This window comes from Streptomyces sp. NPDC055239 (genome assembly GCF_053606205.1).
On sequence record NZ_JBSGRD010000002.1, the window covers coordinates 965,525 to 1,021,972 of the forward strand.

50 protein-coding genes and 1 riboswitch (2 of these 51 only partly in view) are annotated in these 56,448 nt (G+C 70.0%); of the genes, 21 read left to right on the forward strand and 29 right to left on the reverse strand.

The features are described 5' to 3' along the window. Both ACWFRJ_RS10490 and ACWFRJ_RS10495 read right to left on the reverse strand, forming a co-directional pair. Positions 1-238: the 5' end (the start) of a tetratricopeptide repeat protein gene (locus ACWFRJ_RS10490; RefSeq protein WP_453526822.1), read on the reverse strand. The gene continues 257 nt to the left of window position 1, outside the view; only the first 238 of its 495 coding nucleotides appear in the window; the start codon lies at positions 236-238; its stop codon lies beyond the left edge, outside the window. 529 nt (positions 239-767) lie between these two features. Further along, positions 768-3,893, reverse strand: a complete 3,126-nt coding sequence (locus ACWFRJ_RS10495) for an alpha-N-acetylglucosaminidase (protein WP_453526825.1) — start codon at positions 3,891-3,893, stop codon at positions 768-770. Positions 3,894-4,081: 188 nt separating this feature from the next. Between ACWFRJ_RS10495 and ACWFRJ_RS10500 the strand changes: the two genes are divergently transcribed. After that, positions 4,082-4,510, forward strand: coding sequence for a hypothetical protein (locus ACWFRJ_RS10500; protein ID WP_453526828.1), 429 nt, complete (start codon positions 4,082-4,084; stop codon positions 4,508-4,510). 87 nt (positions 4,511-4,597) lie between these two features. Here the strand turns inward: ACWFRJ_RS10500 and ACWFRJ_RS10505 are convergent, their stop codons facing one another. The 3 genes from ACWFRJ_RS10505 to ACWFRJ_RS10515 all read right to left on the reverse strand — a co-directional run bounded on the left by ACWFRJ_RS10505 (position 4,598) and on the right by ACWFRJ_RS10515 (position 8,111). Then, the gene (locus ACWFRJ_RS10505; RefSeq protein ID WP_453527213.1) at positions 4,598-6,127 is read right to left on the reverse strand and encodes a DUF1996 domain-containing protein; all 1,530 of its coding nucleotides are present in this window, start codon (positions 6,125-6,127) and stop codon (positions 4,598-4,600) included. Positions 6,128-6,204: 77 nt separating this feature from the next. Then, positions 6,205-6,855 (reverse strand): LuxR C-terminal-related transcriptional regulator, encoded by a 651-nt coding sequence (locus ACWFRJ_RS10510; protein WP_383278000.1) that lies wholly within the window; start codon positions 6,853-6,855, stop codon positions 6,205-6,207. Then, positions 6,840-8,111 carry a sensor histidine kinase gene (locus ACWFRJ_RS10515; protein ID WP_453526831.1) on the reverse strand — a complete coding sequence of 424 codons (1,272 nt, stop codon included), beginning with the start codon at positions 8,109-8,111 and terminating at the stop codon, positions 6,840-6,842. Before ACWFRJ_RS10515 ends, ACWFRJ_RS10510 begins: the two co-directional genes overlap by 16 nt. A gap of 280 nt (positions 8,112-8,391) precedes the next feature. Here ACWFRJ_RS10515 and ACWFRJ_RS10520 point away from each other — a divergent pair, with 280 nt between their 5' ends. Then, the gene (locus ACWFRJ_RS10520) at positions 8,392-10,602 is read left to right on the forward strand and encodes an MMPL family transporter (protein WP_453526834.1); all 2,211 of its coding nucleotides are present in this window, start codon (positions 8,392-8,394) and stop codon (positions 10,600-10,602) included. Positions 10,603-10,723: 121 nt separating this feature from the next. On the opposite strand, the gene ACWFRJ_RS10525 is transcribed toward ACWFRJ_RS10520, so the two are convergent. The 5 genes from ACWFRJ_RS10525 to ACWFRJ_RS10545 all read right to left on the reverse strand — a co-directional run bounded on the left by ACWFRJ_RS10525 (position 10,724) and on the right by ACWFRJ_RS10545 (position 14,956). Then, the gene (locus ACWFRJ_RS10525; RefSeq protein ID WP_453526837.1) at positions 10,724-11,719 is read right to left on the reverse strand and encodes an NAD-dependent epimerase/dehydratase family protein; all 996 of its coding nucleotides are present in this window, start codon (positions 11,717-11,719) and stop codon (positions 10,724-10,726) included. An 84-nt stretch (positions 11,720-11,803) separates the two neighbouring features. Then, positions 11,804-12,427 carry a winged helix-turn-helix domain-containing protein gene (locus tag ACWFRJ_RS10530; RefSeq protein ID WP_453526840.1) on the reverse strand — a complete coding sequence of 208 codons (624 nt, stop codon included), beginning with the start codon at positions 12,425-12,427 and terminating at the stop codon, positions 11,804-11,806. A 381-nt stretch (positions 12,428-12,808) separates the two neighbouring features. Further along, positions 12,809-13,828: a glutamine synthetase gene (gene glnII / locus ACWFRJ_RS10535; protein WP_453526843.1), complete on the reverse strand. Its 1,020-nt coding sequence runs from the start codon at positions 13,826-13,828 to the stop codon at positions 12,809-12,811. A gap of 166 nt (positions 13,829-13,994) precedes the next feature. After that, positions 13,995-14,465 carry a hypothetical protein gene (locus ACWFRJ_RS10540; protein WP_453526846.1) on the reverse strand — a complete coding sequence of 157 codons (471 nt, stop codon included), beginning with the start codon at positions 14,463-14,465 and terminating at the stop codon, positions 13,995-13,997. Positions 14,466-14,587: 122 nt separating this feature from the next. Beyond that, complete coding sequence (locus tag ACWFRJ_RS10545) at positions 14,588-14,956, reverse strand: arsenate reductase family protein (protein WP_453526848.1); 369 nt, start codon at positions 14,954-14,956, stop codon at positions 14,588-14,590. A gap of 142 nt (positions 14,957-15,098) precedes the next feature. Here ACWFRJ_RS10545 and ACWFRJ_RS10550 point away from each other — a divergent pair, with 142 nt between their 5' ends. The 3 genes from ACWFRJ_RS10550 to ACWFRJ_RS10560 all read left to right on the forward strand — a co-directional run bounded on the left by ACWFRJ_RS10550 (position 15,099) and on the right by ACWFRJ_RS10560 (position 17,227). Beyond that, positions 15,099-15,404 carry a hypothetical protein gene (locus tag ACWFRJ_RS10550; RefSeq protein WP_453526851.1) on the forward strand — a complete coding sequence of 102 codons (306 nt, stop codon included), beginning with the start codon at positions 15,099-15,101 and terminating at the stop codon, positions 15,402-15,404. 151 nt (positions 15,405-15,555) lie between these two features. Continuing rightward, positions 15,556-16,911: a DUF2252 domain-containing protein gene (locus ACWFRJ_RS10555; RefSeq protein ID WP_453526853.1), complete on the forward strand. Its 1,356-nt coding sequence runs from the start codon at positions 15,556-15,558 to the stop codon at positions 16,909-16,911. Between the two features lie 58 nt (positions 16,912-16,969). Continuing rightward, entirely contained in the window at positions 16,970-17,227 is a 258-nt protein-coding gene (locus ACWFRJ_RS10560; protein ID WP_453526856.1) for a hypothetical protein, read from the forward strand. A gap of 44 nt (positions 17,228-17,271) precedes the next feature. Here the strand turns inward: ACWFRJ_RS10560 and ACWFRJ_RS10565 are convergent, their stop codons facing one another. Beyond that, positions 17,272-18,414, reverse strand: coding sequence for a haloacid dehalogenase-like hydrolase (locus ACWFRJ_RS10565; protein WP_453526859.1), 1,143 nt, complete (start codon positions 18,412-18,414; stop codon positions 17,272-17,274). Positions 18,415-18,630: 216 nt separating this feature from the next. Here ACWFRJ_RS10565 and ACWFRJ_RS10570 point away from each other — a divergent pair, with 216 nt between their 5' ends. The 5 genes from ACWFRJ_RS10570 (at position 18,631) to ACWFRJ_RS10590 (ending at position 23,274) form a co-directional block, all read left to right on the forward strand. Further along, positions 18,631-19,497 (forward strand): helix-turn-helix domain-containing protein, encoded by an 867-nt coding sequence (locus tag ACWFRJ_RS10570; protein WP_453526862.1) that lies wholly within the window; start codon positions 18,631-18,633, stop codon positions 19,495-19,497. A 5-nt stretch (positions 19,498-19,502) separates the two neighbouring features. After that, complete coding sequence (locus ACWFRJ_RS10575; RefSeq protein WP_453526865.1) at positions 19,503-19,961, forward strand: VOC family protein; 459 nt, start codon at positions 19,503-19,505, stop codon at positions 19,959-19,961. Positions 19,962-20,006: 45 nt separating this feature from the next. After that, positions 20,007-20,192: riboswitch (cobalamin riboswitch) on the forward strand. A 93-nt stretch (positions 20,193-20,285) separates the two neighbouring features. Next, the gene (locus tag ACWFRJ_RS10580) at positions 20,286-21,344 is read left to right on the forward strand and encodes an ABC transporter substrate-binding protein (RefSeq protein ID WP_453527216.1); all 1,059 of its coding nucleotides are present in this window, start codon (positions 20,286-20,288) and stop codon (positions 21,342-21,344) included. An 86-nt stretch (positions 21,345-21,430) separates the two neighbouring features. Next, positions 21,431-22,438: a FecCD family ABC transporter permease gene (locus ACWFRJ_RS10585; protein WP_453527219.1), complete on the forward strand. Its 1,008-nt coding sequence runs from the start codon at positions 21,431-21,433 to the stop codon at positions 22,436-22,438. Positions 22,439-22,482: 44 nt separating this feature from the next. Further along, positions 22,483-23,274 (forward strand): ABC transporter ATP-binding protein, encoded by a 792-nt coding sequence (locus ACWFRJ_RS10590; RefSeq protein ID WP_453527222.1) that lies wholly within the window; start codon positions 22,483-22,485, stop codon positions 23,272-23,274. Positions 23,275-23,286: 12 nt separating this feature from the next. On the opposite strand, the gene ACWFRJ_RS10595 is transcribed toward ACWFRJ_RS10590, so the two are convergent. Continuing rightward, a complete protein-coding gene (locus tag ACWFRJ_RS10595) occupies positions 23,287-24,099 on the reverse strand; it encodes an MBL fold metallo-hydrolase (protein ID WP_453526868.1) in 813 nt (270 codons plus the stop codon). A gap of 83 nt (positions 24,100-24,182) precedes the next feature. Here ACWFRJ_RS10595 and ACWFRJ_RS10600 point away from each other — a divergent pair, with 83 nt between their 5' ends. The 3 genes from ACWFRJ_RS10600 (at position 24,183) to ACWFRJ_RS10610 (ending at position 26,596) form a co-directional block, all read left to right on the forward strand. Next, entirely contained in the window at positions 24,183-24,812 is a 630-nt protein-coding gene (locus ACWFRJ_RS10600; RefSeq protein ID WP_453527225.1) for a CGNR zinc finger domain-containing protein, read from the forward strand. Between the two features lie 219 nt (positions 24,813-25,031). Then, positions 25,032-25,832 carry a bestrophin-like domain gene (locus ACWFRJ_RS10605; protein WP_453526871.1) on the forward strand — a complete coding sequence of 267 codons (801 nt, stop codon included), beginning with the start codon at positions 25,032-25,034 and terminating at the stop codon, positions 25,830-25,832. Positions 25,833-26,053: 221 nt separating this feature from the next. Continuing rightward, the gene (locus ACWFRJ_RS10610) at positions 26,054-26,596 is read left to right on the forward strand and encodes a hypothetical protein (protein WP_453526874.1); all 543 of its coding nucleotides are present in this window, start codon (positions 26,054-26,056) and stop codon (positions 26,594-26,596) included. 233 nt (positions 26,597-26,829) lie between these two features. Here ACWFRJ_RS10610 and ACWFRJ_RS10615 read toward each other — a convergent pair whose 3' ends face one another. Beyond that, positions 26,830-27,600 (reverse strand): alpha/beta hydrolase family protein, encoded by a 771-nt coding sequence (locus tag ACWFRJ_RS10615; protein WP_453526877.1) that lies wholly within the window; start codon positions 27,598-27,600, stop codon positions 26,830-26,832. A 168-nt stretch (positions 27,601-27,768) separates the two neighbouring features. Next, positions 27,769-29,178, reverse strand: a complete 1,410-nt coding sequence (glnA, locus tag ACWFRJ_RS10620) for a type I glutamate--ammonia ligase (RefSeq protein WP_453526880.1) — start codon at positions 29,176-29,178, stop codon at positions 27,769-27,771. A 218-nt stretch (positions 29,179-29,396) separates the two neighbouring features. Here glnA and ACWFRJ_RS10625 point away from each other — a divergent pair, with 218 nt between their 5' ends. Next, positions 29,397-29,864 (forward strand): RDD family protein, encoded by a 468-nt coding sequence (locus ACWFRJ_RS10625; protein WP_453526883.1) that lies wholly within the window; start codon positions 29,397-29,399, stop codon positions 29,862-29,864. 309 nt (positions 29,865-30,173) lie between these two features. Here ACWFRJ_RS10625 and ACWFRJ_RS10630 read toward each other — a convergent pair whose 3' ends face one another. The 5 genes from ACWFRJ_RS10630 to lipB all read right to left on the reverse strand — a co-directional run bounded on the left by ACWFRJ_RS10630 (position 30,174) and on the right by lipB (position 34,036). Further along, positions 30,174-30,566: a hypothetical protein gene (locus tag ACWFRJ_RS10630; RefSeq protein WP_453526886.1), complete on the reverse strand. Its 393-nt coding sequence runs from the start codon at positions 30,564-30,566 to the stop codon at positions 30,174-30,176. 284 nt (positions 30,567-30,850) lie between these two features. Continuing rightward, a complete protein-coding gene (locus tag ACWFRJ_RS10635; RefSeq protein ID WP_383277920.1) occupies positions 30,851-31,552 on the reverse strand; it encodes a DUF4191 domain-containing protein in 702 nt (233 codons plus the stop codon). A 30-nt stretch (positions 31,553-31,582) separates the two neighbouring features. Further along, positions 31,583-31,786: an SCO2195 family GlnR-regulated protein gene (locus ACWFRJ_RS10640; RefSeq protein WP_389909703.1), complete on the reverse strand. Its 204-nt coding sequence runs from the start codon at positions 31,784-31,786 to the stop codon at positions 31,583-31,585. 247 nt (positions 31,787-32,033) lie between these two features. Further along, a complete protein-coding gene (locus tag ACWFRJ_RS10645) occupies positions 32,034-32,999 on the reverse strand; it encodes a lipoyl synthase (protein ID WP_383277914.1) in 966 nt (321 codons plus the stop codon). A 167-nt stretch (positions 33,000-33,166) separates the two neighbouring features. Beyond that, positions 33,167-34,036 carry a lipoyl(octanoyl) transferase LipB gene (gene lipB, locus ACWFRJ_RS10650; RefSeq protein ID WP_453526890.1) on the reverse strand — a complete coding sequence of 290 codons (870 nt, stop codon included), beginning with the start codon at positions 34,034-34,036 and terminating at the stop codon, positions 33,167-33,169. A gap of 219 nt (positions 34,037-34,255) precedes the next feature. On the opposite strand from lipB, the gene ACWFRJ_RS10655 reads away from it, so the two are divergent. Then, entirely contained in the window at positions 34,256-35,701 is a 1,446-nt protein-coding gene (locus ACWFRJ_RS10655) for a regulator (protein ID WP_453526893.1), read from the forward strand. An 83-nt stretch (positions 35,702-35,784) separates the two neighbouring features. On the opposite strand, the gene ACWFRJ_RS10660 is transcribed toward ACWFRJ_RS10655, so the two are convergent. The 3 genes from ACWFRJ_RS10660 to ACWFRJ_RS10670 all read right to left on the reverse strand — a co-directional run bounded on the left by ACWFRJ_RS10660 (position 35,785) and on the right by ACWFRJ_RS10670 (position 40,666). Continuing rightward, positions 35,785-37,896: a family 20 glycosylhydrolase gene (locus tag ACWFRJ_RS10660; protein ID WP_453526896.1), complete on the reverse strand. Its 2,112-nt coding sequence runs from the start codon at positions 37,894-37,896 to the stop codon at positions 35,785-35,787. 278 nt (positions 37,897-38,174) lie between these two features. Beyond that, positions 38,175-39,515: an NAD(P)/FAD-dependent oxidoreductase gene (locus ACWFRJ_RS10665; protein WP_453526899.1), complete on the reverse strand. Its 1,341-nt coding sequence runs from the start codon at positions 39,513-39,515 to the stop codon at positions 38,175-38,177. A 215-nt stretch (positions 39,516-39,730) separates the two neighbouring features. Continuing rightward, a complete protein-coding gene (locus tag ACWFRJ_RS10670; protein ID WP_453526902.1) occupies positions 39,731-40,666 on the reverse strand; it encodes a TIGR01777 family oxidoreductase in 936 nt (311 codons plus the stop codon). Positions 40,667-40,751: 85 nt separating this feature from the next. Between ACWFRJ_RS10670 and ACWFRJ_RS10675 the strand changes: the two genes are divergently transcribed. Continuing rightward, positions 40,752-41,243, forward strand: coding sequence for an N-acetyltransferase family protein (locus ACWFRJ_RS10675; protein ID WP_453526905.1), 492 nt, complete (start codon positions 40,752-40,754; stop codon positions 41,241-41,243). Positions 41,244-41,358: 115 nt separating this feature from the next. After that, positions 41,359-42,522, forward strand: a complete 1,164-nt coding sequence (locus tag ACWFRJ_RS10680; RefSeq protein ID WP_453526908.1) for a PP2C family protein-serine/threonine phosphatase — start codon at positions 41,359-41,361, stop codon at positions 42,520-42,522. Between the two features lie 22 nt (positions 42,523-42,544). On the opposite strand, the gene ACWFRJ_RS10685 is transcribed toward ACWFRJ_RS10680, so the two are convergent. Further along, positions 42,545-43,249, reverse strand: a complete 705-nt coding sequence (locus ACWFRJ_RS10685) for a TetR family transcriptional regulator (protein WP_453526911.1) — start codon at positions 43,247-43,249, stop codon at positions 42,545-42,547. 155 nt (positions 43,250-43,404) lie between these two features. Between ACWFRJ_RS10685 and ACWFRJ_RS10690 the strand changes: the two genes are divergently transcribed. Together ACWFRJ_RS10690 and ACWFRJ_RS10695 are read left to right on the forward strand one after the other, a co-directional pair. Then, the gene (locus ACWFRJ_RS10690; RefSeq protein WP_453526914.1) at positions 43,405-44,190 is read left to right on the forward strand and encodes an SDR family NAD(P)-dependent oxidoreductase; all 786 of its coding nucleotides are present in this window, start codon (positions 43,405-43,407) and stop codon (positions 44,188-44,190) included. 414 nt (positions 44,191-44,604) lie between these two features. Next, a complete protein-coding gene (locus ACWFRJ_RS10695) occupies positions 44,605-45,276 on the forward strand; it encodes a peptidoglycan recognition protein family protein (protein ID WP_453527228.1) in 672 nt (223 codons plus the stop codon). A gap of 90 nt (positions 45,277-45,366) precedes the next feature. Here ACWFRJ_RS10695 and ACWFRJ_RS10700 read toward each other — a convergent pair whose 3' ends face one another. Next, a complete protein-coding gene (locus ACWFRJ_RS10700; RefSeq protein WP_453527231.1) occupies positions 45,367-45,891 on the reverse strand; it encodes a DUF4240 domain-containing protein in 525 nt (174 codons plus the stop codon). Between the two features lie 157 nt (positions 45,892-46,048). On the opposite strand from ACWFRJ_RS10700, the gene ACWFRJ_RS10705 reads away from it, so the two are divergent. Both ACWFRJ_RS10705 and ACWFRJ_RS10710 read left to right on the forward strand, forming a co-directional pair. Continuing rightward, the gene (locus tag ACWFRJ_RS10705) at positions 46,049-47,014 is read left to right on the forward strand and encodes an SDR family oxidoreductase (protein ID WP_453526917.1); all 966 of its coding nucleotides are present in this window, start codon (positions 46,049-46,051) and stop codon (positions 47,012-47,014) included. A gap of 37 nt (positions 47,015-47,051) precedes the next feature. Continuing rightward, on the forward strand, positions 47,052-48,023 hold the full coding sequence (locus ACWFRJ_RS10710) for a helix-turn-helix transcriptional regulator (RefSeq protein ID WP_453526920.1): 972 nt from the start codon (positions 47,052-47,054) through the stop codon (positions 48,021-48,023). A gap of 122 nt (positions 48,024-48,145) precedes the next feature. Here the strand turns inward: ACWFRJ_RS10710 and aceE are convergent, their stop codons facing one another. From aceE to ACWFRJ_RS10735, 5 genes are all read right to left on the reverse strand, one after another. Further along, a complete protein-coding gene (gene aceE, locus ACWFRJ_RS10715; RefSeq protein ID WP_453526923.1) occupies positions 48,146-50,842 on the reverse strand; it encodes a pyruvate dehydrogenase (acetyl-transferring), homodimeric type in 2,697 nt (898 codons plus the stop codon). 313 nt (positions 50,843-51,155) lie between these two features. Continuing rightward, positions 51,156-51,779, reverse strand: coding sequence for a GntR family transcriptional regulator (locus ACWFRJ_RS10720; RefSeq protein WP_453526926.1), 624 nt, complete (start codon positions 51,777-51,779; stop codon positions 51,156-51,158). A gap of 145 nt (positions 51,780-51,924) precedes the next feature. Further along, entirely contained in the window at positions 51,925-53,703 is a 1,779-nt protein-coding gene (gene sucB / locus ACWFRJ_RS10725; protein ID WP_453526929.1) for a 2-oxoglutarate dehydrogenase, E2 component, dihydrolipoamide succinyltransferase, read from the reverse strand. A 98-nt stretch (positions 53,704-53,801) separates the two neighbouring features. Beyond that, positions 53,802-55,190, reverse strand: a complete 1,389-nt coding sequence (gene lpdA, locus ACWFRJ_RS10730) for a dihydrolipoyl dehydrogenase (RefSeq protein ID WP_389909745.1) — start codon at positions 55,188-55,190, stop codon at positions 53,802-53,804. 359 nt (positions 55,191-55,549) lie between these two features. Further along, positions 55,550-56,448: the 3' portion of a leucyl aminopeptidase gene (locus tag ACWFRJ_RS10735; protein ID WP_453526932.1), read on the reverse strand. 643 nt of this gene lie beyond the right edge of the window; 899 of the gene's 1,542 nt are visible here — the last part of the coding sequence; its start codon lies off the right edge, out of view — the gene reads right to left on this strand; it ends in the stop codon at positions 55,550-55,552.

The following is a 56,448-nucleotide window of genomic DNA, read 5'->3' on the forward strand; positions in this document are numbered from 1 at the left end:
GCCGCCGATATCCGTCGAGGCCTCGCTCCAGCGCCTCCTTGTACAGGGGTACGGCGCGGTCCGAGTGCCCCGTGGAGTCGAACGCGCAGGCTCGCTCGAAGGGGGCGAGGGGACTGCCGTCGGGCAACTCGTCGACGAGGGCGTCGATGACGTCCCGGAACTCTCCGCCCCGCTCATCGTCGTACGCCTCAACCGTGCCCCACGCTTCAGCCAGCCGACGCTCCCACGCAATATCCATGGCCACACTTTCGCACGGCGTGCCACCAGCAGAACAAGGCTTTTCCCCCACCCACCAGCCCGGCACCCCGCATCCCCCCTGAACGAACAAGCTCTCCCACCCACCCGCCCGATTGCCCCGCGTTGTCAGGGGTGGGAGAAGGGCGGGGGCGCGTACAGCAGTAGAGGTGGGGGGGAAAGCCGCGGGCGCCACGAGCGCTGGTGGTCTGGGGGCGGGTGGGAGAGCGCGGATGCCACGGCGCGGGTGGCGGGAACGCGTGGAGCGGCAGCGCTGAGCCATCCGTACGGGCGGGGTGGCAGGCTCGGTGGACAACGTGTGACGCACCCCAGCCATGGGAGACCCGCCCCCATGCACCCGCAGTCGGCATCGAGACGCGAGGGGACGTGTCGGTATTTCCGCCCGGAGCACGGTTCGCAACACTCCGGAACCGAAGCATCCACGCGCCCACCGGCGGGTGGCGAGGACGGACATACCGGCGCGGCCCCGCACCCACAGGCGAAGCCGCCCCGCACGACCGGCACCCGGCCCCTCAGCCAACCCCCCAATCGCTGAACTCCACGGTCCCCCGCCCCCCGTCACCCCCATTGGTCGCGCTCATGAACAGCCCCACATCCTGCGCCCCCGCGACCCCAGGCACGGCGACACTCGCCACCACCCGCCAGTTGGCCCCGCCGTCCGTCGAGCACGACCCCGTCAGGACATCCCCCGCCCGGCCGAGCCGCAGCAGCACCGGTGCCTTGATGCCCGTGAGCCGCTTGTACGTGTCCAGCGTGCCGTCGCCGTTCGTGTCGTACGAGAGGACCACGCCGTTCGCCGGAGTGACCGCGAGGTCGACGAACCCCGGCGACCCCGCAACGCCCATCGCGTTGCGCGCGATGATGCCCGCCCTGGCCCACGGCCCCGTGACCGCCTGGGTGTCGACCCGTACCGTCACCGAGACGCCGTCGCGCAGGGCGCCCTCGCGGTACAGCGTCCCGAACTCCGTCGTGCCCTTCCACAGGTCCGCGCCCGCTCCGTTGATCGCGTAGCGGCCGTCCAACTCACCGAAGACAGCGGCATTGTTGGTGTACTTACGCCAGCCCGAACTCACCGGGCCCGCCTCGAACAGCACCCCCTCGTGCACGGCCCGCACCCGCCGCTCGCCCGCGGGGCCGTACCGCACGGCGATCTCGTACGGGAGCGGCCGCAGCGGATGGTCGAGCGGTGTTCCCGGCGCGCTCGCCGTCCACGCCACCTTCCCCGTGCCCGCCGCGGCGACCCGCGGCAGCGACACCGGGCCCGACGGCTCCGCGTCGATCCCGCTCAGCTCGAAGTCGACACGGCCCGTGGCCCGAAGCCCGTTGACGTTGTGGAAGACGGCCTCGACGCGTGCGTGCCCGCCGGGCGGGAGCGACGAGGGGTCGGCGACGACCTTGAGAGACCCCTGGTACGGCGCGCGGGCCAGCACGTCCCGTACCCGTGAAGCGGTCCGGTACGCGTCGCCGATGCCCCGCAGCGGATAGTCCTTGCGCTCCCGGGTCCACGGCTCCTCCACCGCGAACCAGTCCACCTCGCGCGGCGCCCGCCCAGTGGCCAGCGCGTCGGCCAACTCGTCGAGCCACTTCTGCCAGCGGGGGACATAGAAGTCGGCCATCAGGCCGGCCCATTCACGGTTGCCGTACTCGTGCAGGTTTCCGGCGTCGGACGTCGCCCGGCCGCCCCACGTCGTGATCAGGACCTTGGCGGTCCGCTCGAACTCGGCACGCTCGGCGTCGTTCGTCCCCATCCGCCGCGCCGACTCGACCCAAGGGCCGAGCAGGAACGCCGCATTGGTGGCCGTCAACTCGTCCGAGAGCCGCATCAGCTTCAGCCACAGCGTGGACAGCGCGCGGAAGGTGTCCGCGTCCTTCTGCCGGTACGCGGCCCGAAGCTGCGGCAGCAGCTGGCGGCTCCGGTGCGCGAGCGCCTGCCGGGCCACGTCCACCACGTCGTACCGGTACGCCGCGCTGTCCCGCAGTGCGCCACGGACCCCGAGCAGACCGGTAAGCGCCGCGTCGAAGCGGCCCGGGTCGTAGGTCAGCGCACGCGGCGAGTACTCGGCGGCGCGGTTCGCCGCCAGGTCGGGGCGGGCCGCGAACAGCGAGTCGTGCGGGTCGCTGCGCTCGACGGCGGTGTGCTGATAGGCGGTGTCGTGCAGCGCCCGCCACGCGTGCAGGGCGTCGGCGTCGCGCCCGCCGTAGCGGAACCGGGCGTAGCCGTCGAACCAGGCCGCCAGGTCGAGCTTCTCCTCCGTCCAGGCCAGTTCGGAGAAGAGCTCGAAGGTGGCCGGGTCCCGGTCCGTCGCCTCCGGCATGAACGCCGTGCCCACAAGGGCGCTGCCGCCCTTGTCCCGCCAGGCGAAGAACTTCTCGTTCCAGATGTGCGCACGGGCGCCGATCGTCGTACGGCCGCCGAAGTTCGGAATGGTCCCGAACGTGTACGGCGTGCCGCCCCAGTCCTTCTCGCGGTCGGTGACGCTCTTGAACCGGTCGGAGACCCCGTCCACGATCAGCATCCGCCGCCGGTCGATCGCATCGAGCAGCGCGGGCAGCGGGTTGGCCTCCCAGCCGAGGATCACCCAGGTCGCACCGGGGCGCGCCTTCTGCAGGGCCGCCTCGACGCCGCGCGCCGCGTCCGGCACCGGGACGTCTCCCGCGGTGCCGCCCTCGTGCAGCAGGTCCATCTTGAAGTGGTCGGCGGCTCCGAAGAGCTGCTCCTGGTGCTTGTAGAAGGACGCGGCGACCTTCCCGAACGAGGACGTCCTCGGGTCGAGCCAGTCGGGGCGCTTGAAGCCGTGCCAGGTGCCCTGCGGCACCACCTTCGCGTCCCCGCCGTTGCGTGCCACGAACCCGTCGGGGACGTGGCCGTAGTAGCCGGGGAGCACCGGCGCCATCCCGAGCGAGCGCAGCCGGTCCACGATTCTGCGCCCGAGGGCGGCCCGGTCCGCGATGACTTCGGGCGACAGCGGCCCGCCGTACCCCGACAGGTTCTGAAGGAGCCACCACGCCTGGTGCGAGGGCGCGGGCAGCCACGCACGCGCCTCGGCGTCGCTGTAGCCGAAGTCCTGGAGCACCCGGTGGTAGACGGCCTCCGCCCCCGCGATCACCAGGACCTCGTTGCAGCCGTGCAGGGCGAGCACGTCGATCATGCGCTCCCAGTACGTCCAGTCGGCGTGCGGCGCGGTGTACCCGTCGTTCGTGTCGTTCAGGGCGAACCGGTGCGGGAGCGAGGTGGAGCGCTGGAGCGGGCGCGCGGGCGCGGGCAGCCTGCGCGGCAGGTCGAGCTGGTCGCCGTTCCAGGCGACGTGGGCCCCGCAGACGTACTTCAGATACCAGTGGACCCCTGTGAGCAGCACGGCGGGCGTCGTACCCGACACCTCGATCCGCCCCGTCGTACCGGTGACCCGGAAACGGTCCGTGCCGCCCTTCGCGGGGACGAGTCTGAGACGGAACTGTTCCGCGTGATGCGGCAGGAGTCTGTTGAGTGCTGAGCGCGCGGAATCCGTATCGAAGGCGTAGGCGGGGCTCTGGACGGGCCCCTCGGCGGCGTGGGCCGGGACCGCCACCCCGCCGACGGCTGCAGCGAGGCCGACGGCCCCGGCTGTGCCGAGCACGGAACGTCGGGATGGATCGCTCATGTGTACCCCCTGGGTCGGATGGTGCGGCGCACGGTATCCGTGCGGCGTCCTGCGCTCAACGATGCATACGGAGATGGCGAGTTCACCTCGCCTGAAGGGACTGGTGGACGATGAAGGCAGCGCGAAGGACGCTTGGGGGCGTGAGCAAGGGCATGCGCGGTCGCATGCGGACGGGCTTGGGTGTGGGCATGGGTGTAGGACTGCTGATGATGCTCGCGGCATGCGGCTCTGACGGCGACGACGCGCCGCCGGACACGGCGAGCGGCAGCCTGGAGCAGCTGGCGGCCAAGGCGCGGTGCAAGCCCGACATCCAGACGGACGCGGCCGAACTACGGCAGGCCACCTGTGACAAAGGTGCCCGCCGCTACGTCCTAGTAACCTTTACAAATGCCCGTGGCCAGGCCGAATGGTTCGACGAAGCCACCGATTACGGCGGCACGTACCTCGTCGGGAGGAAGTGGATCGCGGTCGGCGAGGAGAAAGTCGTCATGCGGCTGCGCGGCCGGCTCGGTGGGACGGTGGAGAAGTCCTCGCACCACTCGGGGAGTAGCGGTGGTGGGGATCACGAGGACGGAGGCCCGGGGCACTCGGGCCACTCCGGTCACCACACGAGCTGACCGCGCAGCGGTTCACGGGGGTCAGCCTGCGCACTGGGCCGATCAGGTTCAGGTCGGCTCAGTCGCAGTGCTCGGCTGCGGGGGTGTTCAGTTGCAGCGCTGACCACTGTTGATGCACTTGGCCATGCGTTTCATCAGCTTTTCGTCGAACACGTTGATGAAGTCACCGTGATCGGTGATCGGTTTGTGCAGCTGCTCGGGGAACGAGTCGACGGCGAATCCCGGCCCCGGCGGCACGTCGTACACGATGCGCTGCACCAGCTGCGGAATGGCCTTGAACCCTTGCGGGCAGGCGCCGCTTCCCTTGTCGGCGAAGGCCACATGCGTGCGGTGATTGGCGCTGTCGGTGTTCTGGCCGTCCCAGCAGCTCTGGAAGTTGAAGGTCCGCACGACCTTGCTGCCTGCGGGGCAGATCGGATACTTGTCCTTCAGCTGCCGGTTCTCGAAGCCGGTGCAGCTCCAGGACGCGTTGGCGTTCGCATCACCATTGGTGAGGGCCTTGGCGTCACCGGTGATGATGCGCAGGAAGCGCGGCATCGCGACGACCTTGCTCGTCGGATTCCCGGCGAATTTCAGCGTGACCGAGGCCGGGGTCTGGATCTTGCCGACATTCTGGTCCTTGCCGCCGCCGTCCGCGCCCGCGTCGTTCTCGTCCTCTCCGTTCTGCAGCCGCAGGACCGGCCAGTAGTAGGTGGACTTGTCTCCCTGGTTTGTGCACGTGGTGCCGCCGTTCGCGAGATCGTCGTCGCTTGAGAAGGCGTCCGTGGCCTGATTTCCGACGTAATCGTGCATATGGTGAGCGCCATTGCTCACGCCGGGCGCGGCGATGACATTGTCCGAATTGAACTTGCCGTTCTCGTTCTTCCCGCATTTCGTGGTGAAGGTGCCGCGCGACGCGTTGCGCTGTTTGCCGGGGCGGTTGACGTTGGGCTGTACGGAGTTGATGTCGACGAAGTCGCCGGCTTCGGGGCCGTTGCCGTTCTGCTGGTCCGGCGGCTGCCCGGCACCGTCACCCGGTGGCTGCTGCCCGCCGTCACCCCCGTCGGCGCCGTCACCGGGGGGCTGTTCGCCGCCGTTCCCGTCCTGGGGCGGCTGCTGTCCGCCGTTCCCGTTCTGCGGAGGCTGCTGCTGCCCGGCATTGTCATCGGCCCGCATGGTGCACGGCGCCATGCCGTCGATCCCTTGGGGCGCCTTGCCTCCCGCCCGCGCGATCGACGAACCGATGCCCTCGATGGTCGGCCGCCGCTTCTCCTCGAGGGGCTTGAGCACGGCCCGGGCCTGCCCGGTGTTCCTGGCCCCGGCGAACTTCTCGTACGCGGCGGTGATCTGGGTGTCCAGCTCCGCGAGCCGCCGGTCGACGTCCTCGCGGGCGCCGTCCGGCACGTCGGAGAGCTGGGTGCCCACGTCCGGGCAGCTGATGGTCGCGAGGCCCATATTGCCGCCCTGCCCGCCGGACCGGGTTCTGGCGGACGGCGAATCGGAGCTCTGCCCGGCGTTCGCGTAGACATTCACCGCGACCATTCCGCCGCCGCCCAGGATTAGCGCCGCCGAGGCGGCGATGGCGCGCCCGGCGAGTTTTGATCGTTTTCGTGATGTGCGTCGTGGTGTGCGTCCCATGGGACTACGTACGCAACAGGAGTCGGCCCCGTTCAATCACGCGCGGAATTCCCCCGGCGATCTCTCGGGTGGTCTCCTCAGCGCCCTTGATCCAGATAGGCGAGTACGGCGAGAACCCGCCGGTTGTCGTCGTCCGAGACCGAGAGGTCCAGCTTTCCGAAGATGTTGGACGTGTGCTTGGCGATCGCCCGCTCCGTCACGACGAGCTCACCCGCGATCGCCGCGTTCGACCGTCCCTGCGCCATGAGTTCGAGCACCTCGCGCTCGCGCGGCGTCAGTTTGCCGAGCGGCCGGTCCGCCGACCGCCGCGACAGGAGCTGCTGGATCACCTGCGGGTCCATCGCGGTGCCGCCCGACGCGACCCGGCGTACGGCGTCGATGAACTGGTCGGCGTCGAAGACCCGGTCCTTGAGGAGATAGCCGACCCCGCCGTTCCCGTCGGCGAGCAGCTCGCGCGCGTACAACTGCTCCACGTGCTGGGAGAGCACGAGTACGGGAAGACCCGGCCGTGCCCGCCGCGCGGCGAGCGCGCACTGCAGTCCCTCGTCCGTGTGGGACGGCGGAAGCCGGACGTCGACGACTGCGACGTCCGGCTCCAACTCGGCCAGGGCCTTGGTGAGTTCGGGCCCGGTCTCGACTGCGGCGGCGATCTCGAAGTCGAATGCCTCCAGCATCCGGACCAGACCGTCACGCAGCAGGAAGAGATCTTCGGCTAGGACAACTCGCAAGGGATCTCCATGGTCACCATGGTCGGGCCGCCCGCGGGACTGCTGACGGCCAGTACGCCGTCGAATGTACCGAGTCGGCGTTCGATCCCGCTCAGCCCGGACCCCGCCCCGATGGACGCGCCGCCCTTGCCGTTGTCGGTGACCGCGATGCGCAGCATGCCGTCCGTGTGGTGGATGTCCACCCAGACGCGGTCCGCGCCCGCGTGCTTGATGGTGTTCGTCAGGGCCTCGCTCACCGCGAAGTACGCCGCCGACTCCACCGGCTCGTCGGCCCGGCCGGACAACTCCACGTCCACGTCTGTCTGGACGGGCAGCCGCAGTGCCAGGGCCTTCACCGCGTCGCCGAGGCCGCGCTCGGCGAGCACCGGCGGGTGGATCCCGCGGACCAGGTCGCGCAGCTCGGTCAGCGCCTCGCCGGAGTTCTGCCGGGCCTTGGCGATCATTTCCTTGGCCTTCGCCGGGTTCTTCTCGATCATTGCCTCGATGGTGCCGAGGTCCATGCCCATCGCGACGAGACGTGCCTGGGCGCCGTCGTGCAGATCCCGCTCGATGCGGCGCAGTTCGGCGGCGGAGGAGTCCACGGCGTCGTGCCGGGTCTCGGTCAACCGGTCGACGCGCCGGGCCAGTTCGCGCTCCCGCATGGAGATGGTGGGTGCGAGGCACGTCCGGGTCAGGAGGAAGTGGGCGCGGAGGATGGCGGGGCTGGTGAAGATGCCGATGACGCCGAGCGCGGTGCCGAGCAGGGCGGCCATGTTGGCGTCGCTCTGCGAGGTGACGTGGATGAAGCCGTACCACTCGCCGCCGCCCGCGTCGTAGATCGGCTTCCAGACGCCGAGGGCGAGGACATAGCCGTACAGCGGGTAGAGCAGCAGCGCCGGCGCGAAGATCACCGTCACGTAGCCGGCGGTCATGTCGACAAGGAGCCACTGCAGATCCCGCCAGGTGGCCGGGTCCTTCAGCATCAGCGAGGTGCGCTCCACCTGCCCGGTGACGCCACTGCGCAGGTCCGCGGGGAAGGGGCGGTAGGGACGCGGGATGTGTACGTCCGACCATGCGCCGGCCTGGGCGCGGCGCAGGTCCGCCCACTTGCGTACGCCGGTAAGGACCAGCGGGGTCGTGAAGACGCCGATCCCCAGCGTGATGAAGGCGATGGACAGGACCGACAGGACGAAGAGGGTGATCGAACCGGCGAGCATGATGACCGACAGGAAGAGCCCTCGGGCTCCCGCGATCACGGATTCTCGGACCCTCGTCATTTTCTGCTCCCCATCTCGTCTTCCAGCTCTTCTTCGAGGAGCTCTTCTTCGAGCCCTTCCGGCTCTTCCAGCGGCATGGACACATTCTCGCCGCTGTGACCGGCGCAGGTCATTGGGTCCGGCACCCGAGCAGGGGGTGTACCTGACGACACCCCCGTATGTCGCCTTGTGCTTCGGACAGTGGGGGCTTCGGCGGCTGGGTGGGCGGGCCCCGGATTTCTAGCGTTGTCCCCGTCAACAACCGGCTTATCCAACGCTTATCTATGGGGGCGAAAACGCCATGAGGCCAAACCTCGCGGCACGACTCGGTGTGTGGAGCGCCCACCACCGCAAGACGGCCATCCTCGGCTGGCTGCTCTTCGTCGTGCTCGCCACGACCATCGGCGGGGCCTCGGGCATGGTCACCGCGTCCGACGACGAGATGGGGGTCGGCGACTCGGGCCGGGCCGCGGCGATCCTCAAGGACGCGGGTGTCGAAGAGCCCGCGGGCGAGCTCGTCATGGTCAGCGCCAAGACGGCGAGCGGCTGGCGGGGCGCGGCGAGCGACCTCTCCAAGGCCCTGGCGGCGACCGGCGAGACCAGGAACATCCAGGCGCCGCTGCCCTCCAAGGACGGCAAGGACGGGCTCATCCGCTTCCAGATGAAGGGCAAGTCCGACGAGGCCGCCGACCGGGTCCAGCCGGTGCTCGACGCGGTGCAGAAGGCGAAGGACAAGGGGGCCCAAGACGGCCTGAACGTCTACCAGTTCGGCGACGCCAGCTCGGAGAAGCACCTCGGCGACCTGCTCTCGGACGACTTCACCAAGGCCGAGTTCACCGCCGTGCCACTGGCGCTCGGCATCCTCCTGGTCGCGTTCGGGGCCGTGGTCGCGGCGCTGCTCCCTGTGGGGCTCGCGCTGACCGCGTGCGTGGCGGCCTTCGGCCTGCTCTCGCTCGCCAGCCACCAGCTGCACCTCTTCGAGACGACGTACTCGGTGATGTTCCTGATGGGGCTCGCGGTCGGCGTCGACTACTGCCTGTTCTATCTGCGGCGCGAGCGGGACGAGCGGGCGGCCGGACACGACGCCGATACCGCGCTGCGGATCGCGGCGGCCACCAGTGGGCGTGCCGTCCTGGTCTCGGGCCTGACGGTGATGGTCGCGATGGCGGGGATGTTCCTGTCGGGGCTTCTGCTCTTCAAGGGCTTCGCGGTCGCCACGATCCTGGTGGTGTGCGTGGCGATGCTGGGCTCGGTGACGGTGCTTCCCGCGCTGCTCTCCGCGCTCGGCGACCGGATCAACGCGGGCCGCATCCCGTTCCTGAACCGCAAGGGAACGAAGGGGGAGAGGGGCAAGAAGGGCGCGCACGCCAGCGGAGGCATCGCGGGCAAGCTGCTGCACCCCGTCCTCGCCAGGCCGAAGTTCTTCGCCGTCGGCTCCGCGGTCCTGCTCCTCGCCCTCGCGGCGCCCGCACTCGGCATGAAGACCGAACAGCTGGGCCTGGAGAAGCAGTTCGGCTCGGACGCCCCGCTCTCGGTCTCCTTCCGTGAGATCACCCAGGAGTTCCCGGGCGGCCCGGCACCGGCGCAGATTGTCGTCAAGGCGGATGACGCGGCCGGCATCGAGTCGAAGGAGATGCGCGCCGCGCTGGCGAAGGTGGTGCGGGACGCGGGCAAGGGCGCCGAACTCACCGTCCACAAGAGCGCGGGCGTGGCCGAGATCGACGTACCGCTGCCCGGTGACGGCAGTGGCGAGCGGTCGAAGAAGGCGCTCGGCGAGCTCCGGGACGACGTGGTGCCCGCGGCCTTCGACGGCCTGGACGCGGACGCGTACGTCGGCGGGGACCTCGCCGACTCCGAGGACTTCAGCGACCAGCTAAGCAAGGGCATCATCCCGGTGTTCGCCTTCATCGCGGCGGTGACGTTCCTGCTGATGCTCTTCAGCTTCCGCTCCGTGGTGATCGCGGTGACGTCCATCGCCCTCAACCTGCTCTCGGTGGGCGCGGCCTATGGCGTGATGACCGCGGTCTTCCAGCACGGCTGGGGCGCGGAGCTGATCGGCTCGGAGCAGGTGGGGGCGGTCGAGAACTGGATACCGCTGTTCGTCCTCGTGGTCCTCTTCGGCCTGTCGATGGACTACCACGTGTTCGTGGTCTCGCGGATCAGTGAGGCGCGGGACAAGGGCCTGGACAACCGAGCGGCGATCCGCGAGGGCATCACGCGGACCGCGGGCGCGGTGACGGGGGCGGCCGTGATCATGGTGGCGGTCTTCGGGGTCTTCGGCACCCTGTCCATGCAGGACATGCAGCAGATGGGCGTGGGCCTCGGCGTGGCGGTCCTGCTCGACGCGACGGTCGTACGGATGGTGCTCCTGCCGTCCCTGATGACGCTCCTGGGAGAGCGCAACTGGCGTACTCCGCGCGGGCTTTCGTGGCTTCCCCGGGTTTCGCACGGGGAGCCTGTGGCACTTGAGCAGCCTGTCGCCGACCGGCCGATTCCGTCGGCCACGGTGTAGGCGCGCTCTGTTGGGGCGCGTGCGGTGATCTGCGGGTCCGGTGGGGGCTGGTCGCGCAGTTCCCCGCGCCCCTGACGGGGCGGTGGGCGGCTGGATTCTCCAGCCGGCCACCGCCCCGTTTTCACAGCCCCAGCGCCTTCGCTTCCTTCTCCGGGGCCAGGCCCACCACCGGGCGGTCGGGGCGCTGTGGGGCCTGGCCGCCGATCGACTGGAGCCAGGCCCACGTGTCCGCGACCGTGTCCGCCACCGGACGCGCCCGGAGGCCCGCGGCCACCGCCTTCTGCGTCGACGTGCGGTGCATGGAGTCGTGCATTTCCCCCGGAGGCGCCCACACCGGGAGTTCCATCCACGGCCCGATGTCGTGCTCGGCGATCACCGAGGTTTCGGTCCAGCGCAGTTCGGTGTCGGCCGCACCGGCCACCGCGACGCACGCCTCCAGGAACTCCTCCATCGTCGTGTGCGCGATGGGGGAGACGATGTTGTACGGGCCGTGCAGACCCGCGAGAGCAGCGTCGAGAACCCACTCCGCGAGGTCACGCGCGTCGATGTACTGGAGGCCCAACTCCCTTGGCCCCGGGGCCAGTACGGGGCCGCCCCGGGCGACCCGGTTCAGCCACCACGGCAGCCGCCCGATGTTCTCGTTCGGGCCGAGGATCAGCCCCGCACGGGCGAGCAGCGTGCGTTGGGCCCCGAACTCCGCGACGGCCGCGAGCTCCCCGCCCCGCTTGTCCTCGGCGTACGCCACCGCGTCCGCGTCGGGATCTCCCTCGACGAGGGAGTGGCTCTCGTCGGACCCCGCCGCTATCGGCCACTCGTACACGGAGACGCTCGACACATACGCGTACCGCCCGGCCCGCCCCGCAAGGAGTCGCGCCGCGTCCCGGACGACATTCGGCGCCCCCGACCAGGTGTCGACGACCAGGTCCCAGTCCCCTTCGAAGGCGGCGAGCGCGTCAAGTCCGCCCTCCGCCGTACGGTCGCCGAGCAGCGACACCGCGCCTGCGGGTGCCTCATGGCGCCCGCGATGGAAGACCGTCACCTCCCAGTCGCGCGCGAGGGCCGCCTCGACGACGGCCCGCCCCACGAACTCCGTACCACCCAGCATCAGAAGTCTCATGCGGATGACTCTGCACGCCGGGACCGGCCGAGGGAACCGGGTTCTGCCAGTGGCAGAGCCCGGCCCCGCCAGGAAACCCTCAGGTCAGCGGGACGTCGGCGGCGCGTACTTGTAACCCACCCGCCGCACCGTCTGGATCGTCTGACGGTGGTCGGCGCCCAGCTTGCGCCGCAGCCGCGCGATGTGGACGTCGACGGTGCGCCCGTCGCCCACGTGTCCGTACCCCCACACCGTGGTCACCAACTGATCGCGCGTGTGCACCCGGTGGGGGTGGGCGACGAGGTGCGCGAGCAGCTCGAACTCCAGGTAGGTGAGGTCGAGTTGCTTGCCGTCGACCTGCGCCGCGCGCTGCACGGAGTCGATCCGGACGGGCCCGGCGGACGCCTGCTCCTGGCCGCGCCCCTGCCCGTGCCCCGGCCCGGCAGGACGCAGCGGCTCGGGCTCGGCGGCTGTGCTGACAGGGTCCTGCCCGGCCGGTACGAGGACGAGGTAGCCGATCATCGGCGGCTGGCCCGGCAGGGTGGGCAGCGTGTGCTGGGGTGCGGGCAGCCAGGTCGCGCCCGGCGGCAGGAAGTCGGTGATCTGCGCCACCTCGTCCGGGGCGACGGCTCGCAGCCGCCCCCGGCCGGGGCTGGGCAGCGGTGTGGCGGTGGCGGTGGCCGTGGCGGTGGAAGCGGTGGACGCCGAGAAGGAACGGGAGTTCGCCATGGAGGTCAGCTCTTTCGCGCGGAGGAGTCGTCAGTCAACGAGGACGTACGTACGTCGTGCGCGTCAGGCGAAGGCCGGGTGAACGGCTTTAGAGGGCCTGCGCGTTCGTCGCGCGGCAACACACCCGGTCGAAATCATGGTGCTGACGGGAAGGCCAGAACGGCTCGAGGTCGTGGTGCCGACCCGTCGCGATGTTCCCGTAGCTGCCCATGTACCCATTGAAGCAGATGGGAGGGGCGGTGGTCGTTCCCTCTCGCACGCTGATACGGCTCCTTGGCGAACCCTTGGCCTGAATCAGCCCCTCCGGACCGTGCTGAAGGGGGCGCCCGCCGATTCGGCGGGCGCCCCCTTCAGGAACGTACGAGGGAGGCACGTACGGGATCAGACCTGGCCGGCCTTCTCCAGGGCGGTGCAGCAGGTGTCGACGATCAGGCGCGTCACGACGTACGGGTCGACGTTCGCGTTCGGGCGGCGGTCCTCGATGTAGCCCTTCTGCTCCACCTCGACCTGCCACGGGATACGGACCGAGGCGCCGCGGTCGGAGACGCCGTACTTGTACTCGTCCCACGGAGCGGTCTCGTGCAGACCGGTCAGGCGGTCGTCGATGCCCGCGCCGTAGTTCTTGACGTGGTCGAGCGGCTTGGAGCCCTCGCCGAGGGACTCGCAGGCGGTGATGATCGGCGCGTAGCCCTCGCGCATCGACCTGGTCGAGAAGTTCGTGTGCGCGCCCGCGCCGTTCCAGTCGCCCTTCACCGGCTTCGGGTCGAGCGTGGCCGACACCTTGAAGTCCTCGGCGGTGCGGTAGAGCAGCCAGCGGGCGACCCACAGCTGGTCCGAGACCTCGAGCGGCGCCAGCGGGCCGACCTGGAACTCCCACTGTCCCGGCATGACCTCGGCATTGATGCCGGATATCCCGAGGCCCGCCTTGAGGCAGTTCTCCAGGTGCGCCTCTACGACGTCACGGCCGAAGATCTCGTCCGAGCCGACGCCGCAGTAGTAGCCGCCCTGCGCGGCAGGGAAGCCGCCGACGGGGAAGCCGAGCGGGCGGTCGCCCTCGAAGAAGGTGTACTCCTGCTCGATGCCGAAGATCGGCTCCTGCGAGCCGAACCGCTCCTCGACCTCGGCGAGCGCGGCACGGGTGTTGGACTCGTGCGGCGTCATGTCCGTGTTGAGGACCTCGCACAGGACGAGTACGTCGTCGCCGCCACGGATCGGGTCGGGGCAGGTGAAGACCGGCTTGAGCACGCGGTCGGATGCGTGACCCTTGGCCTGGTTGGTGCTGGATCCGTCGAAGCCCCAGGTGGGGAGCTCCGCGCCGTCCGTCATGATCTTCGTCTTCGAACGGAGCTTGGCGGTCGGCGCGGTGCCGTCGATCCAGATGTACTCAGCCTTGAAGGTCACGGGGCCATCCTTAAAACGCTCGGTACGGCGCAGAACGTGCGGGTGCTGCGGTGCCGTGGTGATGCCGGGGAGCATGCCAACGGGCGATTTCCCGTCCGTTGCTCGAATGTGAACCCGGTGTTACCTGCGGTGGATGTGGCTCAGTTCACTCCACGTGCCGCACACGTCACTTGATGACGGCGTTGGCCGCCGCGATGAGCAGCCCGATCGTCGCGTCCGCCATGCCGATGAGCACGGCCGAGCGCTGCCGGTAGCCCGCACGGAGCGCGGCGAAGGTGCCCCAGGCGAGGAGGAGGGCCGCGTTCAGGAAGAGCACGGAGTACGTGACGGGCGCCTCGGGCCAGCCGAAGGTGCCCGCGAGCAAGAGCAGCCCCACGGCGGGCCAGCAGGCGACCACCACCGGCCACTCGTCCACGAGCTTCCAGGCCAGCTGCCGCCATCGGTGCAGCCCCGATCCCGGCCGGTGCGTGGACATGTGGTGCGCGTATCCGTGCGCGAGGGCCGCGGTGCCCGCGGTCACCATGATCCATGCCGCGTCGTAGTAGGGCGTGTAGGCCTGTTCGTCCGAGTGCAGCGCCGCGATCAGCGCACTCGCGAGGATGGTGCCGTATACGCCTTCGGCCATCAGGCTCCGCACGGCGCACTCCTTTCCGTTCCCCGGATCCTTCGTCCGGCCGGCGGCGTGTGGAGTGCCCAACGCTATGAAGTGACATGTAACGGTTGGACCGATATGACCCATCAGTCGGCGGTCATCTGTCGCTACCGTGACAGCGCGTCCCGTACCGCCTCCTCCGTGCGCCCCACCACCGCGGTGCCGTCGTCGGCGGTGATGATGGGCCGCTGGATGAGCTTGGGGTGCTCGGCGAGTGCCGTGATCCAGCGGTCGCGGCCCGACGCGTCGCGCGGCCAGGCCTCGCGGTCCTTCAGATTCAGCTCCTTGGCGGCGTCCTCCTGGGTGCGCGTGATGTCCCACGGCTCCAGGCCGAGCCGGTCGAGGACTGCACGGATCTCGTCCTTGGTGGGTACGTCGTCGAGGTAGCGGCGGACGGTGTAGTCGGCGCCCTCCGCGTCGAGCAGGGTGAGCGCGCTGCGGCACTTCGAGCAGGCGGGATTGATCCAGATCTCCATGCGCACACGCTACCTCCGCCCCACCCGTCACAACCCCTCAAAGCCCGTCTGGCCAGCGGCGATTGTCAGTGCCCGGCAGTAGAATTGAAGCAGTGTTCGAGGGTTCCCGACGGGGGTTCCTGACCGCGACAGGAGGATGCCTGTGCCCGCTGCCGCACTCACATCGAAGTCGAAGCGCAATGCTTCCCGGCCCGTGATCATCGACCCGACGTACGCACCACTGGAGAAGCGACCGCTCCCGGCCGGACGGCCGCGCGAGTGGTACATCACGCACAACCGGCGCCTGAAGGCCATGCGCCTGGCGATAGCCCTTCTCGACTCGGGCGTCTATCTGGCGAACCAAGCGAGCAACACCCGGATCCGGAGCATGGCTCAGGATGTGGGAATCCACCCGCCGTCGGACATCACCTGCCATATGGTGCGCGCCCTCATGCGGTACAGCCGCTGAGCCGTGCACACGGGCGGGGGCCCGAGGCCCCCGCCCCTCGGCAGGGTCACCCGTTCGCCGTACCCGGCATGCGTACGCGCCTACGGCGGCATTGGCTGCTGCTGAGAGGAGGCTGTTGCCTGGAGTTGCCGACGGAGAGGGGCCAGGGGCGATGACCACCCCGGACGAGCGCGCCCGGCAGGGCAGGGCCGCCCGCAAGCATGCTTCCCGTTCCTCGCACGGAGCCTGGATACCCTCCGCCGACCGCCCCGACCCGGTGGCCGTCCTCGAGCGGCAGGGCGCGGACCGCGTACAGGAGCTGCTGCCCATCCGGTACGCCCGCATGGCCGCCTCCCCCTTCTCCTTCCTGCGGGGCGCCGCCGCCGTCATGGCGGGAGACCTCGCCGTCCAGCGGCACACCGGGCTCATGGTCCAACTCTGCGGCGACGCCCACCTGTTGAACTTCGGTCTGTTCGCGTCGCCGGAACGCACGCTGCTCTTCGACCTCGACGACTTCGACGAGACCTGCCCAGGACCCTTCGAGTGGGACGTCAAACGCCTGGCCGCGAGCATCGCCGTGGCGGCCGGCGGCAACGGTCACCCGGAGGCCGGGGCGCGCGAGGCCTGTCTCGCGGCGGTGGCGGCGTACCGCACGTCGATGAGGCGCCTGGCGGGTCTCGGCGAACTGGCCGTCTGGTACGAACGGACGGACGCACAGGACCTGTTGCCCCTCATCCGCTCCGACCGCCACCGCGAGCGCGCGGCGACCACCCTCGACCGGGCCCGCCGCCGCACGAGCCTCCAGGCACTCGGCAAGCTGACGGAGGAGGTCGACGGAGCTCCCGGCGTCCGCCGCATCATCCACGACCCGCCGCTCCTCGTACCGGCGGGCGCCCCGGACCTCGCGGCCGTGCGCAAGATCTTCGGCGACTACCGCTCCACGCTCTCCGAGGAGCGCCGACTCCTCCTCGACCGCTACCACTTCGTGGACGCGGCGCGGAAAGTGGTGGGCGTGGGCAGTGTCGGCACCCGCTGCTTCATCGTGCTCCTCGCGGGGCGCGACGCCGACGACCCGCTCTTCCTCCAGATCAAGGAGGCGGTCCGCTCGGTACTGGAGGAGCACCTTCCGGCAGGTCCTTACGCCCACCCCGGCCACCGCGTGGTCGCGGGACAGCGCCTGCTCCAGGCGGCGAGCGACATCTTCCTCGGCTGGATGACGGGCCCCCAGGGCCGCTCGTACTACTGGCGCCAGCTCCGCGACATGAAGGGCTCCGCGGACGTCGAGGCCATGTCCGCGTCGGAGCTGCGCTCCTACGCCCGGCTCTGCGGCACGGCCCTGGCCCGCGCCCACGCCCGCTCCGGCGACCGCGTGGCCATGGCCGCCTACTTGGGCGGCTCCGACACGTTCGACCGGGCGATCGCGGACTTCGCGCTGCGCTATGCCGTGCAGAACACCCAGGACCACGCGGCGCTGACGGAGGCGATCGCCTCGGGGGTGGTGAACGCCGAGGAGCCGAAGCCGCTCTGAAGGACGGTTCTGAACGACGGTTCTGAAACGCGGTGGACGCCTTCGCCGCGCTGCGGGAGTGCCCCCGACGGCGTACGGCGTACGGCGGCTGCTCGGCTGGGGCCTTCCCCGCACGCTCGTGCCCCTCGCCCTGGGCTTCTTCGGAGGCGCCTTCGGGGGTGGGATCGGCGTCGGCCGGCTCGTCTGGGTGCTCGCGGCGACGGTGTTCTGGCAGGTGCTCTACGCGCCGGGGCCGCCGGGCGCCATGCTTCCGCCGAGCGGGCGGGGCGGGCGCGGCACCCGGCGGAAGCGACTCAGACGTACCTGGGACGGCTAGACGTCCCTGTGGACCTATGGGGACCTATGGGGGGGTATGGGGGTCTAGCGGATCTCGTCCGGGACCACCGTCAGCCACCGCTTGTCCGCGGTCACCTTCTGGCCGAGCTCCCGCTGCCGGTCGGCGTTCTTCTGCTTCATCTCGTTCAGCTGCTTCATGTACGAGTCCTTGCGGTTGACCCAGACCCGCGCCCCGCCGTGCGCCACGTCCGCCGAGTGGAACAGCATCGGGCCGTCGCTCACCGGGGTGTCGCCCGCCGCGAGGATCGGCTTCTTCCACTCGTCGATGTACGTGTTGATGGCCGCGGGCTTGCCCTGGTACCAGGTCAGCGGCGCCCACAGGTTCGGCGTCAGCTCGCGCTTGGCGAGCTTCTTCTCGTCGAAGCGGCCCTCCGCGATCTCCTTGCGGGAGCTGGTGAGCTCGCCGGTCTTGCGGTCCTTGAGCTGCAGGCCGACGCCGATGACGTTCTCGGGCTTCACGTTGTAGCCGTACTTGGGGTCGGCGAGGACCATCCGCACCAGGTCCTCGCTGGCCGCGCTGACGACGTACACCTCGATGCCGTGCCCTTGCAGCGAGTTGTAGAGCTCCTGCATGCCGGTGAAGAACTCGGGCTTCTTGACCTCGGTCTTCGTCAGCTTCCCGTCCTCGTAGTACTCGGCGGGGATGGGCTTGTCATAGGCCAGGAGCTCGTCGACGTACCCCTTGAGCTCCTTCAGCGTGAAACCGGAGAAGATCTGCGCGGCCCACGGATAGGAGACCTGGTCGTCGATGTCGCAGAGCCGGAGGTAGTAGCTGTAGAGGCTCTCCTTGTGCTTCGCCGTGTCCTTGAAGGGGATGATCTTCAGCGACGGGTCCATCGACTTGCGGGTCAGCACCCCCTTCATCTCCAGGAAGGGCAGGAGGGACTCCTCCAGGTCGTTGCGGTACGTCGTGTTGTCCGCGTCGAAGACGGCGTACGCGCCCTTGTGCTCGTTCTTCGCGATGACCTTGCCCAGCTTCTTGGCGACCGGCTTGGGCCAGTGCTTCAGCTCGGCGGTGGCCTTGGAGGTCTTCGCGGCGGTTCTCGCCGAGGCGTCCGCGGCCGTCGCGTCCGTGCTCGGCCAGAGGGCCGTGCCCGCGAGGACGGCCGCGGTGAGCGCGCCCGCCGTGCCGAGTACGGCCAGCTTGCCCTTTGCCTTTACTGTCATGGTTTGTGCCCCCTGAGAGCGGTCTGCGCCCCGTCCGGAGCGGCGGGTCATCGTATGGGGTGGGACAGCGGATTCCCATGATCGACATCACCGGACGGAACGGGCATGGGTCGGCCGTGGGCGGGTAGTGGGATGGGACGCCTGCCGGGCCTTCCGGGCTGCTCGGGCCTGCTTCTGAGCGGTGCTCATCGCGCAGTGGGTCGCATACTGGATGGCATGGAGACCGTCTCCCGCGAGTTCGTTCGGGCTGCTCCGCGGCTCGACGACATGGTGGTGTCCGCCGTCGGCTACCGCACGGCGGGTGAGCGGCCCGGCCTGCACCGCGGCCTGCCGTCCCCGTACCTGACGCTGATCTTCTCGCTGGACGGCCCCGTCGCCACCGGCCACAGCCCCGAGCAGGCGGTCGGCCCCGACGCCATCCGCACGGACATCGTCCTCGGCGGCCTGCACCAGTCCCCGGCGTACGTCGTGCGGCCCGAGCACGAGGCGGGCATCCAGCTCGCCGTGCATCCGCTCGCCGCCCGCGCCCTGTTCGGCGTCCCGGCCTCGGAGCTGACCGGAGACCTGGTGACGTCCGGCGCGGAGGTGATGGGGCGCCGCGCCGTGGATGTACGGGAGCTGCTGTGCGAGCAGGGTGGGTGGGAGGAGCGATTCGCCTCCCTGTCCGCGTATCTGAGGCAGCGCGTGACCGACGCCGACGCGGACGGAGCCGTACGGCCCGAGGTCGCCGAGGCCTGGGCCTGGCTCGCCCGGCACCGGGGCGTCGGCACCCTGCGCGGCCTCTCCCGGCACGTGGCGCTCAGCGAACGCCGCCTGACCACGCTCTTCCGTGCCGAGACGGGCCTGAGCCCCAAGCAGGCGGGCCGCCTGATGCGCTTCCAGCGCGCCCGCAACGCCGTCGTACGCCCTGTCGCCTCGGGCGGCGCCCCCGACCTGGCCCGCGTCGCCGCCGACTGCGGCTATTACGACCACTCCCACCTCGTACGGGACTTCCGGCAGTACACCGGGGTGAGCCCCAGCGGCTGGCTGGCCGAAGAGTGCCGGAATATCCAAGCCGGGAGCCATGGCGGGGGCGAAGAGTAGGACTCATGGACACCAACGAGAAGAAGCAGCCTCAGTCCCAGCCCACCTCCGCTTCAGCCGGGCGCGCCCCCGATGTCTGGCCGTCGCTCCAGGCCAACGACGCCCCCGCCCTGATCGACTTCCTGGTCGGCACGGTCGGCTTCCTGCGCACCGCCGTCTACGAGGACGGCGACCGCGTGGCCCACGCCGAGCTCGACTGGCCCGAGGGCGGCGCCGTGATGCTCGGCTCGTACGACGAGAAGTCGCAGGACTGGTGCCTGAAGCCGGGCACCTTCGGCGCGTACGTCGTCACCGATCACGTGGACGACCTCTACCAGCGGCTCAGTGCCGCAGGGGTCAAGATCATCCGTGAGATCGAGGACCAGCCGTACGGCAGCCGGGAGTTCGCGATCGCCGACCCCGAGGGCAACAAGTGGTCCTTCGGCACCTACCGCGGCGCACCGAGGCCCGACGAGGCGTCCTGACCAGGCGTCTTGACCAGGCATTCTGTGGGGCGTCCTGACCTCGCGTGATAGCTTGCGGACGCCAGTCGACCCACACCAGGGCCAGGGAATCCGGTGCGAATCCGGAACTGACGCGCAGCGGTGAGGGGGTACGGGCGGGGCCACGGCCACTGGGCGTCCACGGACGCCTGGGAAGGCGCCCCGTCCGGCCGATCCCCGAGTCCGAAGACCTGCTGGCGCCTTCGCCCGCGCACCGAGCGGCGGAGGTGACGAAGCAGGCCAGGCTCCGCGTATGAGCCGTGAGACTCAAGGGATCGTGTGTCCTCCACAGCCCGTCGTGTACGTATACCCGTCCTTCGCAGTGCAGCCCGTCGCGTACGTACGCCCGTCTTCCTCAGCGCGGCTCTGGCCGTCACTCTGACCTCCTGCGGCGGCTCGTCGGATTCCTCCGCCACGTCGGCGGCGGGCAAGAAGGCCGACGGCTATCCACTGACCCTGACCTCCTGCGGCAAGAAGGCGGAGATCAAGGCGCCGCCGCAGCGGGCGGTCTCCCTCGACCAGGGCTCCACCGAGATCCTGCTCTCCCTCGGCCTCGCGGACCGCATGGTCGGCACCGGGACCTGGACGGACCCGGTGCTGGGAGGTCTGGAGAAGGACAACGCCAAGGTGCCCCGGATCGCCGACAGCTACCCCTCCTTCGAGAAGGTCCTCGCCAAGGAGCCGGACTTCGTCACCGCGTCCTTCCTGGCGACGGTCAGCAAGGGCGGCGTCGCGGACCGCGCCAAGTTCGCCGAACTCGGCGTACCCGCCTACGTCTCGCCGTCCGACTGCGCGGGCAAGGACAACAGCGGTGACGGCGACGGCAAGCGGGTCAAGACGCTGACCATGGACACGGTGTACGGCGAGGTGCGGGACCTGGCCAAGGCCTTCGGGGTCGAGAAGCGCGGCGAACGCCTGATCACGGAGCTCAAGGGCCGGGTGGCGAATGCCACGGAGAAGATCGAAGCGTCCGACACTTCGCTCCTCTACTGGTTCGCCAACTCCGACGCCCCCTACATCGCGGGCTGCTGCGGAGCGCCGGGCATCATCACCCGCGAGCTCGGCACGAAGAACGTCTTCGACGACACCCACGAGGAGTGGCCCCAGATCAACTGGGAGACGGTGGCGGACCGTGACCCGGACGTCCTGGTCATCGGCGACCTCACCCGCAAGTCGCAGACGGCCGAGAGCGCGAAGAAGAAGATCGAGTTCCTGGAGTCCAACCCGGTCACCAAGAACCTGACCGCGGTGAAGAAGAAGCGGTACGTGCTGCTGAGCGGCCAGGCCATGAACCCGACGATCCGTACGGTGGACGGCGTGGAGCAAGTCGCCGACGCGTTGCGCGAGTTCGGGCTCGACAAGTGAGGGGTGGCGCCGGTGTCGGCGCCCGTGCCCGTGTCGGTGTCGGTGTCGGCCCTGACGTCGGTTCCCGTGCCGGTCTCGCGGGCGGTGTGCGCCAGATACTGCTCTGGACGGCGGGACTCGCCGCCCTCGCCCTCTCCGTGGCGGTGGCCGTCACGATCGGCCCCGCCGACATCTCCGTACCGGACGTGTGGTCGGCGGTGGCGGCCCACCTCGGCTGGGGCGAGGCGGAGCTGACGCCCATCCGGGACGGCATCGTCTGGAACCTGCGCATGCCGCGCACGCTCCTCGCTGCGGTCTGCGGCGCGGGCCTCGCGGTGTGCGGAACGGTCCTCCAGTCCCTCCTGCGCAATCCGCTGGCCGACCCCTTCGTGCTCGGCGTCTCCTCGGGCGCTTCCACGGGGGCGGTCGCGATCGTCGTCCTGGGGGTCGGCGGGGGAGTGGTGTCGATCTCGGCGGGTGCCTTCGTGGGGGCCCTCTGCTCGTTCGCCCTCGTCCTGCTGCTCAGCCACACCCTGGGCGGGAGCACCGACAGGGTGGTGCTTTCCGGCGTTGCGGCGATGCAGCTCTTCTCCGCGCTCACCTCCTTCGTGATCCTCACGGCGGGCGACGCGGAGACGACGCGGGGCGTCCTGTTCTGGCTGCTCGGCTCGTTGAGCGGGGTGGGCTGGACGGACGTCTGGCTGTGCGGGGCGGTGCTCGTCGTCGCGCTCGTCATCTGCCTGGCGCATGCCCGCACCCTGGACGCGTTCGTGTTCGGCCAGGACGCGGCGGCGACGCTGGGAGTCCACGTGGCCCGCACCCGCCTCCTGCTGCTCTCCACCACGGCCCTGCTCACGGCGGCGCTGGTCAGCAGCGCGGGCGCCATCGGCTTCGTCGGCCTGGTCCTGCCGCACGCGGCCCGCGCCCTGGGCGGCTCGGGGCACGCGCGACTGCTCCCGGTCACGGCGCTCGCGGGCGCGGTGTTCCTGGTGTGGGTGGACACGCTCGCCCGTACGGTCCTGGACCCGCAGGAGGTCCCGGTGGGCGTGGTGACGTCCCTGATCGGCGTACCGGCATTCGTCCTGGTCCTCTACCGCACGCGAAAGACGACGTGACTGACGAAGTGACCGACGACGTGCCTGACGAAGTGACCGACGATGTGATTCCACAGGCCGAACGTGGCCTGCGAGCCGACCGAGTGACCAGAACGGCGGGCGGCCACCTCATAGTCGACGGAGTGACCCTGGCCCCGCCCCCCGGATCCACGGTCGGCCTGCTCGGCCCGAACGGCTCGGGCAAGTCCACCCTCCTGCGCATCCTGGCGGGCGTCCTGGCCCCGGCATCGGGAGCGGTCACGCTGGACGGCCGTCCGCTGCGGGACGTGGGCCGCCGCACGGTGGCACGCAGGGTGGCGGTGGTGGACCAGGACGCCACCACGCAGGTCGAGTTGTCGGTGGAGGATGTCGTACGCCTGGGCCGCATCCCGCACCGCAGGGCGTGGTCCCCGTCCACGCCCCAGGACGACGAGGCGGTCCACGAGGCCCTGACCCGCACAGGCCTTGCCGACCGCGCGGGCCAGTCCTGGCACACCCTCTCCGGCGGCGAACGCCAACGGGTCCAGATAGCCAGGGCCCTGGCCCAGGCTCCCCAGGAGCTCCTGCTTGACGAACCGACCAACCACCTGGACATCCAGCACCAGCTCGACCTCCTGTCCCTGGTCGCCGACCTCCCCCTGACCAGCGTGATCGCCCTGCACGACCTGAACCTGGCCGCCATGTTCTGCGACCACGTACTGGTCCTGCGCGAAGGCGTGGCCCATGCGGCGGGCACACCGTCCGAGGTGATCACGGAGGAGCTGATCGCGAAGGTGTACGGGGTGCGGGCGGTGGTGACGAGGGTGGACGGCGGCGGCCAGGACAGCCGCCCGTCGATCCGCTTCCTGCGAGGCTGACTCCTCGGGTGGTCAGTCCAGCTGCAGACGGTCGGCGAGCCCCGCGGCGGTGAACGCGACGACCAACTCGGTGCGGCCCTCGGTGAAGTGGGCCCAGCTGTCGAAGTGGACGGGTACGACCCTGCGCGCACCGAGGATCTTCGTGGCCTCGGCGGCCTGGGCGCTGTCGAGGACGATCGGTGCGCCCTCGAACAGGAAGGGGAAGCGGGGCGCGCCGGCGAAGAGGACGGCGGTGTCCACGGGGCCGAACCGCGCGGCCGTCTCCTCGACCGCGGTGAGCGAGGCGTTGTCGCCGCTGACGTAGACCGTGGGCAGACCTTCGCCGGTCAGGACGAAGCCGACGACCTCGCCGGTGAGCGCTTCGACGTCCTCGCGCCTGCCGGGACCGTGCACGGCGGGCACGCCCGTCACGGTCACGTGTCCGCCGCCGGGCCGGTCGAGCTCGACGGACTCCCAGTCCTGCAGCCCTTTCACCTTGTCCCCGAGGCTGTCGCGCAGGCGGCGCCCGCCACCGGGCGTGGTGAGGGTGAGCGGTACGTCGGCGAGCAGGGCGCGGCCGGAGACATCGAGGTTGTCGGGGTGCTCGTCGTGCGAGAGCAGGACCACGTCGAGGGAGCCGAGCGCGGAGAGGGGGACCGAGGCGGGCGCGGTCTTGGTCAGGCCGGCGCCGCCCGGGGCCGGGTACTCGCCGGGTGCGTCGAAGGTGGGGTCGGTGAGGAACCGCAGACCGCCGTACTCGAAGAGGGCGGTCGGGCCGCCGAAGACGCGTACGGGGATCTGCTCGTCGGTCGTGCCGGATGCGGCCATGGAGGGCGTGGATGACATGGAGGAGACACACCTCACGGATGGGAAACAATCTATCCGTGAGAAACCGTAGCCGTATCTCACGGATGAAGGCAATGCGTACCATGAGAAAGGTGAACGAGATCCTGACGGCCGAGCCCGCGGAATTGGCCGAGACCGACCTGCCGCTGCCCGCGCCGGGAGCGGAGCAGTACCCCGCACTCGACTTCGCCAACAGCGCCGTCGCACTGCCCGGCGGCCAGTTCGCCGACTTCCTCGGCACCCCGGCGGCCGCGAACCGCTGGCTCGCCGAACGCGACCTGGCCCCGGCCGACTCGGGCCTCCAGGAGATGTGTACGGCCCAACTGCGCACCCTGCGGGAACAGATCCGTTCCTTGCTCGCCGCCCGGCTCCACGACTGCCCACCCCCGGCGAGCGCGCTGGCTGCCCTCAACGAAGCCCTGACCAGGGCGCCCGCGGCCTCCCTGCTCCACTGGGACCCCGTACGCGGCATGTACCGCGCCGCGTCCCACCCCACGACGCAGGTCGTCGAGCACGCCTTGGCGACCCTGGCAGCCGACGCCGCCGCCCTGCTCACAGGCCCCGACGCCGAACGCCTCACCGCCTGCGGCTCCCCTCCCTGCAACCGCTACCTGCTGCGCCACGGCCGCCGCCACTGGTGCTCAACGCGCTGCGGAGACCGAGCCCGCGCGGCCCGCGCTTACGCCCGGCGTACGCGGCCGAAGTCGGCCTGATACGACCTCAAGATTTCGCGCCACGCCGCGCCACGCCGCCGCTGACCTGAACCAGAGCCGTATGGAGTGCGCAGGCACTCTTTCGAGGCGCAGGGCGCTTCGGTACGACGGCGACCAGGCGCCCCCACTCAAGATCACGAGTATGTCCGTCTCCCTATCCGGCTCCCTGTCCGGCTCCCTGTCCGTCTTCGGGCCCCGCTTCATCAGGAGAGCAAACTCGTGATCGCCGTACTCGTCGTCGCCGTACTGGCCCTCGTCGGCAGCATCGTCGCCAACCACTACCTGCGCCCGCGCCTCGTCGACGAGGACGAAGACAAGGGCATGAGCGTGCGCGACCTCGTCGGCCCGCTGCAGACCCTGACGATCCTGCTCCTCGCCTTCACCCTGGTCTCCGCGTCCGCCTCGTACGGAAGAGCCGAGACAGCCGCCCGCGGCGAGGCCCACGCCCTCGACCACCTCGCCGAACTCGCCGAGTACGCACCGAAGGAGCAGACGCAGCGGCTACAGTCCGACGCCATCTGCTACGCCCGCGCGGTCCGCACGAAGGAGTGGCCCGCGATGCGGGACGGCAGCGGATCGCCAGCCCCCAGCGTGTGGACGAGGGACTTCCGCCACGCCTTCACCGAGCTCAAGGGAGAGACCACCTTCGGCATGCTGGTGGCCGCCGACAGCAAGAGGTCGGAGGCGCGAGAGGAGCGCCTGGTCCAATCCAGCCCCTCCATCGCCGACCCCATCTTCTGGTTCCTGCTGGTCGCCCTGGCCCTGACGATCATCGCCCTGGGCCTCTCCCTACCCACACGCAACAACCGCGGCCAGCTCACCGCCCTCGTCATCATCACCGTCCTGCTGACCACGACCCTGGTCATCATCCGCGACGTCGACCGCCCCTTCGGAGGTTTCATCGACGTCCCGCCGACCGCCATCGCCAACGTCGAGCAGCAGATCACCAAGGACTTCAAGGCGGCGAACCACAAGATGGCGGACATTCCCTGCGACGGCTCGGGCATCAAGGCGACGTAATACGGAACTGCTACCGAACGAGCACCGAACAGCCGCCGAACACCCGATGGGTGATCGCTAAGGTGAGTGATCGCCACCCACCGGAACATCGGATTCCAGTTCCAGCGGGCGGCGAAAGCAAGGAACTGCGCAAGCAGGTCCCAGCACCACCACCAACGAGGGAATGTTCCATGCGAAAACTGAATCCGCGTCATATATCGTCGTCTGTACGACTCTCCTCCGTGCGGCGCTCGTCCGCGGCCAGGAAGGCCGTGTCGGTCGCCCTGGTCGGCGCGACCGTCGCAGGCGTCTCGGTACTGGCCACCGCCCCGGCCTCCGCACTGAGCTGGAAGTGCAACTCCAGCTCCCGCACCATCGACGACGCGGGCTACTCCGGTCCCTGGGGCGACAACTGGGACTTCACGGTCAAGAACTGCGTGGCCCGGTCCGGCGGCTACGTCTACTCCAAGGCCAAGGTCACCTGGGACGCCCCGCCGTGGTACTCCGGCACCGACCTGTCGCAGACCTTCGACGACGCGTACTTCCGCCTGTACGTCAAGCACGCGGACGGCGGCGCTGACACGGTCCTCGGTCACAAGACCTTCTACATCCAGGACAACCTGGCGGGAATGAACGGCAGCGGCAACGGCTCCTGGACCACGTCCACGGCGAAGAAGTACGTGGGCGGCAAGAGCGCGTACGCCGACGGCGCCCTGAAGCTCAACTGGGACGACGACGGCAAGGGCCTGCGCCACTACGGCTTCAAGGGCTCCGGCTCGGTCTGATCCCCGCCCGCACCACCGGGCAACCGAGGCCGCCGCTCCGACTCACTCCGGAGCGGCGGCCCTCGGCATGTCCGATCTCACCCGCCGCGCAAGGCAAGCGCCCGCCTGACGCAACGGCCCGTCCCGCGGAGTCACCGGGAAGCAGCGGTCACCCGCGCCTCGTTCCTGCTCTGGGCACATCACGTTGAACACGAACCCTGGCTACCCGAGTTCTCAGTCGTCCGAGATGCCGCTTATTCGGGCCGTGGCTCGTCGAGGTACTGGTCGGCCCAGGCGCTGATGATGTGAGCGGCCCGCTGCGCCTGTCCTCGCGCGGTCAACAGATGGTCCGCGCCTTCGAGCGAGATGAAGCTTCGCGGGTGCCGTGCCTCCTGGAAGATCTCCGCGGCATTGGAGATGTCGACGGTGGAGTCGGTGGGCGAATGCGCCACGAGGAGCGGAATGTCCACCTCGCCGATCCGGTCGCGCAGGTGAGCCCGGCGCACGTCCTCGACGAAGGCGCGCTTGAGAACCAGAGTCCTCCCGCCGACGAACCACTCGTGCGCCCCGTCACTGAGGACGCGATCCAGGACCGAGTCGTACTGCCGCTCGACGTGACTGGGATCGACGGGCGCCGCAATCGTGGCCAGCGCGCGGAGGCCGACGATCTCGTGCGCGGCCGCGATAGCGGCTGCGCCTCCCCACGAGTGCCCCACCAGCAAATCCACCGGAGTCCCTCGCTCCGCCATGAAGGCCGCGGCACGGACAGTGTCCTGCACCTTGACGGTGAAGGAACCGTCCCCCCAGTCGCCCTCGGAGTCTCCGATCCCGAGATTGTCGAAGCGCAGCACGCCGATCCCCTCGCGTGCCAACTGCTTGCTGACGCGCGAGGCAGCCGGCGAGTCCTTGCCCAGGGTGAATCCATGTGCAAGGAGCCCCCAACCTCGGATCTCGCCCTCCGGCAGGTCGATCACCCCGGCCAGTTCGGGGCCGACGACGCTCGGGAATCTCACTTTTTCGTTCATGTGTGGTGCTCACCTAGGCAGGGACTGATCGTGGGGCAGGGAGACGAGAGCGACACTAGCCGAGCCGGTGTCAGCGCGAGACCAACAGAACAGTGGGCCGCCTCCCTGATCCGGGAGGCGGCCCACTGTCCGTGCTGACGCGGCGTCGGGCTCACCCGACTCCGTGATTTAGATGTCGAAGTAAAGCTCGAACTCGTGCGGGTGCGGACGCAGCTGGATCGGGGCGATCTCGTTCGTGCGCTTGTAGTCGATCCACGTCTCGATCAGGTCGGGGGTGAAGACACCGCCGGCCAGAAGGTACTCGTGGTCCGCCTCGAGGGCGTCGAGGACGGCCGGGAGGGAGGTCGGGACCTGGGCGACGCCCGCGTGCTCCTCGGGGGCCAGCTCGTAGAGGTCCTTGTCGATCGGCTCCGGCGGCTCGATCTTGTTCTTGACGCCGTCCAGGCCGGCCATCAGGAGCGCCGAGAACGCCAGGTACGGGTTCGAGGACGGGTCCGGCGCGCGGAACTCGACGCGCTTGGCCTTCGGGTTGGAGCCCGTGATCGGGATACGCATGGCAGCCGAGCGGTTGCGCTGCGAGTAGACCATGTTGACCGGGGCCTCGAAGCCCGGAACCAGGCGGTGGTACGAGTTCACCGTCGGGTTCGTGAAGGCGAGCAGCGACGGGGCGTGCTTGAGGATGCCGCCGATGTAGTAGCGGGCGGTGTCCGAGAGGCCCGCGTAGCCCTGCTCGTCGTAGAACAGCGGGTCGCCGCCGGCCCACAGCGACTGGTGGACGTGCATGCCCGAGCCGTTGTCGCCGAAGATCGGCTTCGGCATGAAGGTCGCGGTCTTCTCGTTGCGCCAGGCGACGTTCTTCACGATGTACTTGAAGAGCATCAGGTCGTCGGCCGCGGCGAGCAGCGTGTTGAACTTGTAGTTGATCTCCGCCTGGCCGGCCGTGCCGACCTCGTGGTGCTGGCGCTCGACCTGGAGGCCGTTCTTGTCCAGCTCCAGGGAGATCTCGGCACGCAGGTCGGCGAAGTGGTCCACCGGCGGGGCCGGGAAGTAGCCGCCCTTGTAGCGGACCTTGTAGCCGCGGTTGTTCTCGACCGCACCGGTGTTCCAGGCGCCTGCCTCGGAGTCGATGTGGTAGAAGCTCTCGTTCGCCGACGTCTGGAAGCGGACGTTGTCGAAGACGTAGAACTCGGCCTCGGGGCCGAAGTACGCCGTGTCCGCGATGCCGGTGGAGGCGAGGTACGCCTCGGCCTTCTTCGCCACGTTCCGCGGGTCACGGCTGTACTGCTCGCCCGTGATCGGGTCGTGGATGAAGAAGTTGATGTTGATGGTCTTGTCGCGACGGAAGGGATCGACCCGGGCGGTCGACAGGTCCGCGCGCAGCGCCATGTCGGACTCGTGGATGGCCTGGAAGCCGCGGATCGACGAACCGTCGAAGGCGAGCTCCTCGTTCGGGTCGAACGCCGCTGCCGGGATGGTGAAGTGCTGCATCACTCCGGGCAGGTCGCAGAACCGGACATCTACGAACTTCACGTCCTCGTCCGTGATGAACTTCTTTGCGTCGTCGGCGTTCTGGAACATCCAACTCCTCCTACTCCCGACCCCCAGGCGGGGACGGGGTTGCAGCTCGTTGTGCGGCCAGTGCGGTGGCACACGCTGGGACCCGACCATAGGGACGGGGGATTTCTCAAGCATGACCCATTTGTTTCGCCGAAGTTAACCGAGGCGGGTTCGGGTCAGGTGTCATTCGCCCTACCCCGACCGTCCTCGTACGAAAACGGGCGCAGTACCGTGGACGGGTGGACAACAGGCAAGTAATCGGATCGTGGCTCTCCGGCCCTCGTGCGGCGGCAGAGGACGCGGGCGTCGACTTCGGATACCGGGGCGAGCAGCTCGGCCTGCCGGAGGAGGGGCCGGGCTCGATCGCGCGCCCCGGGCGGCGCATGGGCGCCATCGTCGTGGACTGGGCCCTGTGCATGCTCATCGCATACGGCCTGTTCGCTCGCGGTGACCAGCAGGCGATGGGCAACTGGGCGCTCGGCATCTTCTTCGTCATGGCCGTCCTGACGGTCGGCACGGTCGGCTGCACCCCCGGCAAGGCCCTCTTCAGGCTGCGCGTCGTCGCCGAGGGCGGCGGCCGCCTCGGCTTCGTCCGGGTCCTCCTGCGCAGCGTCCTGCTCTGCGTGGCCATCCCGGCCCTCATCTGGGACCGCGACGGCCGCGGCCTCCACGAGCGCCTCGCCCGCGCCGTTCAGGTGCGGATCTGACGCGGCTCTGAGCGCGTGACCGACACTGCGTTTCTCGTACGACTCTCGTACGACCGCGTTTCTCGCACGTACGACATCGAAGGCCCCGGAACCGATCGATCGGTTCCGGGGCCTTCGTCTGAATTCGCTCCGTTATTTCCCGGGCGGCGCGGGGCCTTCGCGGAAATCGAGAAATGGCCTCGCGGGCAATCCATGCCCTCGCCGCGGAAATGGAAAGTAGTTCCTCTCTGCCGTGCAGGAACGGACACGGCAGAGAGGAACTGGTAATCACCGGTGGCGTACAAGGGGAGGGGCACGCCTTACCGGGTGTCAGATGATGCGCTCCGGGGCGTCGAACTGGTCGACCGGCGCTGTGTCGCAGGCCGCCACCGGACCGCCGAGGACGTTGCCGCCCACACCCTGCGCCGAGGGGACGGCGCAGCGCAGGTCGACGTCGACGAACGGGGCTCCGTAGCTGTTGGCGATGCCGCCAGGGTCGCCCGCGATGGCGACGTCGCCGTTGTCCGTGGCGAACTCGGTGGTGCCGGTGCCGCTCGTGGTCTCGCCGTACGCGGCACGTGCCGCCTGGTTCGTCTCGTGCGCGCTGGTCGAGCTCTCGGCCTGCGGACCACCTTCGGTGGCCGAGGCGATACCAGCGGTGCCGACGGTCGCGGCGGCGGCAGCGGACGCGAGCGCCGCGCCGGCCAGAAGCTTCCGGATCATTTCTTCTTCTCCCATTGTTTTGGGCTGTGAAAACCTGCCTGCGGCAGTGTCGTCAGCAGGAACTGGAGGACGAGAAGAATCGTCACGCCGTTTCATCCGTGTAGACCATTGCTTCATCCATGCAGATCATTGCCGGGCCCGGATAGGCCCCTGAGGGAGAGAATTCATTACTGCTCTTGGGGAAATGCGTGTACGACGAAGGCCCCGGAACCCATCGGTTCCGGGGCCTTCGTCAACGTAGAGACAGGAGAGGTGGAAAGAGGCGGAGCGTTACCGCGTCTTCGTCAGCGCATCTTCGGGCCGCCGCGCGGCATCCGCGCACCCTTGGGCATGGGCCCCTTCGGCAACGGCATGTTGCTCATCAGGTCCCCCATCGCGCGCAGCCGGTCGTTCGTCGCCGTGACCTGCGGGCCCTGGAGGACGCGGGGGAGCTTCAGAAGCGTCGTACGCAGCTTCTTCAGCGGGACCTGGCCCTCGCCGGTGCCGACGATGACGTCATGTACCGGGACGTCCGACACGACGCGCGCCATGCGCTTCTTCTCGGCGGCCAGCAGGCTCTTCACCCGGTTCGGGTTGCCCTCGGCGACGAGCACGATGCCCGCCTTGCCGACCGTGCGGTGCACGACGTCCTGGCTGCGGTTCATCGCCACCGCCGGAGTCGTCGTCCAGCCACGGCCGATCTTGTCGAGCACCGCGGCCGCCGCACCGGGCTGGCCCTCCATCTGCCCGAAGGCCGCACGCTCAGCCCTGCGCCCGAAGACGATCGCCATCGCGAGGAAGGCGAGCACAAAGCCGAGAATGCCGAGATAGATCGGGTGACCGATCAAGAAGCCGATCGCGAGGAAGACACCAAAGGTGACGATTCCCACAGCCGCGATGATGAGACCGATCCGCGGATCGGCCCTGCGGGTCATCTTGTAGGTCTGAGCGATCTGCTTGAGTCGCCCGGGGTTCGCGGCGTCCGCCGCGGTTTCCTTCCTCGCCATGTCGTGAAGTCTACGTGTCCCTGGAAGCGACTACGACGTGCGGGTTGTCATCGACTCCTCGACGACGCGAAGTGCCTCTGCCCGGTCCTTCGCGCGACGCCGGTCGTCGAGCACGGACGTCCAGGCGTTGCGGCGTGCTGTGCGCTGGCCGCTGCTCATGAGAAGCGACTCGACGGCACGGAGTGCGTCGGTGACGGACGGGATGGCGGTGGCGCGTACGGGCGCGGCCTGCATGGTGGGGCCCTCCTGGGCGGCTATGGCTAAGGCTGTACGTGGGGTAATTCCAGGGTCACTGATTGGTGTTACCAGGGCGTGACTGACCGGTCAAACACGGATGAAGCCTTGACGCTGAGCATCGAAACTTTGACGTGGCCCGTACGGTCCCCTCACCTGCGGAGACTGTACGGGCCACGTCATCTCGGCCACTACTCGCCAGTAGTCACTTGTGCGCCGATTCACACAGTAGGGCTGCCGCCCCGCGTCACACCGCCTGCGAGGCGACGTACGCCCCACGCTTCTCGACCGCCATCTGGAAGAGGCGCCCCGCGCGGTACGAGGAGCGGACCAGCGGGCCGGACATGACCCCGGAGAAGCCGATCTCCTCGGCCTCCTCCTTCAGCTCCACGAACTCCTGCGGCTTGGCCCAGCGCTCCACGGGGTGGTGGCGCGGAGTCGGGCGCAGGTACTGCGTGATCGTGATGAGCTCGCAACCCGCGTCGTGCAGCGCGTGCAGCGCCTCGCTGATCTCCTCGCGCTCCTCGCCCATGCCGAGGATCAGGTTCGACTTGGTGACCAGACCGGCCTCGCGGGCGCGGGTGATGACCTCGAGCGAGCGCTCGAAGCGGAAGCCCGGACGGATCCGCTTGAAGATGCGCGGCACGGTCTCCACGTTGTGCCCGAGGACCTCGGGGCGCGAGGAGAAGACCTCGGCCAGCTGGTCGGGGTCCGCGTTGAAGTCGGGGATGAGCAGCTCGACCTTGGTCTGGCCCTCCGCGCGCTCCGCCGTCATCGCGTGGATCTGGCGGACGGTCTCCGCGTACAGCCAGGCGCCGCCGTCGTCCAGGTCGTCGCGGGCGACGCCGGTGATGGTGGCGTAGTTCAGGTCCATCGTGACGACGGACTCACCCACGCGGCGCGGCTCGTCACGGTCGAGCGCCTGCGGCTTGCCCGTGTCGATCTGGCAGAAGTCGCAGCGCCGGGTGCACTGGTCACCGCCGATGAGGAAGGTGGCCTCGCGGTCTTCCCAGCATTCGTAGATGTTGGGACAGCCCGCCTCCTGGCAGACCGTGTGCAGGCCCTCGCTCTTCACGAGGTTCTGCATCTTGGTGTACTCGGGGCCCATTTTCGCCCGGGTCTTGATCCACTCGGGCTTGCGCTCGATGGGGGTCTGGGCGTTCCGGACCTCCAGGCGCAGCATCTTGCGTCCGTCGGGTGCGACTGCGGACACATCGGCTCCCTGTAGCTTCGATTCTTCGGCGCACACCAGGGTACGCCCGTGATGTCGTTGGGCTTACGCTCGGCCAACCTCTGGCCGACGGGGTGCATTCCCCACAGCCCCAGATGTCTGGATGGTTCCAGGCGGTTCTGAGCGGTTCTCGGTAGTTCTCAGCGGTTCTAGGCGGTCGCCTTCTCGGCTTCCGGATTCTCAACCGTCGTCGCGGCGGTCTTCTCGGGGCTCTGCGCGGGGCTCTGTGCGGGCTTCTCGACGATGCGCGGCTTGAGGTCCGCGTTCTCGAGGATGTCCCGCAGGTGTTTCTCGGCGACGGGCAGGATGTCGGCGATTGTGACCTCGCGGCCCAGTTCGTACGAGAGCGATGTCACGCCCGCGTCGCGGATGCCACACGGGATGATCTTGTCGAACGACGTGTTGTCCGGGTTCACGTTCAGCGCGAAGCCGTGCATCGTCACGCCCTTGGCCACGCGGATGCCGATGGCCGCGATCTTGCGGTCCTCGCGGCGCTGGCCGGCGTTGGACGGGGCGTACTCCGGGCCGTTGAACCGGGCGTCGAACTCGTCGTCCTGCGTCCGGGGGTCGAAGTCCAGGTCCAGGCCGCCGAGGGCCGGACGCTGTGACACCGGGTCGCCAAGGACCCATACGCCGCTGCGGCCCTCGACACGAGACGTCTCCAGGCCGAATTCCGCACACGTGCGGATAAGTGCCTCTTCCAGACGGCGTACGTGTGCTACGACGTCCACCGGGCGCGGCAGCTTCTGGATCGGATAACCCACGAGCTGTCCGGGGCCGTGCCAGGTGATCTTGCCGCCGCGGTCGACGTCGACGACGGGGGTGCCGTCCAGGGGGCGCTCGCTGGCCGCGGTGCGGCGGCCCGCGGTGTAGACCGGCGGGTGCTCAAGCAGCAGACACGTGTCCGGGAGGTCGTCGGCGAAGCGGGCGGCGTGCACGCGGCGCTGCTCGTCCCAGGCCTCCTGGTAGTCGACCGCGTCCGGGCCGAAGCCGAGCCGGACGAACTGAAACTCACTCACGGCAAGTGCCTCCCTAGAACCTGCACCGTGCATATATCGCGCCCCCAGCCACTGTACGGGCAGCGGATTCTCGTCAGTCCTCCGGTCAATCCTCACACGATCGGATGAATGCGGGTCGAAGGCCGCGATGCGGGCGGTGGGGGCCGCTACATTCACGCCGTTCACAGAGCCATAAGGGCTGCTCAAGCAACGCCCGAAAGGCAGGAGACCGCACAGCTGATGACGGAACGACCTCCGCAGCGCACCCCCAACCGCCAGCTAGCCGCGCTTATCTCAGAAGCCGGGTTCTCCAATGCGGGCCTCGCGCGCCGCGTCGATCAGCTGGGCCTCGAGCACGGTCTCGATCTGCGGTACGACAAGACGTCGGTGACCCGCTGGCTGCGCGGGCAGCAGCCGCGCGGCACCACCCCCGCCCTTATCGCAGAGGTCTTCACCCGGCGGTTAGGGCGCAGACTCTCCGCGCAGGATCTCGGGCTCGACGCGTGTGCGCCGGTGTACGCCGGGCTCGAGTTCGCGGCGAGCCCCGAAGAGGCGATCGACATCGTCGGTGGGCTCTGGCGCAAGGACTCCGGAAGCCAGGCCGAACTGCGCAAGATCGCGTTCACCCCGGCAGGGCTCGTCGTCCCCAGCAGAGACTGGCTGATCGGCCGCGCCGACGACCGGGTGGGGCGCGGTGACCAGGGACTGCACGGCGGCCGTGTGCCCACCCAGGGCCGCCCGGCCGTGCCCCGCCAGCGCAAGGAGCCCGAGCGGGGCGTCGGGGCGAGAGTGACGAGCGGCGACATCTCGGCCCTGCGCTCCGTCGGCGAGCTCTTCCGGGCGCTCGACCACGCGTACGGCGGCGGGCACGCCCGGCAGGCGCTCGTGCGCTATCTGGAGCACGAGGCCGAGCCGATGCTGCGCGGCACGTACGGCGAACAGGCCGGACGGCGGCTCTTCGGGGCCGCCGCCGACCTCACCCGGCTCGCGGGCTGGACCTCGTACGACATCGCGGCGCACGGCCTTGCCCAGCGGTACTACGTCCAGGCGCTGCGGCTCTCGCAGGCCGCGGGCGACCGCGCCTACGGCTCGTACGTCCTGATCACGATGAGCCGCCAGGCCGTCTACCTCGGGCACGGCAGGGAGGCGGTGCAGCTGGCGAGAGTGGCCCAGCAGGGCGTCGGATCGTCCGCGCCGCCCGTCGTACAGGCCCTGCTGCACTCGGTCGAGGCGCGGGGGCACGGAGTGCTCGGCGAGGTGCGGGCGTGCACGGCGTCGATGGTGCGCGCCGAGCGGGCCCTGGAGACGTCGCGGCCGGGTGACGAAGTCCCCTACTGGGCGCGGTTCTTCGACGAGGCGCAGCTCGCGGACGAGTTCGGGCACTGTCACCGGGACCTCCAGCAGTACCGCGTGGCCGCCCAGCACGCGGAGCGCTCGCTCCAGCTGCGCGCCCCCGGGTACGCCCGCAGTCGCCTGTTCTGCCGGGTGGTGCTCGCTTCCTCGCGCCTCGCCCTCGGCGAGCTGGAGCAGGCCTGTCAGCTGGGCGCCGAGGCGGCGCAGGCGGCGGGGGAGATGCGGTCGGTGCGGGCGATCGAGTACGTCCGCGACTTCGAGCGGCGCCTCGAGCCGTACCGCGACGCGGCGGCGGTGCGCGGGTATCGCGACCGGGTGGCGGCGTTGAGCTGACCGCCCGTCCCCGGTGGGCGCATGTGTAAGGGGCGGGCCTGCGCAGGTCCGCCCCTTACATGTGCGTCCTCAGGCGTACGCGTTCAGCGCAGACGCGCGACCTCCTGCGGGGTGAGCGCCTCGTCCCACGTGGTGAGTTCGTCCAGGTCACCGCGCAGGCTCGCCTTCTCCGTCCCGATGGAACGCAGCGGCAGCGGTACCGACGCCGCGACGGACCCGACCCGCTGACCGTCGGCGTACAAGGTGGTGCGCCCCGGAGTCGTCACCCACGTCAGCCGGGTCCAGCGGTCGAGCGGCAGCGTGTAGTCGAAGCTGAAGTCGGCCGCGCCGTACCGCGTGAAGCCGACCTTCCCGGTGCCGTGCTGCATCAGCTTCAGCGCGCCCGCCCTGGAGCTGAGCAGCACTTGGTCCGCGGTCCTGGCCGTCGGTCGGACCTGCACGGACGTGGTCCACGGCTCGGCGACGTCGAGACCGCCGAACCCCACACCGTCCCGGTCGGAGTCGAAGCGCCAGGCCTGGCCGCGCACACCTTCTACGGGGGTGGGGTTGTTGATGATGTAGGAGGTGCCGGGGAGGTCGCCCGCCACGTCCTCGGCGAAGATCGTGTTGCCGGGGCTGCCCGCGTACGTCCAGCCACTGGGGTACGACGCGTCGTCGAACGTCCAGTGGTGGCTCGGCCGGCCCTCGACCCGTGGCGGCACCGGCGTCGGCGTCGTGCCCGGAGGGTCGCCGATGCGGGCGGCGCGGGCCCTGAAGTCGGCGAGTGCGTCCGGCGTCGTGGTCCTGTTCCAGGTGCGGTCGGCGAGGATCGCGCGGGCGCCCGCCATGCTCTGCTCGAAGTAGCCGTCGTCGGCCCAGAAGTTGTAGTCGGCCCAGTTGGTGACGCCGGAGCCGAGCATGTCCGGGTCGGTGTTCGGGGCCCAGCTGTCGTACATCCAGGGCTCGTCCGGATACAGGTGGTGGTAGTTGTTCGGGGTGTCGTAGAACGGGCCGATGGCGATCTCGTCGTGCCCGGGGATCTCCGGTTCGGCGCCCGTGCCCTCCCAGGTGAGGAAGACGACCGGGTCGTGGACCTTCTGCTGGGGCGCGGCGAGATGTTCGGAGCCGTTGTAGACGGCCGTGCGCTTGCCGTGCGAAGCGACCACGTCGTCAAGGGTGTTGATGTAGCGGTTGAGGAGGTCGCCGAGCGTGGACACGTCGGGCGCGCTCGCCAGGTGGTCCTTCACGCGCGGGCACTCGGCGAGCTGCCCGGGGACCTCTTCCGCGCCGATCGAGAACAGTGGCGCGTCGAACCAGCCCGCGAACTCGTCGACGATCTCCTTCGACTTCGCGACCGCCTTGTCGCTGGTCATGTCGATGATCCAGTCGGGCGTGAGGTGCGAGTGCGTGTGCGCGCCCGTGCACGCTCCGGCGCCCGACCCGAAGCCGATGCCGAAGGCCTCACTGATCACGGTGGCGTGGCCGGGAAGTTCCAGGCCAGGCATCAACTGGACGTGGTGGCGGGCCGCGAAGGCCTTCAGACGCTCGATGTCGGCGCGGCTGTAACTGTGGTCCGGGTCGGCGAGGCCCGGGAACTTCGGGCTGTACAGGCGGAAGCCCTCGGACTCGGAGAGGTGCAGGAAGAGGGTGTTGAGCTTCTGGTCGCCCATCCTGCGGATCAGGTTCTCCAGGTAGGGGATCTTCCAGTACTTGCGGCCCGCGTCGAGGTGGACCATGCGGATCGCCTGCGCGGGACGGTCGGTGGAGCGGGCGCGGGGGACGGCGCGGTGGTCGTCGGCCGTGGCGCGCAGCAGTTGGAGGAGGGTGCGGGTGCCGTAGTAGAGGCCGTGGGTGGACGCGGCTTCGATACGGATCGGGCCCGCGCTGTCGAAGGTGTAACCCTCTGCGCCGAGCGCGCCCTCGGCAGTGAGTCCGAGTGTGATGTCGCCGTCGGCGGGGCGGCCCGTGGTGCGGCTGATCCGGGAGATGTGGGCGATCCGGGGCGTGATGCCGGTGACCTGCTCGATCTCCGTACGGAGCTGGGTGGCGAGCTTGCGTACGGACTGGCGTGCGGGGCCGGGGAATTCGCTGCGGCCCGAAGGGAGCGCGGTGGTGGATCCGGCGCGCGGGTCGATCAGGATGCGCGTGCGCTCGGTGAGTTTCGTACGGCCTTCGAGCGCGGTCCAGTCGGTGGGGCGGGGGACTACGGAGGGCACTGCGGCCTCCGTGGCGGTTGCGGTACTCGGCAAAGATAGACCTCCTATGAATAGGCCGAGGATGAGCGATATCACCGGCATGGTGCGACGCACGTGAGTCCTCCCGCGGCTTGGTGATCCGGTGGGACCGTAGCCGCGAGGTACCCGTGTGGCAAGGGGAGTTGCCGGGTTGCGTGAGAAGCGCAGGGAAGAGCAAAAGCTCTCGCGCAGGGCACAGAGGCTTCCAGGGGTGGCTTATAGGTCGGATGGGTGTGGACCGCGTGACGCCGCCGTTCGCATCAGGCCGCCATCGGTAGGCGGCCCGTCCCGTGCGCGGGGTCCACGCCGAGGTCGGCGAGCGCGGCCCGCGCCGCGCGGCGGCCCGAATACAGCGCGCCCTGCACCGTGCTGGTGTCCCGGTGGTCCCCGCACACGTAGAGCCCCGCGAGCAGCCGCACAGGGCGGCGCAGATCGTGCGGGGGCGGCATCGCGGGTACCGCATCACGGGTGTGGTGGACGGCGAGGGATTCCCAGCGGGCGGTCGAAGTGCCGTACAGCTCGGCGAGGTGGGCGAGGACGGCGCGCTCGTCCGGCGGCGGGCCGAGGACCGTCGACGAGATGAGAGCCCGGCCCGCGGGCGCGCGCGACGGGTCGACGTGGCTGACCACGGCCGTGTGCGCGACCGGCCCCGAACGGTCGGCGTCGAGCAGCAGCGCGGGCTCGGCGAGCGGCGGTTCGGGGGCCGCGTGGTGCAGCACTGTCACCTGGTGGAAGGGCGGCACGCGCAGACCGGGAAGGAGTTCGGCGGCGGCGCGGGCGTCGGTGGCCAGGAGGACGGCGCGGCAGGCCACTTCGCCGTGTTCCGCGGTCGTGACCGAGGTAGTGGAGACGGCGGTGACGCGTACGCCGGTACGCACCGTCCCCGGTGGCAGCGCGGCCGACAGAAGCTCGGGCAACACCTCGGCGCCGCCCTCGGGCAGGCACAGGCGGCCGCGCGCGAAGGAGCGCAGGGCGAGGTCGGCGCACCGGCTCGACGTCATCAGGTCCGGGTCGCAGAGGAGCGCCGAGAGCAGCGGGCGCAGGAAGCCGTTGACGGTGCGCGCGGGCAGGCCACGGGCGAAGAGGGCTTGTGACGCGGGGAGTTCGGGGCGGGTGAGGAGGCGCCTTGGGGGCGTCGCCGCGAGTCTGGCGAGTGCCGCGCCGAGACGGGCCTGGTCCAGGGCGCCGCCGAGAGGGGCCGCGTGGGGCGTGGTCCGTGCCGTTCGCGGGCCTCTGGGGGCGCTTGCCAGAGCGCGCGCAGCGGTCAGTGCGCCCCTCGCGCGCCGGGAGGTCGTGGGCTCGACGGCGCGGTGGTGCCGGCCGTCGCTGTGCACCAGGACGCCGGGCGCGAAGGGCCGCAGTACGAGTGCGTCGAGCCCCGGCGTGTTGCGCAACTCGGGATAGGACGTGGTGAGCAGCTGCCCGGTCCTGTCGAGCCGGAACCCGTCGACCTTCTCCGTCGACATGCGTCCGCCGACGTAAGGAGCGGCTTCCAGGACGACGGTCGTTACACCGGCACTGGTCAGCTGGTGGGCGGCCGACAGCCCCGCGACCCCCGCTCCCACGATGACGACATCCGCATGCTGCGCAGGCTCTGGCACGTGCCCCTCCCCGAGGTAGCGCGGCTGCTGGGGACGTCATGCCCTCAACAGGGCTTCGGAATCACCGAGTACCGCACGAGGGTAGGAGTGATGACGGCCGGTGGCAGTCGCGCATCGACCGAGCACGGTCGCACGCCGGTCGCACACAGCGCGGTTTGCGGCGATTCCGTTTGCCACAGTGCCGTTCACCGCGGTGCCGCTGACCGAAGTGCCGTCTACCGAAGTGCCGCGCGGATCGACTCCTCGATGCCCGGGAAGGCGAACGAGAACCCCGACTCCAGGAGCCGCGTCGGCAGGACCCGCTGGCTGCCGAGCACGTCACCGGCCATCTCGCCGAGCACGACGCGCAACGCGGGCGACGGGGCGGTGAAGAGCGTGGGCCGGTGCAGCACCCGCCCCATCGCGGCCGTCACCTCCCGGTTGGTGAGCGGGTCGGGCGCCGTCAGATTGACAGGACCTGAGAGCGACTCCGTGTCGAGCAGGTGCCGCAGCGCGGCCACCGCGTCGTGCAGCGAGATGTAGCTCCAGTACTGACGGCCGTTGCCGAGGCGCCCGCCGAGCCCCGCCTTGAAGAGCGGGAACATCCGCCCCCAGGCCCCGCCCTCGCTCGCCACCACCAGGCCGTTGCGCGCGAAGACCGTGCGGATGCCCGCTTCGTGTGCCGCGGCCGCCGCGCCTTCCCACTCCACGCACAGGGAGGGCAGGAAGCCCTCTCCGGCAGGGGCGCTCTCGTCCACCGCACGCTGACCGGTGTCTCCGTAGTAGCCGATCGCGCTCGCGCACAGGAACACCCGCGGCGGCTCGTCCAGCGAGGTCACCGCCTCCGCGAGCGCCGATGTGCCGAGCACCCTGCTGTCACGGATCTCCTTCTTGTAGGCGGCGGTCCAGCGGTGGTCGCCGACCCCGGCTCCCGCGAGGTTGACGACCGCGTCGCAGCCCGCGAGCCCCGCCGTGTCGACGTACCTCTCCTTGGGGTCCCATCGCACCTCGTCCTTCGTACGAGGTGCCCGGCGCACGAGCCGCACCACCTCGTGACCGTCGTCGGCGAGGGCGCGGGTCAGCGCCGTTCCGATGAGACCGGACGCACCGGCCACGGCGATACGGGAGCGTCGCGCGGAGGGGACTGACTGTTCGGACTCGGTGGACTCCATGCCGCCATCCTGCCCCGGAATCCCGCGGAGAGCCGAGAGTGCGGTGAGCGGAGAGCCGCGAGGCGTCCGTCGTACAGTGACGCCCATGCCGGACACGCACATACGTACCGCCCTGCCGGACGACGAAGAAGTACTCAGCCGCATCGACCGCGCCACCTGGTCCACCCTGCACGCGGTACAACCGGCTCCACAGCTCCCGTACCCGCCGTTCTTCACGGACCGCTTCGGCCCCCGCGACCACTTGGTCGCCGAGCGGCACGGCGTGGTCGTCGGCTACATACGGCTCGGTTTCCCCACGTCCCTGCTCGCCAACGCCCACGTGCGCCAGATCCTCGGCCTGGCCGTCGCGGACGAGGCACGCGGCGAGGGAGTGGGCCGCCGCCTGGTCAGGGCCGCGGTGGATGAGGCCCGCCGCCAGGGTGCTCGGCGCATCACGCTGAGAGTGCTCGGCCACAACACTCTGGCCCGGACGCTCTACGAGTCCGAGGGCTTCGTGGTCGAGGGGGTGCTGCCGGGCGAGTTCTTCCTCGACGGCTCGTACGTGGACGATGTGCTGATGGGGCGCGTGCTCATCTGACACCCTGGAGGCCTGCCCGACCCCCGTTCGGGGTTCGGCACCCGACGGACCGGCCCGGCGTGCGGCGGGCACGCGCGCGTAGGAGCGTAAGAGGTCGACCGGAAGGAGCGAACCGATGTTCAGGGTCGCTGCTGCCAGTCGACGGGACAGGGACGAGCCGGGCTGGCTGCGCGGCGCGCCGCCACCCCACTGGGTGCGCTGGCCTCCGCCCGCACTCCTTGCCGTCCTGTCCGTCATCCAGCTGTCCACTCCGGAGACGATCGACCTCAGCTTCCTGCTCGCCGCCGTGCCGCCGCTCGCCGCACTGTCGTACGGCGCGTCGGCCACGGCCCTCTTCGGCGGCACGGCGGTGCTGCTCCTCTCCCTGCCGGGCTTCGGACTCGGCCGCCCCGGGAGCAGCGATCTGCTGACCGTCACCTTCGTGGCGCTCCTGAGCATCGTGTTCGCCTGGGTACGCAGTCGGCGCGACGCCCAGCTCGTCACCGTCCGCACCGTCGCGGAGGCCGCCCAGTTCGCCGTCCTCCCGCCGCTGCCGGAGCGCGTGGGTCCGGTGCGCTGCGCGGGGCTCTACCGTGCGGCACAGGGCGGGACCCTGGTCGGCGGCGATCTCTTCGACGTACGCAAGGGGCCCCACGGAGTACGCGCCCTGGTCGGTGACGTGCAGGGGCACGGTCTCGCGGCCGTCGGTACGGTCGCCGCGCTGCTCGGCGCCTTCCGAGAGGCGGTGCTCGACCAGCCCGACCTGGAGGGCGTCGCCGCTCGGCTCGACCGGCGCCTGGTGGTCGACTCCGAGCAGGCCGAGCACGCCGAACTCTTCGCCACCGCCGTGCTCCTGGAGTTCCGTGACGACGCCCCCGAGCTGCGGATCGTCTCCTGCGGCCACCCGCCCCCGCTGCTGTTGCGCGGCGGCGCCGTCGAGGAGCTCACCGTGGCGCCGGGTGCGCCGCTCGGCCTGGGGATCGCCGGTGTCGCCCCGCCCGAAGAGGTGACCCTGACCCTGAAACCCGGCGACCGGCTGCTCGTGGTGACCGACGGAGTGACCGAGGCGCGGAACGCTTCTGGTGTCTTCTACCCGCTGACCGAGCGCCTCGCCGTGCTCTGCGTCGACCTGCTGGACGACCCGGCGGCGCTGACCTCCGCGGTGTGGGCGGACCTGATGCGGTTCTGCGGCGGGGTCGGGGACGATGTGGCGCTGCTGGCGTTCTCGTTGGATCTGGACGTGGGCCTGGACCCGGGCCTGGAGCGGGAACTGGACCTGGAGCCGGATCCGGAGTTGTAGGGGGGAGTGGTGGGCGGCTGCCTCAGCCGTCACCGCGATCGGCGGCCAGGAGCCGCAGCCCGCCCGTCAGCTCGCGCAGGCAGCGCACCGCCAGGACGGCGGGGGAGCCGGGGCCTTCGGTGGGCGCGTCCGTGGCGGCCCAGGTCTCCAGGGCCAGGCGGATGGCGTCCGTGGCGGCGGCGGCCGCCAGCCGTACGTCAAGTGCGTCGGCGTCGTCCCCGGCCAGGCGGGCGAGCACGGGCACGAGCTGCTCCTCGGACTCCTGGTTCACGCGGTACCAGACGGCGCGCAGCGCCGGATCGTCCTGTGCGGCGCGCAGCAGGCCGCGGGTCGACTCCAGGGACTCGGCCGCGCGGTCGTCCGCCGCGGTCAGCGCGTCGGCGATGGACCGCTCAAGGGCCGTCGGCACGCCATCGGCCGGATCGAGGTCGGCCAGGTGGGCCCGCCACTCGGCGGCGCCGCCCGCGAGGAGCGGCGCGACCGCGTCCTGCTTGTTGCGGAAGTACCGGTAGAAGGTGCGCAGCGCCACCCCGGCCCGGCCCGCGATCTCCTCGGCCGTGGTGCCGTCAGGGCCGCGCTCGGCGAAGAGCTCGGCCGCGGCGCGGGCGATGTCGAGCTGCGTGGCCGCCTTGCGGCGCTCGGTCAGCGACGGTTGCGGGGGCTGTGAGGACTGCGAGGACGGCGGAGGTTGCGGGGACTGCGGGGGCTGCGACCGGTGGGTGCTCACCCTCGCAGCCTACGCGCGATCATCACCCTGATACATGAATTGTCGGCATGGCAAAACGTGCCAGAGAGGCGTACATTGAAATCAGATCGGGAAGGTCGGATCCATGGGCGAACCCATGGCGGATCCGGGAGCCCGGAGTTGATCGGAGGCATTTCATGAACCGTTACGCAGGCCGTCGCGCACTCATCACCGGCGGTGGCTCGGGCATCGGACAGGCCACCGTTCTCCGGCTCCTCGATGAGGGCGGCAAGGTCGTCGCCGCCGACGTCAGCGAGGCGGGGCTGAAGGACACCACGGAGAAGGCGGGCGCCGCGGCCGACCGCCTCACCACGCTCGTGGTCGACATCTCGGACGAGGCATCGGTGCGCGAGGGCGTCGCCGCCGCCGTCACCGCGCTCGGCGGCCTGGACGTCCTGGTGAACGCGGCGGGCGTGCTCCGCTCCTCGCACACGCACGAGACCAGCCTGGATTCCTTCAACCACGTCATCCAGATCAACCTGGTCGGTACGTTCCTGGTGATCCGCGAGGCCATCCCGGCGCTGCTCGACGGCGACGACCCCGCCGTCGTCAACTTCAGCTCCACCTCCGCGATGTTCGCCCACCCGTACATGGCCGCGTACGCGGCCAGCAAGGGCGGCATCCAGTCCATGACGCACGCGCTGGCCGCCGAGTACGGCAAGCAGGGGATCCGGTTCAACTCCGTCCAGCCCGGCTCCATATCCAGCGGCATGACCGACGGCAGCGGCGCCAGCAAGCAGAGCGTCGGCCCCGGCCTGCCCGAGGACGCCGACATGAGCCTGTTCGTGAAGCTGGCCCCGGCCATGGGTCAGGGCTTCGCGGGGCCGGAGTCCGTGGCTTCCGTGGTGGCCCTGCTCGGCTCGCGGGACGGCAAATTCATCACCGGCACCGAGGTCCGGGTCGACGGCGGCACCCACTTCTGAGCTGCCTCTGAGCTGCCTCTGAGCCGCTTCTGAGCTGCTTCTGAGCTCCGGTTCACCCCAGCTCCGGTTCACCCGACCGGCGGATGGCCGATCGCGGGTGGTGCGGGTGGGGCGGAGAGTCGGACCATGCGTGTCCTCCGTCGAGAGTCCGGGGCGCGCGTGCCCTCGGAGGCGCGTGCGGCGGGCCGTGTCGCCCGAGCGGCGCTGTGCTGCCTGCCCGGCGCCGTGGCCGTGGGGCTTCTGCTGATGTGCGCGCTGTTCGTGGGACCCGGGACATCGGGCGATTCGGGGCGGGCGGGCGACAGCTCGGCGGCCCTCGCCGGGCGCTCCGGGCGCTCCGGAGTCGCTGGGTTCTCCGGGCTCTCCGGGCTCTCCGGGTTCGCCGAATACTCCGGGCTCGACGAGCCGGCAGGTGTGACCGGGCGGCGCTCCGAGATGCCGGCGGCCGCGGCGCCGGTGCGGCGGACGGTGGGGCATTCGGCGCCGCGACCCCGCGTCGTGCCGCGCACCGAGTGGCTGCCCGCCGCGGTGCGGCAGCAGCCGCCCGCGCGGTACGCCGACCGGGTCCGGGCGGTGTTCGTGCACCACACGGACTCGCCGAACGGCTACGACTGCGGCGACGTCCCGCGCATCATCCGCTATCTGTACGCCGGTCAGACCGAGGGGAGGCAGTGGGACGACATCGGCTACAACTTCCTCGTCGACCGGTGCGGGACCATCTACGAGGGGCGTGCGGGCGGCATGGACCGTGCCGTGGTCGGGGCGCACACGCAGGGCTTCAACCGGGGGTCGGTGGGGATAGCGGCGATAGGGACGTTCACGGAGGGGGTGCCCGTTCCCAAGGCGGTGACCGATGCCGTGGCGGCGCTGGTGGCGTGGAAGCTGGGGCTCGCGGACGTGGACCCGCGTTCCACGGTGCGGCTCGTGTCCTCGAACAGCCTCAGCAAGTACGAGAAGGGGACGAGCGGCCGGTTCAGCGCGGTGTCCGGGCACAACGACGGCTACTACACCCAGTGTCCGGGGGCGGCACTGACGTCAGCGCTCCCCGCGATCAGGGAAGCGGCGGCACGGTTGCAGGGCCGATAGGAGAAGTCGCTGAACGCCCTGTACTGCCCTGCCCCGCCCCCGCCCTGCCCTGCCCCGCCCCCGCCCTGCCCTGCCCCGCCTCGCCTCGCCTCAGTCGACCTCGCCGAAGCGTTCCCGCAGCTTGGGGTAGAGCCGGGCCATCGCCGCTTCGTCCTCGAAGGCGAGCGGCGTGCCCTCCGGCTCGGCCGGGGCGGGAGCGATGCCGAGGTCGGGGGAGACGACGCCGGTGAGCTGCTCGTAGGCCTCGTCCGCCGCGTAGCCGAGCTCCTCGCCGTCGCCGTCGATCTCCTCGTCGAAGTCGTCGAGGAGATCCGCGAGCGAGTCGGGGTCGTGCAGGGCTCCCTCGAAGACCTCACGCCCCTGGCCGATCAGCCAGCAGCGGAAGTAGTCGAAGGCGTCGTCGCTCGCGCCGCCGAGGATGATCCAGGCGGCACCCCAGAGGTCCCAGCGGTACGCACGGTTGTAGCGCGCCTCGAAGTGACGGGCGAAGTCGAGCACCATCTCCGGCTCCAGCTCGAGCAGCTTCTCTGTGAGCAGGTCGGCGTGGTCCTCGGGGTCGCCCTCGGCGGCCACGCGGGTGCGGTCCACGATCTCCCAGAACTCCGTCTCGTCCATCACGGGACAAGCATCGGCCCTGGGGGGTGCGTACGCACGCGGAGTGCGGCGGATGCGGCCCTCTCGTTATGCGTGCACATGCCCATGGAAAACCCGACAGCAGATGTCGGTATTGAGTGGCAGCCTCCAGAACATGGAGAGCAAGGAGAGCAAAGACATGGAGAACACCCCCAGCATCCCCGCACCCGCGCAGTCCCTGACCGGGAAAGTCGCCCTCGTCGCCGGTGCCACCCGTGGCGCGGGCCGGGCCATGGCCGTGGAGCTGGGCCGTGCCGGAGCCACCGTCTACGCGACGGGACGCACGACCCGCGAGCGCACCAGCGAGGTCGGCCGCACCACGGAGACCATCGAGGAGACCGCGGAACTCATCACCGCGGCGGGCAGGGAAGCAGGCGGAACGGGCACCGGGATCGCCGTGCCCACCGATCACCTGGAGCCCGAGCAGGTCGAGGCCCTCGTCGAGCGGATCGACCGGGAGCAGGGCCGTCTGGACATCCTGGTCAACGACATCTGGGGCGGCGACGTCCACGTCGAGTGGGACAAGAAGATGTGGGAGCACGACCTCGACAAGGGGCTGCGCCTGATGCGCCTGGGCATCGAGACCCACATCGTCACCAGCCGCTACGCGCTGCCGCTGCTCATCAAGAACCCCGGCGGCCTGGTCGTCGAGGTCACCGACGGGACCGAGGAGTACAACGGCCCCAACTACCGCAAGCCCTTCTACTACGACCTCGCCAAGTCGGCCCCGCTGCGGATGGCGCGCGGCCTCGCCGAGGAGCTCAAGGAGTACGGCTGCACGGCGCTCTGTCTGTCCCCCGGCTGGCTGCGCTCCGAGTTCATGCTCGACACGGCCTTCAGCGTGACGGAGGAGAACTGGCAGGAGGCCTGCGAGCAGAACCCGCACTTCGCGATCTCCGAGACCCCGACATTCGTGGGCCGGGCCCTGGTCGCGCTCGCCTCCGACCCCGAAGTGGCCCGCTGGAACGCGGCGTCGCTCTCCAGCGGCGGCCTCGCCAAGGAGTACGGCTTCACGGACATCGACGGTTCGGCGCCGGACGCCTGGCGCTACATCACGGAGGTGGACCAGGAGAGCAAGACCGCCGACGTCACGGGCTACCGGTAATCGCCTGCGGCCCAGAGGCTGACGGCATCATGGGGACATGCGCGCTGCACGCCTGATCAAGATGGTGCTTCTCCTCCAGGCCCGCCCCTCCATGACCGCCGCCGAGCTCGCGGGTGAGCTCGAAGTGTCCGAGCGGACCATCACCCGCGACGCCCAGGCGCTCTCGGAGGCCGGAGTCCCGGTGTACGCGGACCGGGGGCGGACCGGCGGCTACCGGCTCATCGGCGGCTACCGCACCCGGCTCACCGGCCTCGGACGCAGCGAGGCGGAGGCCCTCTTCCTGTCCGGAGTGCCGGGCGCGCTGCGGGAGATGGGCCTGGAGGACGCGTCGTCGGCGGCCCGCCTGAAGGTGTCGGCGGCGCTGATGCCCTCGCTGCGGGACGCCTCGCAGAACGCGTCGCAGCGATTCCACCTGGACGCGCCGGGATGGTTCAAGGAGACATCGGCGCCCGAACTGCTGCCCCCGCTGGCCGATGCGGTGTGGGACGACCGGCTCGTCACCGCCCGCTACCGGCGCAAGGACACGGAGGTGGAACGGGAGCTGGAGCCCTACGGCCTCGTGCTCAAGGCCGGTGTCTGGTACCTGTGCGCGCGGGTGCCCGGAACCGGTTCGTTCCGGGTGTACCGCATCGACCGGTTCACCGCGATCGCGGGCGGCGCGGACCGCTTCGTACGCGACGAGGAGTTCGATCTGCCGGGCTTCTGGGAGGAACGGGCCGCGCAGTTCGCACGGGGGATCCTGCGGTCCGAGGTCGTGGTGCGGCTCTCGGAGGCGGGCGTACGGCAGCTTCCGTACACCACCGACTCCGCGTCCACGCGCGAGGCACTGGAGACCGCGAGCGCCCCGGACGACGAGGGCTGGGTGACGCTCACCCTCGCCGTGGAGAACGAAATGGTCGCGTACACCCAGCTCATGTCACTGGGCCCGGAGGCGGAGGTGCTGGCTCCGCAAGCTCTCAGGGAGCGATTCGCGGAAGCAGCAGCACAGATGGCCAACCGCTACGAGTAGCGGCAATCGGGCCGGTGGGCGGGATAACATCCGCCGCGAAGCGGGGGTTCACAAGCGCACCCGCACACGGGAACGGGCCCCTGCCACAAAGGCAGAGACCCGTACCCGCATCAGGCCGAAGGCTACAGACCGTACTTGGCCCGAGCCTCCTTCACCGCCGAAGCGGGCACCTCGCCCCGCCGCGCCAGCTGCGCGAGAGCGGCGACGACGATGGACTCCGCGTCGATGCCGAAGTGGCGACGCGCCGCGTCACGCGTGTCGGAGAGGCCGAACCCGTCCGCGCCGAGCGACGAGTAGTCCTGCTCGACCCACTGCGCGATCTGGTCGGGAACCTGCCGCATGTAGTCGGAGACGGCGAGCACGGGACCCTGCGCACCCTCAAGGGCGCTGCGCACGTAAGGAGTCTGCTCCTCGCCGCGCAGGATCGCCTCGTCCGCCTCAAGGGCGTCGCGGCGCAGCTCGGTCCAGGAGGTCGCGGACCACACGTCGGCGGCCACACCCCACTCCTCGGCGAGCATCTTCTGCGCGGAGAGCGTCCAGTGGATGGCCGTACCCGAACCGATCAGCTGGATGCGCGCGGCGTTGGCGGCGGGGGAGTGCCCCGCGGTCTCGGCCGTGTTGAAGCGGTACAGACCGCGCACGATGCCCTCGTCCACACCCGCGGGCTTCGCGGGCTGCGGCATCGGCTCGTTGTAGACGGTGAGGTAGTAGAAGACGTTCTGGTCCTCACCGGGGGCCGCCTCGCCGTACATCCGGCGCAGACCGTCCTTGACGATCGCCGCGACCTCGTAGGCGAACGCGGGGTCGTACGACATGGCGGCGGGGTTCGTCGCGGCGATCACCGGAGAGTGGCCGTCCGCGTGCTGCAGACCCTCACCCGTCAGCGTCGTACGACCGGCGGTGGCGCCGACGAGGAAGCCGCGGCCGAGCTGGTCGCCGAGCTGCCACATCTGGTCGGCGGTCCGCTGCCAGCCGAACATCGAGTAGAAGATGTAGAAGGGGATCATCGCCTCGCCGTGCGTCGAGTACGACGACGAAGCGGCGATGAAGTCCGCCATGGAACCGGCCTCGGTGATCCCCTCGTTGAGGATCTGGCCGTCCTTGGCCTCCTTGTAGTACATCAGCTGGTCGCGGTCGACCGGCTCGTACGTCTGGCCCTTGGGCGAGTAGATGCCGAGCGAGGGGAAGAGCGACTCCATGCCGAAGGTGCGCGCCTCGTCGGGGACGATCGGCACCCAGCGCTTGCCGGTCTCCTTGTCCCGTACGAGGTCCTTGACCAGGCGTACGAGGGCCATGGTCGTCGCCATCGACTGGCTGCCGGAGCCCTTGTCGAACGCGGCGAACGACTTGTCGGCCGGGGCGGGCAGCGGCGCGAGCGGCTGCGTGCGACGGGCCGGGGCAGGACCGCCGAGGGCGGCACGGCGCTCCTGGAGGTAGCGGACCTCGGGGGCGTCGGCACCCGGGTGGCCGTAGGGCACCTGGCCGTCGACGAACGCGCTGTCCGGGATCGGCAGCTCGAGCAGGTCGCGCATGTCCTTGAACTCGTCCACCGTGAGCTTCTTCATCTGGTGGTTGGCGTTCTTGGACTCGAAGCCCTTGCCGAGCGTGAAGCCCTTGACCGTCTGCGCGAGGATCACGGTCGGCGCGCCCTTGTGGGTGAGCGCCGCACGGTAGGCCGCGTAGACCTTGCGGGCCTCGTGGCCGCCGCGCGAGAGGTGGAAACACTCGCTGATCTTGTCGTCGCTGAGCAGCTTGCCGAGCTCGACGAGCGCGGGCTCGGCGCCGAAGAAGTGCTCGCGGATGTAGGCGGCGTCGCGCGTCGCGTACGTCTGGAACTGCGCGTCCGGCACCTCGCGCAGGCGGCGGACCAGGGCGCCGCTCGTGTCGAGCTTGAACAGCTCGTCCCAGGCGTTGCCCCACAGGACCTTGATGACGTTCCAGCCGGCGCCGCGGAACTGGGCCTCAAGCTCCTGCACCACGCGGAAGTTGGCGCGGACCGGGCCGTCGAGGCGCTGCAGGTTGCAGTTGATGACGTACGTGAGGTTGTCGAGACCCTCACGCGCGGCGAGCGCGAGGGCTGCCGTCGACTCGGGCTCGTCCATCTCGCCGTCACCGAGGAACGCCCACACGTGCGAGGCGGAGACGTCCTTGATGTTGCGGTTGGTGAGGTAGCGGTTGAAGCGCGCCTGGTAGATGGCGGAGAGCGGGCCGAGGCCCATCGACACCGTCGGGAACTCCCACAGCCAGGGCAGACGGCGCGGGTGCGGGTAGGACGGCAGGCCGTTGCCACCCGCCTCCTGGCGGAAGTTGTCGAGCTGCGTCTCGTTCAGACGGCCGTCGAGGAAGGCGCGGGCGTAGATGCCGGGGGAGGCGTGGCCCTGGATGTAGAGCTGGTCGCCGGAGCCGTCCCCCTCCTTGCCCTGGAAGAAGTGGTTGAAGCCGGTCTCGTACAGCCAGGCGGCGGAGGCGAAGGTGGCGATGTGGCCGCCCACTCCGTGTTTGCTGCCCCGGGTCACCATCGCGGCCGCGTTCCAGCGGTTCCACGCGGCGATGCGCTGCTCCAGCGCCTCGTCGCCCTCGACCGCCGGCTCGGCGGAGGTGGGGATGGTGTTGACGTAGTCGGTCTCAAGGAGCTTGGGCAGCGCCAGGCCCGCGCCCTCGGCGCGCTCCAGCGTGCGCCGCATCAGGTATGCGGCACGGTGCGGCCCGGCCGCCTGGGTAACGGCGTCCAGGGAGGCCTGCCATTCGGCGGTCTCCTCGGGGTCGCGGTCCGGGAGCTGGTCGAGCTCGCTCGGCTGGATTGCGGAGGGGTCGGTCATGTCGCCGCCTTCCTGAGTCGGAGGGGGTCCCCTGTTCGGTAAGGGGTGGGGGTGCCCTAGGTCTTTGGCAGGACAGGGCGTGAGGCTCGGGTGAGAGCCCGTCGAAGACTGTAACTCCGTGATCGATGATCGATCAAAGGGTTGAAGACGAAAATTCCTTCATATTCAGAAAGTAGGCATCCGGTGCCAACAAATCGGGCACGCGGTGCCTTCGATTTGAAGGGTCGATGCGGGGATCTTCGCAGGTGGGAGCACGTATGAGCGGGACGGCTACGGATGAGCGCGAGCTCCCGGAGCGGCCCTGTGGAAGAGGTCAGGGGCGCGGCGCGCAGCCCAGGACATGGGCCTTCACCAGCTCCGCGATCGCGGGATCCCGGCTCCGGAAGGCGGACACGAGCGCCTCGTGCTCCTCCGCGTACGACTGCTGCACCGTCCCGAGCCACCGGATCGAGAGCGCCGTGAAGACCTCGATGCCCAGGCCCTCCCAGGTGTGAAGCAGCACGGAGTTGTCGGCGGCCCGCACCAATTCCCGGTGGAAACCGACCGTGTGCCGCACCTGAGAGGTGCCGTCGGCGGTCCGGTCGGCCTCGTACAGGGCGGCGACATGGGGCTCGAGGGCCGAGCAGTCCTCGGCCAGGCTCTCCGCAGCCAGCTCGGCGGCGATCGCCTCAAGACCCGCACGGACGGGGTAGCTCTCCTCCAGGTCCGCCGCGGTCAAGTTGCGTACGCGTACGCCCTTGTTGGGCGCCGACTCGATGAGCCGCAGCGTCTCCAGCTCCCGTAGGGCTTCGCGTACGGGCGTCTGCGAGACCTCCAGCTCCACGGCGATCCGCCGCTCCACGATCCGCTCGCCCGGCTGCCAGCGCCCGCTGACGATCCCCTCCACGATGTGCTCGCGGATCTGTTCGCGCAGCGAGTGAACGACGGGCGCGGTCATGTGGGCTCCTCCGGCGGGGGCGGGCCCCCAGGGCGTTGTGACCCCTAGACAATACGGCGACGCCCCCGCTCGGAAACCTCCGAACGGGGGCGTACGCACTGATGAGACGAGTCTTACAGCCCTGGGGCCGAAGAACTACAGGGAGCTACAGGCCGAGCTCGACCTCGAACTCGCCCGCCTCCAGGATCGCCTTGACCGTGGTCAGGTAGCGGGCGGCGTCCGCGCCGTCCACCAGACGGTGGTCGTAGGAGAGCGAGAGGTACGTCATGTCCCGCACCGCGATGGTCTCGCCGAGGTCGGGGTGGTTGATGACGACCGGACGCTTGACCGTGGCACCGATGCCGAGGATGGCGGCCTGGTTCGGCGGCACGATGACCGTGTCGAACAGGGCACCGCGCGAACCGGTGTTGGAGACCGTGAAGGTGGCGCCGGACATGTCGTCCGGGGTGAGGCCACCGCCACGGGCCTTGCCGGCCAGCTCGGCGGTCTTCTTGGAGATACCGGCGATGTTCAGGTCGCCCGCACCCTTGATGACCGGCGTCATCAGACCCTTCTCGGCGTCAACGGCGATGCCGATGTTCTCCGAGTCGAAGTACGTGATGGTGCCTTCGTCGTCGTTGATCCGGGCGTTGACGACCGGGTGGGCCTTCAGCGCCTGGGCGGCGGCCTTGACGAAGAACGGCATCGGGGAGAGCTTGACGCCCTCACGAGCCGCGAACGAGTCCTTCGCCTTGGCGCGCAGCTTCATCAGCTTCGTGATGTCGACCTCGAGGACCGAGGTCAGCTGGGCCTGCGAGTGCAGCGCCTTCATCATGTTGTCGCCGATGACCTTGCGCATGCGGGTCATCTTGACCGTCTGACCGCGGAGGGGAGAGACCTCCAGGGTCGGGGCCTTCGACGCGGCCGGAGCGGCGGCGGCCGGAGCCGGAGCCGCGGCCTTCTTGGCCTCGGCGGCGGCGATGACGTCCTGCTTGCGGATGCGGCCACCGACGCCGGTGCCCTTGACGTCCGACAGGCTCACGCTGTGCTCGTTGGCCAGCTTGCGGACCAGCGGCGTGACGTACGCGCCGTCGTCGGCCGGGGAGGCCTGCGCGGGCGCGGCGGGGGCGGCGGGCGCCGACGGAGCCGGAGCGGCGGGAGCGGGCGCGGCGGGCGCGGCCGGAGCAGCGGGCTGAGCCGGAGCCGGAGCGGCAGCGGCGGGCGCGGCCGGGGCTGCGGGGGCGGTCGGAGCAGCCGGAGCGGCGGGGGCGGCCGGAGCCGCGGCCGGAGCGGCGGGGGCAGCCGGAGCGGCAGCGGCCGGAGCGGCACCGGGAGCGCCGACGACGGCGAGCCTGGCGCCGACCTCAGCGGTCTCGTCCTCGCCCACGACGATCTCGAGCAGCACGCCCGCGACCGGCGAGGGGATCTCGGTGTCGACCTTGTCCGTGGAGACCTCGAGCAGGGGCTCGTCCTCCGCGACCTCCTCGCCGACCTCCTTCAGCCAACGGGTGACGGTGCCCTCGGTGACCGACTCGCCCAGTGCGGGCAGCGTGACGTCGGTACCGGAGGCGCCACCGGCCGGGGCTGCCTCGGCGGCAGGGGCCTCGGCGGCGGGAGCCGGAGCCGCGGGAGCCTCGGCGGCGGGGGCCGGGGCCTCCTCCTGCACGGGCTCGGCGGCCGGGGCGGACTCGGCTGCGGGGGCGCCGCTGCCGTCGTCGATGACGGCCAGCTCGGCGCCGACCTCGACGGTCTCGTCCTCGGCGACCTTGATGGAGGCCAGGATGCCGGCGGCAGGAGAGGGGATCTCGGTGTCGACCTTGTCGGTCGAGACCTCGAGCAACGGCTCGTCGGCCTCGACGCGCTCGCCCTCGGCCTTCAGCCAACGGGTGACAGTGCCCTCGGTGACGCTCTCGCCGAGCGCCGGAAGGGATACGGAAACCGCCATGGTTTCAGTGCTCCTTACGAAAATGGGGTCTCCCCTGCTCGAGCGAAGCCGAGAGCTTGGGGAAGGAAGTCTGGTCGTCGCGCCCGATGACTGAAGGGTCAGTCGTGGGAGTGGAGAGGCTTGCCTGCGAGGGCCAGGTGAGCCTCGCCCATCGCCTCGTTCTGCGTCGGGTGGGCGTGGATGAGCTGAGCGACCTCGGCCGGCAGCGCTTCCCAGTTGTAGATCAGCTGGGCTTCGCCGACCTGCTCGCCCATGCGGTCGCCGACCATGTGGACGCCGACCACGGCACCGTCCTTGACCTGGACGAGCTTGATCTCGCCCGCGGTCTTGAGGATTTTGCTCTTGCCGTTGCCCGCCAGGCTGTACTTAAGGGCGACGACCTTGTCCGCGCCGTAGATCTCCTTGGCCTTGGCCTCGGTGATGCCCACGGATGCGACCTCGGGGTGGCAGTACGTCACCTTCGGCACGCCGTCGTAGTCGATCGGGACGGTCTTGAGACCGGCCAGGCGCTCCGCCACCAGGATGCCCTCGGCGAAGCCGACGTGCGCGAGCTGGAGGGTCGGCACCAGGTCGCCCACGGCCGAGATGGTCGGGACGTTGGTCTGCATGTACTCGTCGGCGAGGACGTAGCCGCGGTCCATGGCGACGCCCTGCTCCTCGTAGCCGAGGCCCGAGGAGACCGGGCCGCGGCCGATGGCGACGAGCAGCACCTCGGCGTCGAAGGTCTTGCCGTCGGCGAGCGTCACGCGGACGCCGTCCTGCGTGTACTCGGCCTTCTCGAAGAAGGTGCCCAGGTTGAACTTGATGCCGCGCTTGCGGAACGCGCGCTCAAGAAGCTTCGAGGAGTTCTCGTCCTCGACCGGCACGAGGTGCTTGAGGCCCTCGACGACGGTCACCTCGGACCCGAAGGACTTCCACGCCGATGCGAACTCGACGCCGATGACGCCGCCGCCCAGGATGATCGCGGACTTCGGCACGCGGTCCAGGGTCAGGGCGTGGTCCGAGGAGATGATGCGGTTGCCGTCGATCTCCAGGCCCGGCAGCGACTTCGGCACGGAGCCGGTCGCGAGAAGCACGTGGCGGCCCTGGACGCGCTGGCCGTTCACGTCCACGGAGGTCGGGGACGAGAGCTTGCCCTCGCCCTCGATGTACGTCACCTTGCGCGAGGCGATGAGTCCCTGCAGGCCCTTGTAGAGGCCGGAGATCACGTCGTCCTTGTACTTGTGGACGGCCGCCATGTCGATGCCCTCGAAGGTGGCCTTCACGCCGAACTGGTCGGCTTCGCGTGCCTGGTCGGCGATCTCGCCGGCGTGCAGCAGTGCCTTCGTGGGGATGCAGCCGTTGTGCAGGCAGGTGCCGCCGACCTTGCCCTTCTCGATCAGGGCGACGTCCAGGCCCAACTGCGACGCGCGCAGTGCCGCGGCGTAACCGCCGCTACCGCCGCCGAGGATCACTAGGTCGAAAACGGTGCTGGCGTCGTTCGCCACGTCACGTCCTCCATGCATGTGCGCCGTACGCCGGACCGCTCTTCCCGGGGGTCGACCGGTCGGTCGGCTGGTATTCGGCCGCTCTTGTTTCGGCCCTGTGGTGGGGGCCCTGTCCTGCCGAGAACCCATCTTCGCACTTGTCGGCGAGAGGTGGGACGGCGGGCCGGGCTGTGAGACGTCTGATTCGCCACGTCCGGGCGTTGCTCAGGCTTTACTCAGGCAGATGAACGTACGGATTTCGTTGAGGGCGAAATCGGTCAGGGCCCGGACGTCTGGGTGTCCGGGCCCTGACCCGCGTACGACAGGTCAGCTGGTCGGCCGTGGCCTGGTCAGCCGATGCCTGGTAGGCCGAGACCTGGTCAGCCGAGGTCGCCCGCGGCCGTGCGCTCCGCGAGGCGGACCAGGGTGCGGACCGCGGTGCCGGTGCCGCCCTTGGGCGTGTAGCCGAACGGGCCGCCCTCGTTGAAGGCCGGGCCCGCGATGTCCAGGTGCGCCCAGGTGATGCCCTCGCCGACGAACTCCTTCAGGAAGAGACCGGCCACCAGACCGCCGCCCATGCGCTCGCCCATGTTGGCGATATCGGCGGTGGGGGAGTCCATGCCCTTCTTGAGGTGCTCGGGCAGCGGCATCGGCCAGGAGGGCTCGCCCGCCTCCTCGGAGACGTCGTGGATCGCGGCGCGGAACGCGTCGTCGTTGGCCATGATCCCGAAGGTGCGGTTGCCGAGCGCCATCATCATCGCGCCGGTCAGCGTGGCCACGTCGATGATCGCGTCGGGCTTGTCCTCGGAGGCCTTGGCGATCGCGTCGGCCAGGACCAGACGGCCCTCGGCGTCCGTGTTGAGCACCTCGACGGTCTTGCCGCTGTACATGCGCAGGACGTCGCCCGGACGGGTCGCCGAGCCCGACGGCATGTTCTCGGCCAGCGCGAGCCAGCCGGTGACGTTGACGTCGAGGCCGAGGCGCGCGGCGGAGACGACGGCGGCGAAGACGGCCGCGGCACCGGCCATGTCGCACTTCATCGTCTCGTTGTGGCCCGCGGGCTTCAGCGAGATGCCGCCCGAGTCGTACGTGATGCCCTTGCCGATGAAGGCGAGGTGCTTCTTCGCCTTGGACGAGGTGTACGAGAGCTTGACCAGGCGCGGCGGGGCGTCCGAGCCGACGCCGACGCCGAGGATGCCGCCGAAGCCGCCCTTGGCGAGCGCCTTCTCGTCCAGGACCTGGACCTTGATGCCGTGCTCCTTGGCGGCCGCGGAGGCGA

Bases quoted from the DNA above. Each gene is read 5' to 3' on its own strand.
- glnA (WP_453526880.1), bottom strand. From the start codon at position 29,178: ATGTTCCAGAACGCCGACGACGCAAAGAAGTTCATCACGGACGAGGAC.
- ACWFRJ_RS10525 (WP_453526837.1), bottom strand. From the start codon at position 11,719: ATGAGACTTCTGATGCTGGGTGGTACGGAGTTCGTGGGGCGGGCCGTC.
- ACWFRJ_RS10575 (WP_453526865.1), top strand. From the start codon at position 19,503: ATGGACACCAACGAGAAGAAGCAGCCTCAGTCCCAGCCCACCTCCGCT.
- ACWFRJ_RS10530 (WP_453526840.1), bottom strand. From the start codon at position 12,427: ATGGCGAACTCCCGTTCCTTCTCGGCGTCCACCGCTTCCACCGCCACG.
- sucB (WP_453526929.1), bottom strand. From the start codon at position 53,703: ATGGCGGTTTCCGTATCCCTTCCGGCGCTCGGCGAGAGCGTCACCGAG.
- ACWFRJ_RS10545 (WP_453526848.1), bottom strand. From the start codon at position 14,956: ATGGAGATCTGGATCAATCCCGCCTGCTCGAAGTGCCGCAGCGCGCTC.
- ACWFRJ_RS10670 (WP_453526902.1), bottom strand. From the start codon at position 40,666: ATGGAGTCCACCGAGTCCGAACAGTCAGTCCCCTCCGCGCGACGCTCC.
- ACWFRJ_RS10640 (WP_389909703.1), bottom strand. From the start codon at position 31,786: ATGCAGGCCGCGCCCGTACGCGCCACCGCCATCCCGTCCGTCACCGAC.
- ACWFRJ_RS10600 (WP_453527225.1), top strand. From the start codon at position 24,183: ATGAGAAAGGTGAACGAGATCCTGACGGCCGAGCCCGCGGAATTGGCC.
- ACWFRJ_RS10630 (WP_453526886.1), bottom strand. From the start codon at position 30,566: ATGATCCGGAAGCTTCTGGCCGGCGCGGCGCTCGCGTCCGCTGCCGCC.
- ACWFRJ_RS10565 (WP_453526859.1), bottom strand. From the start codon at position 18,414: ATGACAGTAAAGGCAAAGGGCAAGCTGGCCGTACTCGGCACGGCGGGC.
- ACWFRJ_RS10710 (WP_453526920.1), top strand. From the start codon at position 47,052: ATGCGCGCTGCACGCCTGATCAAGATGGTGCTTCTCCTCCAGGCCCGC.
- ACWFRJ_RS10615 (WP_453526877.1), bottom strand. From the start codon at position 27,600: ATGAACGAAAAAGTGAGATTCCCGAGCGTCGTCGGCCCCGAACTGGCC.
- ACWFRJ_RS10500 (WP_453526828.1), top strand. From the start codon at position 4,082: ATGGGTGTAGGACTGCTGATGATGCTCGCGGCATGCGGCTCTGACGGC.
- ACWFRJ_RS10680 (WP_453526908.1), top strand. From the start codon at position 41,359: ATGTTCAGGGTCGCTGCTGCCAGTCGACGGGACAGGGACGAGCCGGGC.
- ACWFRJ_RS10675 (WP_453526905.1), top strand. From the start codon at position 40,752: ATGCCGGACACGCACATACGTACCGCCCTGCCGGACGACGAAGAAGTA.
- ACWFRJ_RS10570 (WP_453526862.1), top strand. From the start codon at position 18,631: ATGGAGACCGTCTCCCGCGAGTTCGTTCGGGCTGCTCCGCGGCTCGAC.
- ACWFRJ_RS10720 (WP_453526926.1), bottom strand. From the start codon at position 51,779: ATGACCGCGCCCGTCGTTCACTCGCTGCGCGAACAGATCCGCGAGCAC.
- ACWFRJ_RS10595 (WP_453526868.1), bottom strand. From the start codon at position 24,099: ATGTCATCCACGCCCTCCATGGCCGCATCCGGCACGACCGACGAGCAG.
- ACWFRJ_RS10515 (WP_453526831.1), bottom strand. From the start codon at position 8,111: ATGACGAGGGTCCGAGAATCCGTGATCGCGGGAGCCCGAGGGCTCTTC.
- ACWFRJ_RS10520 (WP_453526834.1), top strand. From the start codon at position 8,392: ATGAGGCCAAACCTCGCGGCACGACTCGGTGTGTGGAGCGCCCACCAC.
- ACWFRJ_RS10505 (WP_453527213.1), bottom strand. From the start codon at position 6,127: ATGGGACGCACACCACGACGCACATCACGAAAACGATCAAAACTCGCC.
- aceE (WP_453526923.1), bottom strand. From the start codon at position 50,842: ATGACCGACCCCTCCGCAATCCAGCCGAGCGAGCTCGACCAGCTCCCG.
- ACWFRJ_RS10705 (WP_453526917.1), top strand. From the start codon at position 46,049: ATGGAGAACACCCCCAGCATCCCCGCACCCGCGCAGTCCCTGACCGGG.
- ACWFRJ_RS10655 (WP_453526893.1), top strand. From the start codon at position 34,256: ATGACGGAACGACCTCCGCAGCGCACCCCCAACCGCCAGCTAGCCGCG.
- ACWFRJ_RS10555 (WP_453526853.1), top strand. From the start codon at position 15,556: ATGACCACCCCGGACGAGCGCGCCCGGCAGGGCAGGGCCGCCCGCAAG.
- ACWFRJ_RS10690 (WP_453526914.1), top strand. From the start codon at position 43,405: ATGAACCGTTACGCAGGCCGTCGCGCACTCATCACCGGCGGTGGCTCG.
- ACWFRJ_RS10700 (WP_453527231.1), bottom strand. From the start codon at position 45,891: ATGGACGAGACGGAGTTCTGGGAGATCGTGGACCGCACCCGCGTGGCC.
- ACWFRJ_RS10495 (WP_453526825.1), bottom strand. From the start codon at position 3,893: ATGAGCGATCCATCCCGACGTTCCGTGCTCGGCACAGCCGGGGCCGTC.
- ACWFRJ_RS10635 (WP_383277920.1), bottom strand. From the start codon at position 31,552: ATGGCGAGGAAGGAAACCGCGGCGGACGCCGCGAACCCCGGGCGACTC.